This window comes from Williamsia sp. Y721, from assembly GCF_059683565.1.
In genome coordinates this window covers 344,177-401,847 of the sequence record NZ_JCASNH010000001.1, presented here as the reverse complement: position 1 = coordinate 401,847, position 57,671 = coordinate 344,177, and the positions used below count along the sequence as shown (strand labels likewise).

Here is a 57,671-nt window from a genome sequence, read left to right as displayed (position 1 = left end):
CATTTACAAGAAGCACGTCAGCGGAGCGAAGGAGTGCGGGAAAATTAGAGTTATCAACCGCCTCAAGAAATTTGATATTCGAAACCCCGTGGGACGCTAATTCCAGAGAAGCCCTCTGGTTCCCATCTCCCAGTAGGACGAAAAGCACATCCGCCGAGTCTTTCGATCGGGCAGCAAGCTTTGCCGCCTCGATCACATTTTCGAGACCTTGCTTACGTCCCATATTTCCTGCGTGCAGAACAATCATGGATTTTTCAGGAAGACCATACTTGCTCCGAGTGTCGGACACACTGCCCTCTGTTGAACCGACAGGGATATGGGTCCAGTTTTTTATGATCGAGACTTTCGATTCGTCAATTCCATAGTTTTCAACAATGTGCCGGCGGAATGAGGCATGTATGGCAACAATATGGTCGGCATTTCGGAGGACCCAACCCTCCAACATGTCGATCGCGTTCACAAGCCACCCTCGACTTACCTGTCCAGTCTCAACTGCACCTAGGCCGTAGAAATCCTGTACCCACACGGTAACTTTTCCTGAACGCCGCAGAACCTTCTTTTGCAGGAGAACGGCTGCCGCACTAAGCAATGTCGGGCTGACACAAATAGTGTGCACATCGCTTGGAGACTTACTGCGGTGAGTCAGTACGCGAAGCGCAAATATTAGCTCCATTAGGAATCTGCGAGTGGTCGTCGGCCGTTTCGGAACATAGTGCCTGAGCCTGTGAACATCAGGACTGCCCTTTTCGCCCGTCTCGCAAATAGATATTCCCCGATACTCCTCATCAATACGCCACGCAGGATAGTGCGGGAAACCCGTCGTTACTTCAACATCGAGACCCCGAGCAGATAGGCCTGATGCGAGACCCTTCATGTACGGTGCAATTCCGGTCGACTCAGGCGCATAATTGATGCCCACGAGCTTCAAATCTGTCATTTGCCGCTCCCCCGAACACCCAGGCTATCGTTCGTCGCCAATTTCTCTCGTGTTGCTAACATCGATAAATGCCGATCCCGATCATCGTCATTATCGAACCGCCGCCCCACCACGCGGGCCGGTACACCGACAACAATCGAAAACTCCGGCACATCACTTATGACCACTGCGCCGGCCCCGACAACAGATCCAGTACCGATCGATACTCCGCTGAGTACTGTCGCCGAAGCACCTATCCAGACGTCGTCCCCGATCGAGACTGCGTCGCCTGGGCGTTGTGCGCGGTCGCCAGCCCACGTCGACAACAGCATCGGCGTGCCTACCTCATCGATTGCGTGATCGTCACGGCCTACGACGTGCACGTTCATGCCGATCATTACGTAGTTCCCCATTCGGCCGTCGACCTGTATGACCGATCGGGGTCCCACACTTACGTTGTCGCCGAATACCAGCCGGTGAGGTGCGCTGATTATCGCCGAGCGCCCCGCTCGAAAGTTCCTTCCGGTCTCCACATTCTGTCCGATAGCCATCCTATTGAGAATCCCTGCCGTAGCAGAACGCACACCGCTAGGCAGTCGCGACCTCGACTTAGCCATTCTTCTGATCACCCTCCATCGGCCAGCCATCGCCGCCGTATTCAATTGCATCCGCCCTAAGCGCCCCGATGATTCCAGCCGCCATGATTTCGGCAGAGTAATATGATGCGGTCGCGCGCGAAATTTGCTCCGGGTCTTCGGCACTGTCACTGTATTGCGCGCTAAAATCACTCATTGCCTGTGCGAGCCCCTGCGGCGAAGTCGGCGCGTAGCCCCGCATGTATCCGAGCTTCTTAAGTTCTATCTCTGGGGCGTGCGGTGCGTCTTCTGCGTAAACCATAGGCACACCAAAACCGAGGCTTTGTGTCGCGCTAAGACCCACATAGCCCGGCGAGAGCGAAAAGGCCGCACGTGCGTAGATACGCTGCAGGTCCTGCGAATCATTCACCTGTCCGTAGACGTCGACGTGGTCGATAATTCCGGAATCAGCAGCCTGTTTCAAGATCGTGTCACGCAATCCGCCGTCGCCCACTATTCCCAGCCGCACACCCTTGTTCCACAGCCCAGAGGCATAGAACGCTGGCACCAAGTGCTCAACGTTTTTCGAAGCCTCAAGTCTCCCGACATACAGAATGGTGTCGCGTACTTCTGACGGCCGAGCCGGGCGCATTTGTTCACGCTTGTATATCGCATTAGCAGCGACCCACACCGGCTGGTTAGGTATTTCGCTGCGAGCGGCGGGGACGCTGTCGTAGCCATAGAGAATAGCGCCGTTCGCGAACCTGCGCATGGCGTTGCGGATCACTGCGGACTTCGATTGCGCGCCGCTTCTCGGGTGAAGGTGGCCCCAGACTACAACTCGCCTTCGAGTCACACGCCTCAACACGAGGACTGCCCATGCAGATAGGCTTCGGGGGTTAAGGTCGACTACGACGCAGCCCTTTGCGCGGACGACTGCGATTGGCACTCGCTGCACAAGTAGTTTTCCGCGCAATAAGGATCGTCGAGGAACTTTGATGTACTGTTCTACGCTGATCCCGGTTCGGACAGTCTCGTCCAGTCCGAAGGCTGAGGCGTATATCTGCATGTCATCGCCAAGTCGACTTTCGAGAATATCCGTGCACTCCTGCCGATACCAAGGTACGACTGCGAGATACAAGGCATAGCGAGGAGTCTCCATACCGCGCATTCACCTTCCCCTTGGAAGCTGAACTCGCGTTCGACCCCACCAACAGTCAAACTGCGGTTCGTGAAGTCGACTCATTTCGCGTTGCTCGCTCGCCCCAGGCCTCGGTATGACCAGCCACCGTCACGCCAAACGCGTTCGTCAAGACAGTTTCGCCCGTCAATAACGTTCTTCGCGCGAACTAGGTTGTTGAGGTCCGCGGGTTTCAGGCTTCTGAACTCATTCCATTCGGTCAGGACCAGCAAGACGTCAGCGCCTTCACACGCGTCCCGAATCGATTCGGCATAACTAAGAGTCGGAAACAGTCTTCGCGAGTTTTCCATTGCTTTCGGGTCGTAGACGCGTACGTCTGCTCCTTGAAGGTGGATCTGTCCCGCAATATTCAAGGCAGGAGAGTCACGAACGTCATCGGATTCTGGCTTGAATGCGGCTCCCAGCACAGCCACCCGCGAGCCAAGGAACCCTCCACATGTCTCGCGCGCCAATTCCACCATCTGAGTTCGGCGCCGCATGTTAATATTGTCGACCTCACGGAGAAAAGTCAGTGCTTGGTCGGCGCCCAGTTCGCCGGCTCGTGCCATAAACGCTCTGATGTCCTTGGGCAGGCAGCCACCTCCGAACCCGATCCCGGCATTAAGGAACTTTCGCCCGATACGATCGTCATAACCGATCGCGTCCGCGAGTTCAGTAACGTCGCCGTCCGCAGCCTCGCAAACCTCAGCAATTGCATTGATAAATGAGATTTTGGTTGCCAGAAAGGCATTCGCTGACGCTTTCACCAGTTCAGCTGTGGCGAGATTCGTGAGCACGAACGGAACTCCCCCGGCGATCGCGTCTGCGTAGATTTCGCGGGCCAGTGTTTCGCCCCTACTGTCACGTGACTTGTCGATACCTACTACCAATCGATCCGGCCTCAGTGTGTCTTCAACAGCGTGGCCCTCGCGAAGAAATTCCGGGTTCCACGCGACCTCGATATCGACGCCATCTGGCGCAATCTGACGCGCGCGCCGAGCTAGTCGCTCTGCGGTTCCAACTGGGACAGTGGACTTGCCGAAAATGACTGTGTCTCGCGTTATAAGTCGGCTCAGACTGTCGATCACGCTGTCCACATACTTCAAATCTGCAGCGTATTCGCCTCGCTTCTGCGGCGTGCCGACTGCTAGGAAGTGAACGTCTGCAAAGTCAACGGCTTCCTCGTAGGAGTCTGTGAAACTCAGCCTTCCGGCGTCGATGTTTCGTTTCAGTACATCTTCAAGGCCGGGCTCATAGAAGGGGACCTCACCGGCCTGCAGCTTTGCCAGTTTCGATGGATCCACGTCTACGCCTAGGACTTCGTGGCCCAGTTCAGCCATGCAAGCGGCGTGGGTTGCGCCTAGGTAACCCGTGCCAAGAACAGTAATACGCATTGTTTGCCTACCTCGCTATTTGGTCATTTGAGTCACGCATTCCGAGCTGCGACTCGATCCAGCTAATCGACCCGCGAACAGCATTTTCGATATCGATTGCCACTCGGTTGAACACATCACTAGACCGTCCAATTGGGTCCTCGATGTCTAGCTGGGAATCCATCAGATCGGCCCGCGCGCTTGGGTGGCCCGTGCCTAAAGGACCGACACCAACATCCACTGAAATCTCACGGAGTGTCAGTATGCGCCGCCACCTTGCAGGCGCAAGCTGCCGAGCAAGAGCGCGATGCTCTCTCGTCATACCAAGGACCAAATCGAATTCCTGGGCAATCTTCGGAGTCAGGAGTTGACTCACAAAGCCTTCTCCATCGATCGCGCGCTCGTTCAGGACGCGCACACTTTCAGGGTGCATGGGCTTCCCGTTCAACGCCCTCGTGCCGGCGCTTGAGACGGCCAGATTCAGACTCCGTTGCGCAGCGATAGTCTCCAGCATCCGTTGCGCGACTGGCGATCTACAGATATTTCCGGTGCAGACGAACAGTACCTTCAATGGGTCAGTACGCACCATCGCTCCGCACTACAGCTTTCAGCGTGCGCCAGAGGATCATCGCGTCCTGCATGATCGACCAGTTCTCCACGTACGAAAGATCCAATCGAACGGACTCGTCCCAGTCTAGGTCTGACCGTCCAGAAACCTGCCAGAGTCCAGTGATACCCGGCCGAACGAGCATTCGCCGCGATACGAGACCGCTGTACTGCTCCACCTCACCACGAAGCGGCGGACGAGGTCCAACCAAGCTCATCGAGCCGCCCAGAACGTTGAATAGCTGAGGAAGCTCATCGAAACTAAAGCGGCGGAGAAACTTCCCGACTGGCGTGATCCGGGGGTCGTCCCGCATTTTGAATAGGACACCCGCGCCCTCATTTAACTGCGCAAGCGCAAGCTTCTGAGTGTCAGCGCCATTGACCATGGTGCGGAATTTCCACATCTGAAAAGGAGCATTGTTTAGGCCGATACGTTCCGCGCGGTAAAAGATGGGACCCAGCGAGGTAGCTTTCACGGCAATCGCACACCCGATCATTACCGGCGTCGCCAGAAGGAGGATCGCTCCAGCACCGAACCGGTCAAACGCCGCTTTGAAGAACTTGTTTGCACCCTCATAGCGCGGCTTATCGATATGGAGGAGAGGTAGACCCGCGACCGGTCTGACCATCATGCGAGGGCCAGCCACATCCGCGACACCGGGCGCGACGAGCATGTCGACGTGCATTCCTTCGAGGTCCCACGAAAGTTCACGCATCACTGAATGACCCAACGTTTCGGCGCAGGTGACCGCCACCGCGGTTGCCCCAGATCTGGCGACTCCGTCCCTCGCTTCACTGCAATCACCGAACACGGCCATGTCTCGATCACCGATAGTCACAGCGTCACGATGCCTCGCGGGATGGCCTGGCGGAACACAGAGTCCGACTACTTCAAGGCCAAGTCCGGGATTCCTGTCCAGGTGCGTGATCAATGGCCCCGCCGAGGTCGGACTGCCGACAACCAATACACGATTCAGGTTCCGACGATGCCGACGATGCCGAGCGAGATTCCATCGCCAAGACCATCGCGCCAAGAGGAGGCCCAACGTACCTGCAGGGAGCGCGATTGCGAGCATTCCCCGTGCCACGTCCCATTTGAAGAGCAAGTCAACGATCGCCAAGAGGCCAAACACGGCCAAGGAGGCACGGAAGATTCGGCTGTACTCCTCGGGGCCTGAACCCACGATGCGTTTGTCAGTACTCTGAACCACGCGGAGGGCAACGATCCATGCCAGCGCTATTCCGGCCGACACGATAACTGCAGGGGTGTTGAACCTACCTACAGGATCAACAATTGATGGAAATCCGAAACGGATTTGTTGGGCGCCGAAGACCGCAACCGTAACGATCAGTGCATCTAAATTCTGAACGCGTCGAACGTAGGCGTCTGCCCACGTCTTCATCCGAGGGCGGACTGCGAGCGGTGGCATCGGAGGCGTAATGCGCAGCTCTGCGCTCACCATCCTCGTGCTGCGTGTCATGCTCAACCTCCCCGACGCCCCTGGCGCCAACCTCGACAACGCGAGGAGTCATCGCCAGCGTTCCGCCAGACGAAACGTCGACTTAAAGCGAATTAGTTGTACCCAACTGGCATTGTCAAATCTCCGACGTCAATGTCGAATGAGTAGAGAGTACCGCCTCCGAAATCGACTCGCGACCTCAGTACTCCAAATCACAATCAACAGGATCGAAACCCATCCACAAAGAAGATAATGTGGTGATACACGTCACAATTGGTGCTCGGCAGCGACTTCGCGTCATCGCTTTCCTGAAATAGACGCAATGTCTCGATATTCAGCCGCATACTCTAAACCCATTGGGCTGCAACGTGACTAGGCTCGAGCCAAGACCTGGCCGCAGGCCAAGAGGGGCTAGCACTACAGAGTGTTCTCTGGGTGTTATCCGCGCGTTAACAAAGGAATACGCGCAGTGATTTCGCACTACGATTTCGCATCTAGCACACGACCGTACCGAAGCAAGACGCAATTTTCATAGCTTTTCGGCTCACAACGAAATGACGGCATTCTAACGCGCACATCAATTCCCCCAGGACCAGATCCCACCCTTTCCGCGGAGCGCCCAGGCACCGACAGGGCAGCACGGTCTCCGCCACCAACGAACACAGGCATGATCTTCACGATCATTCTGCCGCCTACTGTAACCCGGTTCGCGCACCTAAGAAACCCTTGCTCCAAAGCGGGCCATAGCGCTGTGTCACGTAGGTGCCTGGAAGCACGTCTTCCGCAACTGGGCGAGGGCGACGGGATCGCATCAAGGCTGCAAGACAGAACATGCACGCCCACTGCTTTTAGCGGGTCACTTGTTGCGTACCGAGAGTGGCGACAACAACTCGGCGACAGTCAATCCGCCGCCCCCCCCCCCGACGCGGGTGTGATGTTCCTCACTATCATTTGAACGTGGGCTTCAGACCCTTGGGTACTGACTTAGCCGCACTGGGGCTCGGTCACCTGGCCGGGGTGATCAATCGGAAGTGTTGCGAGCCACCTGTTCTCGCCGCCAATACGAAGTCGAGCAGCAGTGGCTCCGGCCGATGACAAATAAGACGGTGCGCAACTATCCTGGCCAGTAGTTGTCCGGCATGGAAATGAGAGGGGTGAGAAGACACTTCATAGACCGTAGAAAATGGGTAGCGACGTAGATCGGCGTCGGACTATTTCTCAACCGCCGCAACCGTGACTACCGTCGTGCTCGTAATCGGTTCTCCAAACGGAGTCCCCGCCTGGGTCAATGAGCCGAACGCCGGAAGCGCATTTCCTGAGTTTGAGGACGTGGCGACCATTGACGCGTTGATCTCGGAGCCCCGTGGCCCTCGGCACACTGGCGGAGAGCCAGGTGCGAACTATGCGAACTTCGTATGCCAGATTAGGCGCTGAAATTGCCTCTTCAAGGCGCGGTGCACGACTGGTTTTGTCGATCCCGTCGGGCGCAAAGACTGCAAAAGCGTATACTTCGAGCGCGTTTCAAAAGTAGCCGTCGGTACCTCTGTCAGAGGTTGTCGCGCGTTGGGGTATCAATAATCCATTACAGCTACCGTTCAGCCAGCGGTAGAGAGGATGATTACGGAGTTGAATGAGCAGTTCCGGGGCGTGAAGGTCGTGATCCTCGGTCCGCTGCAGGCCCGCCGCGATCATCAGACGTGACCATTGCTAATCGCGCGGCGATGACGGCCGGAGCAGGGGTCGGGTGCGCAATTCGCCGGGCCAGTCGGTGCACGGTGGATCACCGAGTCATTATTGGCGGCAGACCGCATTCAACTCAACTGCAACGGCGCTTGAATCTTCGGCGAACGGCTCGCCACAGAGATCTGATGGCCGCCCGAAAGCTCTCTGCCGTTAAGAAGCGGCCAAACCTAGTCAGCGAATGGGAACTTCATGCCTCATAATCGAGCGATGGTCACGACCGCTCGGAGCCCACAACGAAGCAGGGCTCAGATAGTGCGCCAGCCACCCTTACGTACTCCCATGACCCTGGTCGAATGGTTGTGGATCGCTATCGCAGTAGGGCTACCCATTTATCGCTCGCTACCGCCAGCGGTAGCGCAGATGTGGACACTCGGAACATTGGGTTTGATTCTGTGCAGCGCGCTAATCGGCTGGACTGCGCGACCAATCTACCCAGTGTTGTGGATTCTATGTGGATACTGTGTAGCCGTCTCGGCTCTCACCTCCGTTGACGAGCTGGGTGATTTTACCGAGAATCTATTTGTAGGTGGCCAGCTACTCGTGTTGCTTGGCCTCACACCGTTTGTTCTGGCCCGAGCCGTCCGAGTTCCGACCTTTTTGAGGCGCGTTGGCGCCGCATTTCTAATCGCGCAATCGGTGTCGGCGGCGGCGGGCATTCTCCAGGTCGTGGGTTTGACGGTTTCCGGAGCGTCTGTTGTCAACGGCCGTGCCCCTGGCCTCGCCGGGCATCCGAACGTGCTCGGCATCATGTCGTGTATCGCGTTGATATTAGTGCTCAACGAGGCGCTGCGGGGCGACCGGTCACGGTCGCTCCTGGCAGGGCTTGCTTTGGTTAACTTAGGCGGCCTTATCGCAACCGGTAGCCTCAGTTCCATGCTGGCCGCACTGGTGGGTCTGTCGGTCGCCGCAATCGCGATGCGAGTACGAGCGCGGCAGGTGTTTTGGTCAGTAGCTCTGGCTCTCGGGGCCTTTTTCCTGGCGGTCAATTTCACCGAGTTTGGGGAGAAGTTGGACAGTCCGACTGACCGTTTGCTGCAGGTGACGGGGCAAACGGAGGCTGTCAGCACACTCGACATTCGCGGCGATACCTATCAGTTCGCTTGGGACCACATCACATCGTCCCCGTTCGTCGGTGTGGGACTGAACTCCCACTCGGCTGCGTCGTTCGACAATGCCACAGTGGTCCACAATATCTTCCTCCGATCGTGGTTCCAGGGTGGCACGATGCTTGTACTAGCGGTGGGAGCTGTAATCCTTGCCGCGGTTGCCTTGGCGGTCCGATCCATGATGCGCGGGAGCAATGGGACGGCCGCTGGCGTGATGGTCGCAGTGCTTGTGTTCGCGCTGACGTCCGCGTTCTTTGAGCAGGCTTATTACTGGTTACCGGTCCTCGTTGCTTTCGCGGCGATGACACCGACTGCAACCGGAGGCAAGGCGGTCGACGCACTCGCCCACTTCACCTCTTATGACCCACACGCAACTTCAGTCCCAAGTGGTGGTGGTACTTGGCAGCGATGATGATCCGTATCCTGCGGTGAAGTACGCATTCCCACAGAAGTCGGTGCTGTGCAGTCAATCAGTACCCATATTCAACGCCAGTAGCAAAGCTAAAAGCTGGCGACTCCCAGTTTCCCCGTGAAGTCGCAGCGGCTTACGAAGAAGCGCCAAAGCAGGCGCCAGCAACCGTCATCCAAATGGATAACTAGATCCCCCTTTCTGCCGCCCCAATTCCACGGGGCCTTGTCAAGTAGTGGGTATTGAGCAGGTGAGAGGATATTGTTCATGAAGCGCAGGAAAATGGGGCCGCGAACGTGGATTAGCGCTGGCCTGGTCGGTGCCCTCGCACTAGTCGTCACCGCCGCCGTGATGGTTGATACGTCTTCACACGAGGAAGCACCCGTCGCGTCGTCGATACCGTCGGTGGCACCGATCCCCCCTCTCGAACCACTCTGGCCCACTGCCGCCTTCATCGGTGACTCTTTCACGGTTGGCGCGAAGGCTGGCAGCCCAGAAGCCAATTACGCCAACGTGGTGTGCGAAATCAAACAATGGATCTGCATTCTCAACGGCGAAGGCAGCACTGGCTTCGTCAATCCCGGCGGGCACAAAGATGGCAAGAGCATCTATTTCGATCGCATTCCTAAAATCGGACTCGCAGCGCTTCCATCGGTGGTGGTGGTGCAGGGTGGCATCAACGACCCAGGGACGCCCACCGTGCAACCGGCGGTTCAGAGGATGATTGTCGAACTTAAGGAACAGTTCCCGGGCGTACGGGTTGTGATCCTGGGACCCATTCAGCCTCCGCGTCGTTCACCTAGTGTGATCAACGCGAACCGTCTAGCCATGAAGGCTGGGGCGGAAGCCGAGGGCGTGCAGTTTGTCGATCCAATCGCAGGGCGATGGTTCACCGATGAGTCCCTGATCTCCGACGACGGCATCAACCCCAACGCCGCAGGCTACCGAGTCTTCGCTGAACGACTGGCCGCCGAGATCTGAGCCAAGGAATTTTCCAAAGGTTCCACCTCAGCGAAGTCTGCCTACGCTAGTGCAGCAAATTTCGCGGCGAATCTCGACGGGACACCTGCTTTCGGTCCAACTTCATGCAGACGCTCAATGCCGGCACTGACACACCCGGTCTGACGCGCTACTACTCGATCCGTGGTGAACGTGAGTACAGCGATGGACGACTCGACGGTGGTCAATGTCGCCTTGCTGCAATACCGGCAATTCCCGGCGTCAACGGAGCCATCGAACACAACATGACGCCCAACAACCCCGTTGGTGTGGTCAGTTGTGAGTTCCGCGCTGACGGGCGAATGCCCAGGGACCTACGTTGTCGATCGCGACAACGCAGTCACGCCCGAAAGCGCAATCCGACTGAGTTTTCCGAACTGAGCAGACTGCGCAAGATCGCCGATACTCAACCAATACCGAGCGACCGGGACAACATGGGCCACGAGGCGTGGAAGTCGTCGTTCCAATAGCTCCATGCATGGGTGCCCGTGAACCTGAAGTGGGTGGTCGGGCTCATGCCCAGAGACGCCAACCGAAAGGCGAAGGCCTGCGTGCACGCATTGGTGACTGCCTCGATCAATCCACCGGCGACGATCTGATCAACGAGCTTGGCAATATCACCATCGATGTACGAATTGTTCAGCACGTCATACTGTCCCGGCAATCCGGTCCCCGATGACAGAAAGACCTCCGTCCCACGGAGTCGCTCGGCATGCACGAATGGATCGTGCGCCGCCCACGCAGGGTCGTCCGGTGGCCCATACATGTTTGCCGGATCACCCTTACCGACGTGGTTCATCGTGATTCGGATCAGGGCCTGCCCCACGGGATCGCTGACGCTGGCGCACCCGCTGTACGCCGCAACGCCCTTGTACAGTCCTGGTTTCGCAATCGCGAGTTGCAGTGCCGATGTCGCCACTTGCGACATACCCACCACAGCGTTGCGACCCGTCGTGTCCAGCAGTTCATCGATGACCGGTGGCAGCTCCTCGGTCATGAACGTCTCCCACTTGGCCACGCCGAAGTCCGGGTCGGGCTTCTGCCAATCCGTCCAGTAAGCATTGACTCCGCCGGATGGCGCCACGATGTTGACATGATCGTCGTCGAGGAACTCGGCGATATCGGTTCCCGCGTAGCGCCCGCCGCCATCGAGGAGATACAAGACGGGAGCAGGGGTCGAAGTATCTGCGGGGCGTCGAATATGCACCGTCACATCGCGACCCATCGACGCCGACCACACCGGTATTTTGAACTCGCGCGACGCTGCGGCCGACCTGCTCAGCTGCGACCCATCTCTACGCGACAACTCGCGGTCCCAATAGCCGATGTCCCCACTGTCAGCAGCACCCGATTGCGACGGAGGTGGGGGCGCTGCCACCGCCGTACCTGTACCCGTCAGCAGACACGCAGCCACCGCCACACAGACCCCGAGACGCGAAAAGACCGACGGACTTAACATTACTATTTCCCACCCCAGCAATATCAAAACAGTGGATACATTCCGTAGCAGGCTAACCCGCTCAGCGGGATAATTCGTTTTCGATACCAACGTGTTACCGCTGGCGAGCTCTAGGTGCCGGCGATCGAATAGATCCGGAACTGAGCGCCCCCGTTAGGGCCGTGGATGGTCATCACCAAGGTGGCGAACCCGGCGCCATCTTCCCAGAAAGTGGGATATCGAACATTGATGGAATCGAGTTCACCGAGTCCGGAAGGCTTGGGCGCCAAAATGTATCGCACACCCTCGCGTGCCGGATCGTTGAGTTTGGTAAAAAAGTCGTAGTCACTGCGCACCACAAACTGTTTCGAGTGTTCCGACCACAACCACATGCGCGAGAGACCAAAGGTGTCCACGAGGATCGACCCTTCGGGCAGATTCTGCGCGTCGAACCAACGGACGGTATTCCTGGAGACTTCACCGAACCAGTAGAACCAATACTCCGACTTGGGATATTGCTCAGGCCAGAATGCCGAACGTAGTCCGTACTCTTCTTTACCTATCGCCGGGTTGAGCATCGATTTCCACGTCACCGGCACCGATGTCAGCAACACCGCGGCCATGAGCAAGGTCGCCCACGCTGACGGTCGCCGCCACCTCGACGACTTCGCGGGGGCTCGAGCACCCGGTGGGCGCCACGTACACATCAACGCCACCACGACCAGCGGGATGGCACCCATGAAGAACCTGAACCAGCCGAACGTCGATCCCGACAGAATGGCGTACGACTGGAAGGTGAGCACCGACCCGAACACCGCGAGTGGCGCTGCTGCCTGGAGCGTCCGATTTCGAATAGAGAAGGCCACCACCGCAATCGCGACCACAAGTATCAACGGTTCGGTGCCGAAAACGTTCGCAGCAATGGTCTTCAGGAGCGGAACGTACCCGGTGCTCTCGGCCGAGACGATTCCGGCTGCCTCCACCTGGGCTGCGTTGCCGTACTGCGAGGTGAACTGGGCAAACAGGGAACCGTCCAACATCCAGCCAGTCAGCGCCCACAACACAAAAGCACCAGCCAATGGGAAGGCCACTATCACCACGTCGTGAACAGCAAGTGCTGCAGCAGTTTTGAGTGGACGCTCAGCCCGATGTTGGCGCAGAATCGACACACCGAACACCAGAATGGCCACTGCTGCACCGGCCACCACTGCCTCGTAGCGCGTCAGATACGCCAAACCCAACGCGATGCCCGCCCAGGTGAGATCGTCGACGCGTGCCGTTCGCATCCACTGCAGCAACCGCCGGCACGCCCACAGCAACAGAAAGAAGAACGGCGCCTCACTCATACCCGACCCGGCGTAGAGGATGACCATCGGATTGAGCGCAAATGCCGCTATCGCAAGCCATCTCGCGACCGTCGGGACGTGACAGTCGAGTCCGATCCTGCGTACCTGCCAGACCGCACCTGCCATGAACAGCGCACTCATCACGGCGCCGGCGAAGCCCACCGTCTTCAACTCCGGCCACCACGCACTCAGCGGCAACAGCGGTATTTCCACAAGACTGGGCAGGGGATTCCACACGAAGCCGATGGCGCCCAGGTGAGGATCACGGCTCATGATCGTGTAGCCGGCGTTTCCTACCCGGCTACTGGCGTCGGGATTGATGTACCCGACAACCAGATAGAGGTAGTAACCCACCGCGAGGTATGCGCCTGCGCAGAGGACGAACAGCGCCAGACCCCAGCGCTTTTCGGCCCTCGTACGCAACCGGGTCCGCGAGCGACCGGTGTCGGCCGCCTCGGCTTCACCGACCGAGGTCGGCGCGATCAGTTCAACTGTCATGATCCGCGGTGGTCGGGTCTGCTGCGGTGGAGCGACGGCGCCGCAAGATCAACAGCACACCGGCCATTGCCCCGACACCTATCCCGACCGCCACCGCGGCCCATACCCACACCGCCCAGCCGTCTCCTACGTCGGGACCGGAAGCCGGCAGTCCGTCACTGTGGACGGTCAAGACTGTCGGTACTCCACCGAGACCCGCGACCAGGACGTCGCCGGTGAGGTTGCCCAAGCCGCTTTCCAGGGAGTCGAGGTACCCGAACAGCGGGTCGACCAATGCCCAGTCACCGGACGTCGTCACCACGACCAGCGTCCGATTGTCTTGCGCATACGACTGGATGCTGCCAAGTCCGCTCGGGATCTGGGCGACAATCGCTGCCGGCACATCGATGGTGGTGGTCTCCCCCACCGCGTCGATCGGTGGATGCAGCCCCGCTGCGGTGATCGACTCGGCGGACGCCACGATCAGCGCGCCCGAACCACTGCGTGCGGCCGTGTCCAGATCGACGACGATGGGCCGCAGGATCTCCGGCGACAACTGCTGTACCGCAGCGACCATGTCAGCCGCATGGGTCAGGGTGCTCGGGTCAGAATCGTCGGTCGCCACCTGGAATGTGGGTGCCCACGCCAGCGGCAACGCCGAGAAGCCCCCGACCGCGCCATCCCGCGTGTGGGCCGTGGCCGTCGAACTCGGCTCCACCTCGAAGGTCAACGGCACGGTCCGCGGGTTGCACGCGCCGGGAGCGGGCTCGTACGAAACCACTATCGCCAACTCGGCACTGGAAGCTACGCGTTGTGCCGGAATGGTGAACTGCGCGTGTAGTTTCCCGCTCTCTCCGAGAGCTGCCGAGTAGATGGTCTGCCCGTCAGCCTGCACCAGCACCGTGGACTTTTCGCTCTCCTGCACCGGCGTATAGATGGCTCGAAGATCAACATCAACAGTGCCGGGGTTGCTCAGCGCGAAGACCGCCGGATCGAACCCGGTGTAGAGAGTGGCCTGACCGAGAGCGGATACCTTGAGGTTCTGCGAAAAGTGCTCAAACATAACGGTGTTCGAACCCTGCACCGAGGACGCATCAACGGAATCAACGGCCACAGAGGGGACTTGCGCCAGAGCCAGCAGTCCGCTGGTGAACAGCTCCACCTGCTTCGCCAGCGATTCATTCCCACCGGTGATCGCGAGATAGGGCGCACCCCCGTTGGGGTTCAGCGTTATCGCACCAGCTGCGGAGTCCCGGACCACGACGGTTCGCGAGAAGTTGTCGAAGGCCGCCCGCGGCGGCTCGGTGTTGCGGCCCAGCGTCCGGACCGAGATGTCGATCGGGAGCGGACGGTAGTGATTGGTCAGCGCTGCAACAAGACTGAGGACTGCTTGCTTTTCGGCGACGGTCGGCACCGGGTCTACGTACACGACGGCGTTCGGCAGTATCGATGGAAAGAACTGCTGCACCGTCGTCGGACGCGCCTGTTGGCCCGCAAACCTCACTGCCAGGTTGCTCAACGTCAATTGCGGGATCGGGCCGCAGGCCTGGTCGAGCCCGGTCGAACGAAGGACCAGCCTGATCACGGCGGCATGATCCTGCACCGGAACTGCCGAGATGTCGACGGCGAACGGAGTCGCCTGCAACGCGGCACCTGCCGGGGGCACCGGTATCGCACCGATGATCTGTCCATCACCGCCCTGGATCTCGACATAGCCGTTGACGACATTGACCGCCGGCTGCAATTGCCCGGTCAGGCTCGTCGGGCGGACACCGTCGGGAGCGGGAATCGTCACTGTCTGAGGTGCATTGATCGCACCGAATGACACCGTCGATCCCATCCCCAATTGCCGCCAGCCCAAAGTCGTGCTGACGCCGGGCTCGTCACCGGGAGCACCCCATGCCGGCCCAACACCTGACACCAGGCCGACCACGACCAGGAGTCCTCCACACAATCGACGCAACGTTGTCACTTCTTGTCCACTTTCTTCGAAGACAGCCCGTGGACCGTCTTCTCCCAATACGAAGGTTTGTAAGCGATTTGCAGCAGCCCTTTCACAGCGGCGAGCGACTGCAGGATCCAGTACGCCGGCACCAACAGTGCTGCGACCAGCAGATACGGCTTCTCTCGCGCGCGTGTCGAGATGATGCCCAGCAGGATGGTCAACAAATTGCCGACGGTGAACATCAGCAGACAGACGTAGTAGATCGGGCCGGGAAAGAGGTTCAGCATGAAATCCGGGTGCCCGGCGTACCAGACGAGCAGCGACGCCCAGAACCCGAGATTGAGCACATTGGCCACCGGCATGCCGATCGTCAGGTTCGCGATCCGCAACAGCGGGACGAAACCGACCTGCCGGTAGAGCGACAGCGGTCGGCGGGCGTGTACCAAGAACGTCTGAACGTAGCCCTTGTACCAACGGGATCGTTGCCGAATCCAGTTCACCACATCGGGATTCGCTTCCTCTTCGGTCAGCGAATCGAGCACCAGTGTCCGATACCCGTGCCGGCCGAGCCTGATGCCGAGGTCGGCGTCTTCGGTGACGTTGTAGGCGTCCCAACCGCCGAGAGCCCGCAACACCGAGGTCCGGATGTGGTTGGACGTGCCACCCAGGGGAATGATGCAGTTTGACTCGCTCAGCGCCGACAGCATGTACGAGAACCACTGGTCGTACTCGATCGCGAACCACTTCGTGAGTAGGTTGTCACGTTCGTTGTAGTACCCCAGACGCGCTTGAATCGACGCGACGTCCGACGGACTGTGCGCAAATACCCATGCCGCCCTGCGTAATTGGAGCGGATCAGGAACGTCTTCGGCGTCGTAGATGGTGACGTACTCGCTGCGATCGAGGTCCAGGGCCATCGCATAGTTGCAGGCTTTGGGTTTGGTCCTGGGCTCACTCGGTGGCACGAGCACCTTGGTCACACCGGGCAGTTCAGCGGCTTCGTAGGCGGTGATCGTGGCGCTGTCGTCGGCCTCGAGTACCAGGAAGATGTCGAGTTTGTCTGCCGGATAGTCGAGTTGGCCCACACCCTCGACCAGGGTCTGGACGATCTCCGGTTCGTCGTATACCGGCAGCAAAACCGTGTACCGCGGGAGATCCTCGTCGGGTATCGCCCGTGCATCCTCGTCGGAGACCTGCACCACGCCCTTGCCGTAGAGGCCACGCAGAAGCAACACGGTTTTGTCTACGGTGGAAACCAGAAAGTAGATCGACGCAAGCGATGCCACACAACTCACCGTCAGCCGCCAGTTCAGGATCGTCGCAACCACAACGACAAGGACGAACACCACACCACCGACCTGCTGCCCACCGGTGAACGGGCGGCGCGCAGACAGTTCATCGGGCAACGGGACCGTGCGATCACCTTCGAAGATCGCGCTCATCGGCGATCCTGCGCGGAATCCACGATGATCTCGGCTATGCCGGCCAACTGCGGTTCAAGGTTGGTTCGGGTGCCCTGGTCCGACGTCGGTGCAATCAGCAACCACTCGAGTGGCTTCAACACGGTGTTGGTGTAGTTCAGCGACGACGGTTCGGGAACCCTCTCCGGTGCTCCCTCTTCGCGCGAACCGAGCAGGTAGACCGTCTGATATTGCGTATCGAGACCGGTTTTGGTGCGCCATACCCAGTAGCGTGCCGCCCAGAGCGACTGCCCCGGCGTCGTGGCGGTATCAAGTTGATTGCTGAGTTCTCCGAATTGGGTGATCTCGCGATCGTTACCCACAAATCCGGCTCCCAGCACCACCGGAGGCGCCGACGCGTACCAGATCCCGCGGCGGAAGCTGGAGAACCGGCCGAGATGCGGGCTGGTGAAGACGTCGAGGAATGCCACCTCATCACCGATCTGCACCCGGTGGCGCACCACCGAGCCGTCATCACCCATGAATCTCGGACCCCACTCGAACGTCTGCGGTTCACCGACAACAACGCCGCTGGTCGCCAGGTTGTCGATCCAGTCGGGTTGGGCCCACATCAGTCGATCCGAATCGGGCAGGTCGAGCGGACGTGGTCCGGTCGCCAAGATCAAGAATGCCAGCGAAAACGCCACCACGATGGAGAGAGGTGACCGTTGCGGCAGCGAGATCCTGGTTGGAACGTGAACTCGCCGCGCCACCAGGACGATCACACCGGCGGTGCACACCGCGGTCGGAAGCAGGTAGACCACCGGGGTCGGCTGCTCCTTCAGCAACCAGGTGCCCGCCGTCCCGATCACCAAAAACGCGGGCGGCACCGACCACTTCAAGGGCGAACCGCGCAATGCCAGGAACGCGGCCATCGCACCGTAGAAGACGGTCATCACACCGAAGGCGAGGGTGGATCCACCCAGAAGCTTCCCGAGCATCAAAAAGTTGGGCGGGAAGCAGGCGACCATGAAGGCCCAGGTCAGGTAGTCGCGGACGACGCGGCGGATACCGAACGCCACGATGGACACACAGAAGATCCAGATGAGGGGCGGGATGAGGTCGGCATGCCAAAATGCCGCCACCCCCGGGAGCCGAGGTATGGCCGCGTTGGCGCAGATGATCCCGATGGTGCCGAACACCACCGCAACGATCCGGTCGAACTCCCCGTCGTTGATCTCTTTGCCGCGCGGAGTCCGATCCAGGCTGTAAGTGATCATCATGGACCAGACCGGAGTGAAGAACAGATACGCCACAGACGAGCCCGCGAGCACCCACTCCATATTGGAAACCCACACGGGCCAAAACGCGACAACGGTGCTGCCGATCGTGACAACAACCCGGGTGTTGAACGAGAAGTCGCGAGGGCGCCCGACGGCCGAGAGAAATCTCGACAATTGCGGACGCGGCAGCCGAGAAGGTGGCGAAGGGGCGCTGGAGTTATAAACGTTCGGCGAATCCACCATCATCGCGACTTCCCCGAACCGAGCTCATTCGACAGACGAAAGCGAAATTCACGATCGGCAAACACGCGGCGAATCAATTGCAATGTTGACACTCCCGTGCATTTGCCCACGACACTTACCTCTTCAAATCGACCAATTCCAATCAATTCACACACGAATTGACACGGTGTGTCAATTCGTGCCGAACCAGGGCTTCGAATCCCGAGTAACCAAGTAGCGCAGCCACTTCGGCTTGTGAATGTGACGATCAGAAACGAGTGATCGTGGCGATCATTACTGCATTTCGCACTCCGGAATGCGCCCCTGGCATTCGAGTGCGCGGGGACGGAGTTGATATTTTCCCAAGGGCACACCAGCCGCAATAGAACCGCGATTAGAGATTTGTATTCACCAATTCACATTCCACTTGCGACAAACCACAAGTGCAGCACTCGGCGACGGCGCTGACCGGCACCGCAAATCTCCCGGTGCCCGAAGTCGGCGCCTTGGGACGCAACCACAGCCCCGGTGATCCAATTCACAAAAATTAAATGATGGTCGTCGACGTCGACAGTTTTCCGGCCGCGCAGCCACGGCCGCAACAGAGATATGAATCTAACGATCATCGAACACTGACTCTAACGATCAGTATTGAAGTTGATACTCCAAATTATCGCAATAATTCGAGAATATAGAAAGGCAATTTACATCCTTTTAAATAGGGACCAAAGTCCCAACAAGACGTAGTCCAAACAGCTTCACACGCCTAACGTTGCGCACATTATTTGGCAGTAAAACTGCAGCACACGGTACTGTCTGTGGTGTGCAGGGCGCGGACCAGCGCGTCGGGCAGCAGCCTTGGTTTCGGGAGAGATATCCGAGATCCGCGCTCTCACGTCGTCTTCTCCTCCCGGAGATCGACACGTGAAGAGCACCAAATAACTCATCAAAATATCGCTAGAGATCAGCGCTGGAATGCGCATGCCTCGGCGTGGCACTGAAAGGAATTCAAAAAATGGATTACCCCAGGAAAGACGTTGTTGCCGTGGTCGGTCTCGGTTATGTGGGCCTGCCCACTGCAATGTCGTTGGTGGCCGCCGGACATCGTGTTGTCGGTTTCGACGTCGCGGTGCAGCGATTGACGAACATTGCAGCGGCTGACGTCGATCTTCCCCAGGACGACCTGGCGCGGCTGCGCACTGACGTAGCGTCCGGTCACCTCGAACTCACCCTTGACGCCGATCGGCTCCGGGACGCCGACACCGTGATCGTTTGCGTCCCCACTCCCGTCGACGAGAGCCAAGCTCCCGATCTGTCGGCCCTGCACGCTGCGTGTAGCACCGTCGTCGCCCAGGCCCGCCCAGGTCAGACCATTGTTCTGACCTCCACAACCTATGTCGGATGCACCCGCGAACTGCTGGTAGGTCCACTGAGCGACCGCGGTATGACCGTCGGCGACGACGTCTTTGTTGCGTTCTCGCCCGAGCGGATCGACCCGGGCGTCGTCGGACACGAGCCGACCGCCACCCCGCGCGTCATCGGTGGGGTCACCCCCGCTTGCACCCAGCGCGCATCCGAAGTGCTGGCCTCGACCGCCGCCCGGCTTCATGAGGTGTCCTCCCCGGAAGTCGCAGAGATGGCCAAACTGCTCGAAAACACCTTTCGCGCAGTCAACATCGCCTTCGTCAACGAGTTCGCCGAGGCCGCCGAATCGCTGGGTTTGCCGATCACCGAGGTCATCGATGCCGCCGCGACCAAGCCCTACGGCTTCATGAAGTTCACCCCGGGACCCGGCGTCGGCGGACACTGCATCCCCTGCGATCCGCACTACCTGCTCTGGCAGTTGCGGCGCGGCCGCCACAGCGCCCCCATCACCGAAGCGGCGATGGCGGGCATCGTTCAGCGGCCGGCAGCAATCGTGAACAAGGTCCGAACCCGGCTTGCCGACCTGGGCAAACCACTCAAAGGCGCGCGCGTGCACATCGTCGGGGTGGCCTACAAACCCGGTGTGGCCGACGTTCGAGAGTCACCGGCCTTGGAGATCATGGCGGACATGATCCGTGCCGGCGCACTCGTGACGTACTCCGATGCGTTTGTACCGTCGGTCGCGATCGATGGACGACGGATCCCGCCGTCATCGGTTGAAGCCGCCGAATCCTCCGATCTGATCCTCGTCCACACCATTCACCCCGGTGAGACAGACTGGTGGACAGCTCATTCCGAGGCGAACGGCCGACCGCAGGTACTCGATGTCACCTACCGGTCCCAGCCGCGCCTCATCGCGGACGTGCACTGAAGCGATGGTCCTCGATCATTCGACTCGGTCCACTCCCCGGACCGGGTCAGGACAAGCGTGGGCGCCACCGGCCGGCTCTGCCGCCCAGATCGACGCAGAACGTTGGGGTGCACCACGAGCTACTCGTCGTTGGTTCGACAACTGGGACCCCCACGTCCGACGGGCCACCAAGATGCTCATCGCGGTCGTTGCTCTCACCCCGCTATTTGCGCTGCTGGCACGCCAGTTCCCCGAGATCATCTTCGATCCGTGGATCATGCTCTATGGCTTCTTCGTGTTGTCTTCGACGATCTACGCCTTCACCCTCGCATATGCCCGCTACGAGGATCCGGCCGAGTCGCGGCACTCCAACCACGTTGCACCCTTGAGCTTTCCACCGCTCGACGCGGTTCCGACGGTGAGCTTCCTGGTCGCGATCAAGGACGAACGGGACGTCATCGAACGGTGTGTACGGTCGATGGTCGAATCGGACTACCCGGACCTCGAGGTCATCGTCGTCGACGACGCCTCCACCGATGGCACCACTGAGATCCTTCGGCACCTGAAGACCGAGTTGGATTTCACCCTGATCGAACTCGTGCAGAACGTCGGCAAGAAGAACGCACTGGTCCGTGGCGCCGAAGTCGCGCGCGGCGAGGTCATCGGATTCACCGACTCCGACTGTGTCCTGGCACCAGATGCCCTGCGGCGCTGCGTTGCTGCGCTGGTATCCGAGGCCGACCTCGGTGCCGTCTCCGGGCATGCACGGGCACTCAATGCCGACTCGACACTCCTGACGAAGATCCAGGACACCTGGTACGAAGGGTCCTTCCGAGTTGTCAAGGCAGCTGAGGCATCGGTCGGATCCGTCACCTGCGTGTCCGGTCCCCTGGCCGTCTTCCGGCGCGACGCCATCTGGAACTACCTGCCGGCGTGGGCAAATGATCGCTTCCTCGGCGGCGAGTTCAAGTTCGCCACCGACCGCCAGCTCACCGGCTATGTGCTCGGTCAGAAGTGGCGCGGGCAGGCGCTCAAGAGTCAGTACCCCGACTCTTCCTTCGTCACCGAAGTTGACTATCCCGAACGCAAGTGGCGAGTGGGCTACGTTCGATCCGCCAAGGTGTGGACGGTGGTACCCGAGTCCACGAAGGCCTTCTTCAAGCAGCAGGTCCGCTGGAAGAAGAGCTTCATCCGCAACCTGTGCTTCTCGGGAACATTCATGTGGCGGCGCGGCATTCAGGCCTCGATCCTCTACTACGGTCACGCGCTGTGGGTTGCCGCTGCACCGCTGATGGCGATTCGGCACATGATCTGGGCACCGATCAACGGTCTGTGGTTGCTCACAGCTCTGTACCTGGCCGGCATCTTCATCAAGGGCTGCGCGTGGGCGCTCGCCTTTGCGATCGACAATCCCAATTCGACGCGCTGGCGCTACCGCCCACTGATGGGGTTGATCTCCACGCTGTGCCTGTCCTGGCTACTCCCCTACTCATTGCTGACGATTCGTCGCAGCATCTGGTCGAGGTCACTGTGAGTCTGAAGTCCCGAAAGATCCTGCGCGTCATGCTCACCGCCGCGTTTGTTGCTCTCGCCGTCGTTGTGTACGTCTTCGTCTTGAGCCGGGGCACGCTGCCATGAAGTTGCTGGATCGGAACCACGAAGCACACGAACGGGCGGCGATCACCCGGTCCCACGGAGCCGCGCTCATGCCAGAACTCGGTCCGGCCGCTCGGCGTGGGCATGTGGGCCTACGTCTCTCGGCGGTCGGCCTGCGGGTACTGGCAGTGGCGATCGTCCTGTCATTGGTGGCCGTCGCCGTTGGCCTGTGGTGGTGGCAGACTTACCTCGGGTCCCGGGAGGACACTGCCGCACCGGCATTCAACACCGAAGACACTCAGGCGTTCAACGGGTGGGCCGCGGAGAACGCGGCGCGTGAAGGGTCCGGCTACGGCGCCGCCCCCATCGTGCTGACCTACCATGACATCAGCCCGGACCCCGAGGCCGGACACTATGTGATCAGCCCCGAAGCCTTTGCCTCGCAGATGAAGATGCTGCGCGATGCCGGCTACCGCACATTGACCGGCTCTCAGTACAGCGACTACCTCCAGGGCGTCTACACGCCACCGGAACAGTCGGTGGTCATCACGTTCGACGACGGTACGTCCGGCCTCTACAAGTACGCCGACACGATTTTGCAAGACAACGGTTTCACCGCGATCAGCTTCCTCATCACCGCATCGGTCAGCACCAAACACCCGTACTACCTGACCTGGCAACAGGTCGATCGCATGCGTGACTCCGGTCGGTGGTCCTTCCAATCACACACCGACAGCCTCCACTACCGCACGTCCGTCGCGGGTCAACAACTTCCCGCGATGGCAGCGCTCGAGACCCAGAACGGCCAAGTCGAGACCGGCGAACACTTCGGTGAACGGATGCGCGACGACATCGCCGCATCCGACGCACAGTTCGCCGACCATGGATTGCCCGCGCCGACGTTGTTCTCCTACCCGTTCTCGGCGCCCAGTTCGCGAATAGCCAACGACGCCGTGAATATCTCGACCCAAGTCTTCGCAGACCACTACGTGGCCTCGTTCACCAACCACGGGCACCCCATCGCACCGGCTCCGGTCACCTCCCAACAGGCGACCCCACTGGAACGCCTCGAGGTCACTCGCGGCGAATCGACCCGTGCACTGTTCGAGCGTCTTCGCTCAGCGCAGACGCTCCCCGTGGTGCCGATGGCTCCGACCGCGGTGGACGACAGCTGGCTCGAACCCGGCCGTTTCTACCGGGGGCCGATCCATGACAGCGAGGTGCCCGCCGGAGTTGTCCGGTTCGATGCCGACACACTCACCTACACCGAGGCATTGTGGGCCGCGCAGCGGACTGATCAGTGGACCGACTACACACTGACCGCGACGGCGATCGACCTCGACCAGGGGAGCTCGGTCGGTCTGCGGGTCCGGACCGGTTCCGGCGTCGACCAGTCGGTCCGTCTGATGGTCGGCAGAGACCGCGCCACGGTCACCGACAGCGCCGATCGCGTTGTCGCCGCCCAAACATTGCAGGCCCGCAAAGCGCACTTTGTCCGAATCACCGTGTCGCCGCGGGAGACAACCATCTGGATCGACGACAGTATCGTCGCCACGGTCCCCTCCGACGACGGACGGGGCGCCTTCAGTGTCATCGGTAGTCGCAGTACTTCAGCGCAGCCCTTCGCCGCGTGGACCGCTCTGCGGATCACGCCTCTCTAGTTCCACAACCTCGTCAACCACCGACCATCCGGCACCTTTCACGAGCACACCAGTTGACACGCGGATTCGGAACGTAGCCGACATAACTGACTGCGAAAATCACCCCACCGTTCCGCAAATGCACTTCACGTTCAGTCCGGGTGCGGGGCGCATACCAGAAATAGGAGGGACGTCAGCCTTCGGACGCCGTTGCCACACAACCGATCTAGTCCGATCGGGCGACGAAATTGATGGCGCAGGTTGTTAGCCTCGATGCAGAGCGCACACCCCATTCGGCTGCGGTATTTTCGGCAGCCCAGCCCATTGCGCCCACAGACGGGAGAACGATGATTGCCTCGACGTGGCAGGACGGACACCGGCGTGGCGCATGGCCGACCAGTGACAGTCGATCAGGTGGGACCCGCCGCGTCGTGCGCACGGTTCGGTGCACGCATTCGACCGTCACCGGCACCGCGGCAGATTCGGCACCTTCATTCACCGTCGCGCAGTCCCATGAATCATCAGGCCAAGTCGCAGGGGACCAATTTTACGGTGCCACAGGCTATTCCGTCGTTCGAACGTTGCGGTTGCCAGTATGAGAATTGCTTATCCACGTCTCCCGGCATCACAGCCCAAAGTCAGCGTCGTCATTCCGTGCTACCGATATGGGCACTACTTGCCTGCAGCTGTGGGCTCGGCGCTCGACCAGGATGGCGTAGACGTCGAGGTCATAATCGTGGACGACGCATCACCCGACGACAGCGGCGATGTCGCGGAGGAACTGGCTCGCGCCGACAGTCGAGTCTCGGTGATCAGACATCGCGAAAACCTTGGTCACATCGCGACATACAACGACGGGTTGGCCTGCGCGACGGGAGAGTTCGTCACTCTCGTGTCGGCGGATGATTTTCTCACTCCAGGCGCGCTTGCGCGAGCAACTGCACTCATGACCGCGTACCCTCGCGTCGGCTTCGTCTACGGACGACCGGTCGAGTTCGAAGGCGCACCACCGATCGACCGGAGCAGAAGTCCATACACGTGGTCGATATGGCCCGGCCACCGGTGGCTGCGCTTGTCGTGCCGCCGAGGTCGCAACTTCATCCTCTCCCCCGAAGTCGTCATGCGTACTGAGGCACTCCGCGCCGTCGGCGACTACCGAGCTGATCTGCCCCACTCGGGAGACCTGGAACTGTGGCTACGGACAGCGGGCCATTGGGATGTCGGCCGTATCAATGGCCCCGCCCAGGCCTACTACCGCGTCCACGACGCCAATATGCATCTCACCACCTTCGCGGGTCTTTCCTTCGACCTGCTTCAACGGCACCGTGCCTTCCAAACGGTGCAGTCGAGTCCACTGGCGGGCCGCGCGAAGTTCACCACAACAGCCGATGCAGCCCTGGCCTCCCAGGCATTGACCGCCGCCTGCCACCTGCTGGATCAGGGCGAGCGGCGGGACGTTGTGCAGCCGCTGATCGATGTTGCCGCGGAAATCTACCCGCCGATCATGCAGACGCGACTTCGCACCAAAATCGATCGCCACCAGGCTCAGCGCAGGACAGGAGCTCTCTTCTGTTCTCGGATTGTAGAATCCGTCCGGTGGCGCGTCTGGCGCCAGGTCGGTGTCTCGTGACCGAGACCGCACCCCAGCCCCCCGAGACAGCCGAAGGCGCGTACGAACGGCGCACGTTGGGCAGGCGCGCTCTTCGCGGTATCGGCTGGGGCACCGCAAATGTCGGGCTGACAAGATTCCTACAGTTCGTCGCAACGATCATCGCCGCCCAGCTCCTGGCCCCGGACAACTTCGGAGCCCTGGCCGTCGCGTTGACCATTCAAATGGTCGCAATGAACATGAGCGAACTCGGTGCCACCGCCACACTTGGTCGCGCGCAGCGAGATCCCGATGAAGTCGCGCCGACTGTGTACACGATTGCAATTGTCACGAGCGTGATCCTGTCAGCTCTAATGGTGACCTGTGCGCCTTGGATCGCCGCGTTGTTGAACAACCCAGAGGCCACACCAGTCATCCAGGTGATGTCGATAACCATATTGCTGAGCGGGGTTTCGTCGGTACCGACTGCACTGATTTGGCGGGACTACCACCAGGGACGTCGGTTCGTCGCCGATATGGCAAACGTCATTGTCATGATCGCGACCATGATCCCGATGGCGCTCGCAGGCTGGGAGGCAATGTCGCTGGCGTGGTCTCGTGTTGCCGGCCAACTGGTTGCCACCGTTCTCGTTGTCTGGCTGTCCCCTCGGTTGTACCGGCCTGGCTTCTCCCTGGCCGAAGCCAAACCCGCCCTACGACTCGGACTGCCACTCGCCGCATCCAATGTCGTTGTGTTCATCACGCTGAACGTCGACTACGTCATCATCGGTCGCGCGCTCACTCCAACCATGCTGGGTATCTACCTTCTCGCATTCAACCTTGCCGCGCTACCGAGCACCGTGTTCACCGCAGTGATTCGCACAGTAGCGGTACCAACGTTCGGTCGCCTACATCTCGAGCAGCGGCTTCGTCACGTTGTACCGCAAGTGATTTCGGCGACGGTGATGATCGCGGCGCCTGTATGTGCCATATTCGCAGCCTTGGGCGGCCCACTGCTGGACCTGTTATACGGCCCCGAGTGGACTGCCGCGGCGACTGCGATGATTGGTCTTGCGGTGTTTTCGGTGGGCCGGGTGATCACCGAACTGCTCGCAGATCTGTTGGTGGCCATCGGTACCACCATCAGCCTGTTCTGGATCCAGGTTGCCTGGTTTGCAGCACTAACGCCGGTGATGATGTTCAGCGTCCATCGATTCGGCATCGCCGGTGCGGGTCTCGCTCACGCCGTTGTCGTGTGCGCCGTGGTGATTCCGCTCTTCGCCTGGTCGGCCGCGGTTGCCGGCGGCATCCCGATTCGTGCACTGCTCACTCCGTGTTTGCCCGGACTCGCGGCAGCAGCTGTGGCAGCACCGATCGGATGGGTGGTGGCACTACAGTTCTCGCACCCTCTGGCCCAAGTAGCACTCGGCAGCTTGACCATACTTTCGGTGTACGGACTGCTTCTTCGACGCGATCTGAAGCAGTCGGTCACTCGAGTTCGGTCGATGACGTGACCAAGACAGTGCGCGATTCACGGATTCTCACGCGTGGCACGTTGTCAGAAATGGGGTTTTTGAAGATGCCGAACAGGACCATGCCGCAACTACGTCGACGGGCCACACAGCTCAGAGCGTTGCTCGAAGAAGGTGATGTCAGAGACATCACCCGCCGCGTTGCGCGACGCGCGTACGAGGCAACCGGAGCGGGCGCGCTCGAGTTCCCCCTCGACCCCGGCGATGTCTGTGACTCGAACGGCGTGCACTGGCCGCTGGTTGCCCCCCGCAGCACCGGACCAGGCCTCACCATCGGATGGGTACTGGCTCCGCCGGTAGGCAGCTCCGGCGGCCACACCACCATCTTTCGGATGGTCGAGGCGCTGGAGGCTGCTGGGCATCGATGCATCGTCTACCTGTATGAACGAAATTCGACACCCGTCGAGTACCACTCCGGGGTGATCAGGCAGTTCTGGCCACAAGTCAAGGCCGAAGTTGTCGATATCGCGAACGGCTTGAGCGGATGCGACGCATACTTCGCCACGTCATGGGAAACGGCGCACGTGTTGGGCAGTAGAGGCACCGAGACCCCTGGCCGCAGGTTCTACTTTGTGCAGGACTACGAACCCTTCTTCTACCCGCGTGGATCCGAGAGCGCGTTGGCGGAGGACTCCTACAGATTCGGCTTCAAGCACATCACGATCGGGCACATGGTCGGGGATCTTGTCAGGCCATTCGGTCCGGTCGATGTGCTCGAGTTTAGTTGTGACACTGGGGTATACAACCTGACCAACCGTGGAGACAGGAATGGCGTGGTGTTCTATTCGCGGCCTGGCAACCCGCGCCGGGGCGCCGCCCTTGCCGTTTTGGCACTCCGCGAGTTCCACCACCGTCACCCCGAACAACCCATTCATGCATTCGGAGACTCGACGACGTCACTGCCTTTTCCCGTGTACAACCACGCTCGGACGAGTCCTCGCCTGCTTGCTGAACTCTACAACCAATCAATCGGCGGGCTAGCGCTGTCTTTCACGAACATCTCCCTGATCGTTGAGGAGATGTTGGCATGTGGGGCAATCCCGATTGTGAACGATTCGCCCTACGCTCGCGCAGACATGCCGAGCACCGCAGTCCGCTGGGCGGCACCGACACCGTCTGGGCTGGCAAGCGCCCTTGCTGCTGCGGTCGAAACATCGGACCGCCAGCAGCTCGCACTCGAAGCGTCTCGGTCGGTCCGTTTGGACAATTGGGATTCAGCGAAATCGACGTTGGTATCGATCGTGGAATCCGAGTTCGCCTCTGGGCGAACCCAGCTCTGAATCTGACGTCACCCCTCAGACGAACCCAACACTGGATTCCGGCGGTCGAGGCCGGGATCCAGTGTGTTTTGTAGGCGGGCTACCGCGAGTTCTTCTCCCTCACCACTTTCCGAAGGTCCACTTCGTCAGGTTCGTCCTCGGCACTTTCGACCTCCGCACTGGGGGTGACTTCACCCGCTGCCGCCGCAGCGGCGGGCGTCCGCAGGGAGTCCCAGGTCGCCGGTGGACTCACGTCAGTGGGATGCGTGTCTTCGCCGCCATCACCGCCATTGTCGTTGTCGGGATCACCACTGGCAGTGGCCGACTTCGAACGATGCTTCTCGACAGCACGCGCCAACGAAATCGCCCCGAACAGCAGCACAACGCCCGCGATGCCGAGCACCACCACCGTCCTCAAGCGACTCGACTTCTTCTCGATCGCAGACCCTGGCGGGCCAACGGGCTGCGCAACCAAAAGGAATTCGTTGTCCGCTCCGCCTGCGGATTGCATGACGACAAGTTGCTCCGACAAGAGTTCGCCCAGCCGTTCCGACGTGGCCACAGCCTTCTCAGGTGTGTCCGCCGTGGCGGTGATACGAATGATCTGGTTGGTCTGAACCTCCGTCACCGTGGTAACCACATACTCCGTCGACAACCCCTCGGCCTTGAGCATCTCGCCGATGTCACTGGCACCGAGCCTGGTGGCGACAACTTGCGCAGCCAACGCCGGCTCCGACCGGAGATATGGATTGTTGGACTCCTTGGCAAGCGAAGGATCTTTCGCAATCGCTTGCTCCGACGGTGCGCCAGGACTGATGACCACGTAGGACGAAGTCGATTCATAGGAGCGCGGCCCGTAGATGAACGCCACACCGCATCCCACCACAATGAGAACGACGAATGGGATGGTAATCCACTTGTGCGTCCATAGAAGCTTGAAAATTGCAAATGGATCCACGGCTATTTCCGCCCCTCTGAAAAGCTGACGTCTTGGCGCACCGATATTTCATCTTTACGCTGCATTTTAACTTCACTGTCCCAAAAAACAGTTTTGTCAAGCGAAGGATTCTTCGCTACATTCCACACCGTTCCGGACAATCCCGCCACAAATGCGAAGAGGACGGTGACCATCGGGAACGAAAGCTCATCGAAGGTGGCAGCGGTGACCGCCGCACCAACGGACGCACCCGCCACGCAGCCCGCCAGCGCACGCCAACCCTCGTCGTCACGGAAGTGGACCCCCGCGATGAGGCTCGCCGTAGCAGGCAGCAGGAAGTAAGCCACGAGGGCCGCCAATCCAACCAAGCCCATCTCTACAACAGTCTTCAAGTATTGGTTGTCGAGTATTCGAAGCGCATTGGTGACCAGGAATGTGCTGGGCCCCATCCCGAACGCCGGCCGATCCGAGACCATCGCCTCGACCAGCGGGTAGTTGTTCAAACGTGTCTGTATTGATAGATCGCTCGACCCAGCCGAAACGGTCCCGATCAGTGTGCCGACGAGTCCTGGAATGAACGCAAACAGGGCCGCGACGACACCCGGTACTGTGATCAGACACCATCTGCGGACTTCTTTGGGGAAGAGCGGAATCGCAAATACCAGCGAGACAAGAATGCACAGCATCATCGATCGCGATACCGAGAACACCGCCGCCGCCACAATCAGCAACAACTGGACCACTGAGAACCACCTGTTTCGCGTCCAGAACAGTGCCTTCCAGATCGCAAACGGCAGCATCATCCCCATCACAACTCCGAGCTCGATCGGGTTGAACGCCGTCCCAGCCACACGCATCAATCCATACCGCGGCTGAAAGGCGTAAGCCCCGCCGTTGTCGGACATACCGACCATCAGAGACTGGATCCACATGACCGGATTGTCGTGTGTGATGAATTGGTAAACAGCGATAACGGCACAGAACGTCGCACCGCCGACCAAGGTCCGAACCAGCCCCATGACCGCCCCCTTCGAAACCACCGTCTCGGCGATCACGAAGACGATTCCCGTGATCCCCGCGAGGCTCAGCAACCACCGGTTGGCCGCTGCGACTCCAGTGGGAGTCGCGGGGCCACCAGGCATGGCGATGTACGCCGCGACAGTCGCGAGCCATAGCGCACCGAGTCCAAGACGTGCTGGGTAGCGGACACGGAACGGATCGTGGTCTCCGAAGACAACCGACGCCGCCCACGTCACGAAGAGCAAGATTGCCAGAACCATCGCCACGTATCCGCTGGCGCCGAGTGGGCCAAGGATCATGTTCGCAGGAAAGACGAACATCGCGGCCGCGGTCAACAACAGCAGCCACGGTGCCCGATCTGCCCCGTGCGTGCCGAACCGCCCGGTGCTGGGTATCGGTTGGGCCACTGAAACTCCGCCTCGCTCTTCGAAAATACGGTCAGATATCGCCCACGGACTCCGGGCGGCACCAATTCGATGGTTGTCATTGCTAAGGCTAGACCGAAAGACGTGTCGCCTCAACGAAAGAACATCGATCGCACTACAAATCCCGTCGACGTAAGTCGCGGCATTTTCTCATCCGCCAGACCGGCCACAATGGCGATTGTCGTCTGTTCGAGTGAACTCGACGCGGGCCGGGACACGTTAATCACAAGAACCACAACAGGTTCCCAGCACAGACAGCCACTGTCCGATGCGACCGTGTTTGACAATCGAACGTACCTGGTTGACGCTGGGAAACGCCTGACACCCGGGGGGTCTTCCGGTCTGCCTTGCACGACCTAGCCATGAGGGCATTTGCAGTGACGAAAAGGTCCGAACACCACCACCATCGTCGTCGGTCATCGGAGCGTCGAGCAGCGGCGATCGCAGTTTCGACGTTCACTGCGTGCTTACTGATCGCCACCGGCTGCGTGTCGTCACCGTCTGGAGACGACAACAAGCCGGTGGTGTTCGGAAGCAGCGGAGACGACGCCTCTCCTACGCTTCGCCCGGTCGATGGCGGCGCGGCCTTCTACGACCAGTTCACCAACGGTCTGCCCGCCGACCCAACTTTCTTCCCGTTGGGGGTATGGGCCGAATCAGTTGTTGACGAGACGGGCTGGCCGCGCGACGCGGCCGCCGGGCTCAACACCTACGTCGCACCAGTGAGCGGAACCGACCTCAGCACAATCAAGAGAGCGGGCATGTACGCCCTGCCGGGCTGGATCGAGACCACTGCGCCCGTGTCGGGATACTCGGCATCCGACGAGGTCGACATGTGGGCTGGGCCCGGTGACGCACCGTGGACCGGCAACGAACCTGGAGCAGGTGAAATCTGCTCTCCGTCAACAGCACGATGCGGTTACACGGTCATGGAGGACCAGCTGAGAGGCCTACCGCCCGAGATGATGTCGTATTCCAACTTTGGCAAGGGTGTGGCCTTCTGGGAAACCGACGACCAAGCGGCGAGGTTCATCAATGACTTCGTTGATGTGGTTTCTGTCGATAGTTATTGGTTTACCGATACGAACATCTGCGGCGCATCCGAGGGCGGGGCGCTGTTCAAGACCGACAGGGCGTTGACCCAAGAAGAATGCCGCCGCGCGTCCAACTACGGCGCGAACACCGAACGAGTGCGATCGCTGGTGAAACCTACGGGCAGCAAACCCGTTTGGAACGTTGTCGAGGTAGGCCATCCGGCCTCGGAAGCGGATTCGCCAACGATAACCGGACCCCAGATCCGCGCCGCAGTCTGGAGCAGCATCATCCACGGGGCGCGTGGAATCGTCTATTTCAACCACAGCTTTGGGGGCGACTGTCCCACACAGCACGTCCTGCGAGACTGTCCCGAGCCTCTGCCTGCGACAACCGCTGTCAACGCCCAGATCACCCGGTTGGCACCTGTTCTCAACGCTCCCTTCGTCGACAACCTGGTAGACACAGACCCAACGGTCGACGTATCTGCCAAGCTGGTTGACGGTCGGTTCTATCTGATCGCAGGGTCGACGACGAATACTGCAACAACTTCATCTGTGAAGTTCAGGTGTGGAAATCCCAGCAAGGCAATCGTTGTCGACGAGAACCGCGAGATCCAGATCGAAGACGGCGTGCTGACCGATGACTTCCAGGACGGCAATGCCGTCCACATTTATCAAATACAAGGCGGCAACACCTGCGGGCTTGCAAACTGATTGCCACGATCAGTTCCTCCGCACCAAGGAGGATGCACATGCCCTCTGACGGAAGGATCGTGAAGCCTTGCGCCTCAACAACCAGTACAGTCAACATCGCTCCAAGCTCTCAGTCGCACAAGGCCGCCGTGACCGGCCGATGTCAGCTGCAACAAAAGTGATCGCAGCCCTCCGCATGGTCTTTCATGACGTGTTGATCAACGGAATCATCGCGTCTGGCGCGATTCCTGCCGAAGTCCGATGGCTGTGTTACCGCGCAGCCGGCATGAACATGAGACGTTCGCACATCTGCTCCAGATGTTTCTTCGGCACAGGGGAAGTCTCCGTCGGGCGCAAGACATTCATCAACCACGGTGCCTTCATCGACACCTCGGCGAAGGTAACCATCGGAGACAACGTGAGTTTCGGTATGCAGGTCACGATCGTCACAAGCTCGCACGAGGTTGGCAGTTCGCTGGCTCGAGCAGGAGCATTGACTTCGGCCCCCGTCACGATTGGTACGGGGTCCTGGATCGGCGCCAACACGACCATCCTGCCCGGAGTGACGATTGGTCAAGGCTGCATTGTGGCATCAGGTTCGGTCGTTGCCACTGATTGTGCGCCCAACGGGCTATATGCAGGGGTCCCGGCGGTACGAAAACGCGACTTGCCCGAAGGCGTCGATTCAGCCGTGGCGCAGCACGAAAGGTCAGCACACTGATGACCGAGTAGCCCGTCGCTCACACTGAAAGAAGTGTGCGACTGCTGTCGTCGCGTTCCCAAGAGATTGCGGCGCCCAACCGTGCTCGCCGACGAGCGACGAGTGTCAAAACTACGTATACGCCTGCGTCCCAAGCCGATCGAGGCCCGCGGATGGAAGTGACTACGGCGCGAAAGGTCTGGACGGCACTCGGGGCCTCGACGATCTCCGCTTTTCCTCGATAGACCCTTTTCAGCATGTGTAACAGGCTGTTTCGATCACGTGGGACCACCACAACAGTTGGCGCGGTCTCGACCACGCATTTTTCCCCCGCAGCGAACTGTGCGTCGACCCACAGGTCGTCGCTGGTCAGCTCAGGGAACGCACCTATGCGACGATGCCCGGCCTCGCTGAGGCCATAGGCACCGGCACCCCACAACGCAGACCGAAACCACGTTATCCGGGATCTTGCCCGGTAGTACGACCGCACGACTCGGTCAACTCCGTCCAAGTCGAACTTCGACGACGGACGCGCTGCCAACACCGATCCGGTTTTCAGCTCCGCAAACACCTGCGCCACAGCCACTGCCGAGATCGTGGTGTCGGCGTCGAGATACAGGCGGGGCCATAGCGTCGCGGTTGCATCGCCAAGATTGAGTGCTGCGATCTTTGAGGCCACGCTAGTCTCCACGACGGTCACGCCGGCATACACCCGAGCGGCGTCAGCCGTGCCATCGGTGCAACCGTTGCACACCACGATCAGCTCGATCGCGCCACTGGCCGCCGCGGTGGCCAGTGGCGCGAGAGTGCGTCCGATGACGGCAGTTTCGTTGTGTGCCGGCACGATGACCGCACCCAAGGCGAGACCATCGGTCAACACCGGCGTCCGTGCGGCCTTCGGTAATTCTGCCCAACGCGCACGATCACAGAGGACTCGCAGTGTTGTCCTGTGCCCACTGTCCCTGGAGCGCAACAATTCACCGAGCACCACCATCGTGCGATGGCATGACGAGTGCAGTTTGCCGTGGTAACGGTCGAAATAGCGGACCCGGTTGACGGACATCAGCGCAGCCAACTCCGCGGAACTACCTGATCCGGCGCCTCGATGTGCCACCACGGCGCGCGGCTCGAACCAAATGAGTGCGCCCGATTCGCGCACACGACGGAAGAAGTCGACTTCCTCGGAGTATAGGAAGTACCGTTCATCCCAGTCCCCGACCGTCCGATCGACAGTGGCACGGATCAGCAGCGCCGCACCGGTCGCCCAGTCGATTTCGTGCGGATCCCGATAAAGTCTTGGATTCCAGACAGTTTCAGTCCAGCGTGCATTTCGGTGGGCAAAGTGAGGCCCGAGCAAACTATCGCCCAACGCGCCGAGCACCGAGGGCTCCGACCGCAAAGACGGAAAGGTCAATCCTTCACCGTCGACAATCCGCGGCACGACTACACCAACCCGACTGCGGTCGAGAACGCGGAGCATCATCCCCACCGCACCGCGATGTACCCGCAAGTCCGGATTCAGGATCAGTACCGCCCGGCAGTCACCGACATGTCTCCGTGCGACATTGATCCCACCTGCGTAGCCGATGTTGCCACCGGCCGGGATCAGAATCACATCGCGGTGTTCTGCGACGATCTCCCCTGTGCCATCGGATGAATCATTGTCGACAACCACCACTCGAACGACATTGTCGTGGGCTTCGTGCCGCAGATCGGCCAGGAGATGGCCGATGTCGGCGCTGCTGTTGTAGGTCACCACAACAACGGTCACGTCAGCTCGGACCTCTGCGCCTACAAAGTCGTCAGTACTCATAGTGCATCGCTCTCATATGGTTCGAGTCCGCCGTGGGCTTCTCTGTAGGTACGTCCGCAGTCACCACAGCCAAGATGCTCGACCAGGCGTTCACCGCATTCACACGCCCACCCGATACGTCTGCCCGGATTCCCGACCACAAAGCCATACGCCGGCACATCGGCGACAACAACAGCACCGGCCCCGACAAACGCATGTTCACCAATTGTCGTTCCGCACACCACAACAACACCGGCGCCGAGCGTCGCCCCACGTCGCACCCGGGTTGACTCCAACGCTTCATCGCCACGTTTGATGTGAGCGCGTGGACGCAGATCGTTCGTGAAAACCACTGCAGGCCCCAGGAAGACATCGTCCTCGATCGTCACGCCGGCAAAGATGAGGACTCGGTTCTTGACGGTCACCCGATCTCCGACCACCGCGCCGGACTCGATGTAGGCGTGGTCGCACACATTGCAGTCACGTCCGACGCGCGCCCCGCTCAGAATGTGCGCGAACGCCCAGACCCTCGTCCCCGCACCAACATCACTACTTTCGCACAGTGCCTGAGGGTGGATCTGAACGCGCCTGTCACTGACGACTGTCATATCGTTCGCCTTCATAGGTGGTCACACCGCGCTTTCGCAATGTGGTCGGGGCGTGCGCTGTCGATGCGGGGCTTGTTCGGCCGAGACGGAGGTGTGCGGCGAGGTGAATCCTGGCGCAACCGGAAACCGCGGCGAATCAGCAGGGCTGCGCCCACGCGACATACGTCGACAAACCTCGCGAACCGGCCGACCCTGGTGTTCAGGGCGTCAAGGTACTCCTGGAGTTGCCGTTGAACCGCTTCATCCAGTCCGTAGGCCGCCACCACTTCTCGCGAATAGGTGCCCCGATACTCTCGAAGTCGCGCACTCTCGAGCAACGGCTCCAGGGCCGTGAGGAGTTCGGTTTTGCCAAGGCGCGTACCGCTACCGACGCCGTACCATCCACTCCACGAGAATTCGTCGATGGTCGCATGACTCAACGGCATGAAGAAGCCGCGTTCGCCGGCGACAACAACCGGTTTCCCAAAGGCCATGCCGTGCGCCAAGGAACTGCCCGAACCCACCACCACGTCGGCAGCCGCATATGCAATTCGGCGATCGAGCAACTCACCCGCCACAACAACCACCTCGCGCCCGGACCGGAGGTTGAACTCAGCTGCCCGTACCGAAGCCGATCCGAGCAGTGCCCCTTCTCCGATCACCAGCAGTTGCACGGATGTGCCCTCCGCGGCGATGTCTCCAACAGTCTCGATCACCGTCATCAGGCTGGTGATGGAACGCTCGTCGTCGAGCGGTGTCACCAGCGCCACGAGCAACCCATCACTGTCGATATGACTGCGCTCCAGGAAGTTTCCGGTAACCGTAGGTAGTCCGGGCGCGTTCTTCGCCGTGTCCACCCATGGCTCCAGGACGCCCACCCGCGTGAATCCCGCGATCCGCTTCTCCGCGGCTGCACTCCTTGCTCCCATCAGGAGTGGAGCGGTATGCGGCAGGATCGGAGACGGACCTCGCGAGTGGATCGTGCCGACCACTGCCACCTCCCGGCGGCTCAGATTGGCGGCAATGAATGCTTCGGATATTGCCTCCCACTCGAACGCGTGGACGACATCGATCGACCGTTCCTGGATAACTTTTCGCAACCGTAGAATCGATTGAAGAGTGCTCTTCTCTTGACCGCATGGCATCAGAACCAGCTCGACATCGAGCTCATGAACCCGTTCGACCAACATCCCGGGGCAACCGATAACCGTGACCGAATGCCCAGCGGCAGCCATTGCCCCTCCCAGTTCGACAGCGCTTCGCTGACTATCTCCGGATCGGAGATCTTTGGGATAGACCAATATTCGCATTCGTTTCACCTTCGACGACGGTTCCCACGCCGGCCCGGCGGCGCGATGGGCCGCCTCACCGGGTGCCACCGACTATCAGCCCGAGACAGTCCGCAACGCACTCTTGTTGTGTGGTCGTGATGTGCGGAAACAAAGGTAGCGAGAGGATTTCGCGGGCCGCCCGCTCACTGACCGGGAACTCCCCGGATCGGTGACCCGCTCCGTATGCCCCGGTCAGATGAATCGGTGTCGGGTAGTGGATGCCCGCTCCGATCCCAGCGGCCCCGAGCTTCTCGAGCACCCGGTCACGGCTGTCGACCCGCACCACGTACAGGTGCCACACATCCACATTGCCCGGGGCCGATGTCGGCACACGTACACCCTCGACTCCCGCGAGAAGCTCTCCATAGCGGTCGGCTGCGTCACGCCGCAGTTGATTCCAACGCTCCAGATGTCCGAGCTTTGCGCGTAAGACCACCGCCTGGACGGCGTCCAGCCTGGAGTTCAAGCCGATGACGTCGTGCACGTACTTTTGCCGGCTTCCGTGCGCCGCAATAGTTCGGACCCGGTCCGCGATCGATTCATCATTGGTCAGCACCGCACCCGCGTCGCCCGCTGCTCCGAGGTTTTTCCCAGGGTAAAAGCTTGTCCCGGCGGCGATCCCGGTGGTTCCGGCCGGGACACCATATCGACTTGCGCCCTGCGATTGTGCGGCATCCTCGAGGATCGCCACACCGCGCCGGGCCGCCATGTCGATGAGCTTTTCGACGGGTGCACTCTGCCCGAACAGATGGACCGGGATGATCGCGCGTGTGCGCGTGGTGATCGCCGCCTCAACCTGTTCCGGATCGATCAGCAGGTATTGCGGGTCGACATCTACGAGGACCGGCGTCGCCCCGGCCCGGCTCACGGCCTCCGCAGTCGCGATGAACGAGTTGGTCGGCAGGATCACCTCATCACCCGAACCGACTCCAGCTGCGCGCAGCGCGATCTCGATGGCATCGGTGCCATTGCCGACTCCGACGCAGTGGCGCGCACCGGAGAACGCAGCGTATGCCAACTCGAAATCTGCCACCGGTCTGCCACCGATGTACCCGGCGCTCTGCAGCAGGTCTTGGAGCTGCGGCATCACCTCATCGGCGACGTCGTCGAACTGCGACACGAGATCCACAAAGGGCACATCGGTGAGTGGGGCAAGTCGCTCTATTGTCATTCCCTGCTGTCTCCATGATTGATGGGATGTGCGGGGTTGCCCGCCCAGACCTCGTCGGCGGGCAGGTCGGTCAGCAAGACCGCGCCCATACCCAGAACCGCACACGCCCCTACCCGGACGTTTTGTTTCACAGCGCTGTTCATACCCAGATACGCCGCTTCTCCCACCACCACGGATCCGCCGAGAGCTACTCCGGCACAGAGTGTCCCGAAGTCTTCGATCCGGTTGTCGTGTGTGCAGACCACCCGCGGCATCAGCACGGCGTGGCGTCCAATCGATACCGAGGCGGTGAGCACCGTGCCTGCCAGGAGGATGGCCCCTGGACCGACTGTGGAATCCGAAGGCACCCGAACATCCGGGGCGACGACAGTGGCGTACCGTGCGCTCTCGATTCCCAGCTGAAGCAGCCGGTCCACGATGAGCCTGCGCGACCGACCAGATCCGGTACACACCAAGAAGTCGGAATCGTCGTGCTCACCGGCCGAGTCGATACCGCCGAGCACGGGCAGGCCGCCCATGTCAGTACCGTGCAGAACCAGATTGTCGTCCAGTAGACCGATCGGCTTATATTCTGTCGAACATTCGAGCAGCGCTATGACTTCCCTGGCAAGACCGCCGGCACCGATCAGGATCACCGATCGCATCAGGTCCCCCTGATCACATCCACGACCCGGAACAGGTCGTCAGAGGCCATCTGATGGAACAGGGGAAGAATGAGAGTCGAATCGGTCAACCGTTCGGTGACTGTCAGATCGGCGTGCTCGCGCCACGCGTGCGCCGGCTGACGGTGCGCGGCCATGATTCCCCGGCGGGCCGAGATCCCCGCCGTTGCGAGTTCACCGAGTAGTTCGTCACGGGAATTGCGGTGCCCGGCACCGACTTCGATCCAGAACGATTGGAAGTTCGATCGCCCGCCGACGGGGTCGGCCACGCAGCGCACGCCGGACATATCCGCGAGCGCATCTTGATACATACCCGCCATGACACGTCGCCGGGTCACCATTTCGCCGAGCCGGCCCAGCTGTACGATGCCGACCGCGGCCTGCAGGTCGGTCATCCGGTAGTTGAATCCGACCTCGAGGTACTGCTCGGCCGGAGCCAACACGCTCTGATGACGTTGTGTCGCACTGACACTCATCGCATGCTCGCGTAGCTTCCGGGCGCGGTCGGCCCAGTCCGGCCGGTTTGTGGTCAGCATCCCACCTTCACCGGTGGTGAGCAATTTGCGCGGGTGAAACGACCACACCGCTATGTCGGCGTGCACGCCCACCGGGCGATTCGCAAGGCGTGAACCCGCCCCGCACGCCGCATCCTCGATCACTGTGATGCCGCGTGGTTCGCATAGCGCCTTGATGGCGGCGATGTCGGCGGGGATGCCACCCTGATCAACGGCGATCACCGCGGTGGTTCCCGGTGTCAGTGCCGCCTTGATGGTCGCGGGGGTCACATTGCCGGTGACCGGATCGACGTCGGCGAACACCGGGTTGGCGCCGACGTACGTCGGCGCATTTGCGGTCGCCACAAACGAGAATGACGGCACCACCACGTCGTCGCCGGCTTGCACACCTGCCACCACCATCGACAGATGCAGGGCTGCAGTACAACTCGATACCGCGACCGCATTGCGGGAGTCCACCGCCGCCGCGAAGCGGGTTTCGAATTCCGCGACTCGGGGGCCTTGCGCAACCCATCCAGATTCGAGGACCTCGGTCACCGCCGCGATCTCTTCCTCACCAAGGTAGGGCTGCATCACGTTGAGCCTGGTCACGGCAGTCATGAGGCGGCCACCCGGCCTGCAGCGATGCTCTCGCGTTGCGGCTCCCACCACTGCACCAGCGCACGTAGTCCGTCTTCGACACCCACGTCCGTAACGAATCCGAGGTCACGCCGGGCTGCGGTGACGTCGGCGAGTCTCCGAGCCACCCCGTTCACGGCGCGCTCCGGACCGTGCTCGACTGACAACGGTGAGTTCATGGCACGCAGCAGGGAATCAGCCAGCTCCAGCAGTGAGGTCTCGATGCCACTGGCAATGTTGTAGACGCCCTCATCGATATCACTGAGAGCGGCCAAGATATTCGCGCGTGCGATGTCCTCGGTGTACGCAAAGTCCATTGTCTGCGACCCGTCACCGAAGATCACCGGCGGAAGGCCGTCCGCAATTCTCTCCATCCAACGGACGAGAACCTCGGTGTACAGGCCGTGCACGTCCATCCGCGGGCCGTACACATTGAAGTACCGCAGTGCGACGTACCTCATCCCGTACATGGCCCGGAAGCTGCGGAGCATGCCCTCGTTGAAGCTCTTGGCCGCGCCATAGAAGGTGTCGTTGTTGTGGTGATGGTGACGTTCACCTGTCGGGAACTGCTCAGCCATTCCGTACACAGACGCGGACGACGCTGCGATCACCTTGTCGACACCGTGTGCAGCCGCGGCTTCGAGAACTGTGAAGGTTCCGTTGACGAGAACATCAAGTGCAAGTCGTGGCTCTTCGGCGCACTGGGTGATCCGGATCGCAGCCTGGTGGAAAACCAGATCGGCCCCCTTGGTCAGATCATTCACCAGGTCACGGTCACGCAGGTCACCTACCACCAACTCGGTGCGCGGATCATCCAGGGCTACAGATAGATTCGACTCCCGACCGCGAACAAGATTGTCGAGAACCACAATCCGATCCACACCTTCATCCAACAACTGGTCGACGATGGTCGAGCCAATGGTGCCGGCACCACCGGTCACCAGGACGGACGCGCCATGTAGTGCCGTCATGATGCACTCCGGAAGGCAAGGGCATTGTCGTACTGACGCGGCTTGATGGGGCGCCCTCGGGCGGCAAGACTTTCGGAAACCGCCTCGAGGACCGACAGCACCCGCAGTCCCGCGGCCCCATCGGTCCGGGCCGACCGCCCGGTTCTGATCGCGTCGGCGAACTCTCCCACCATCGTCGCCAAAGCTTCTTTCTCGGTGAGCGCAGGAACCGTGATGTCTCCCAGGCGATACGAGACCCGCGCAGCCTGCCGTTCATCTTCGGATCGGCCGAATGCGAGGTCGACCCCCCTGTCGTGAACAGCTACCCGGCGTTGCGCGTCGAGATCGTCCCACACGACGGTCCGATGACTGCCTCCGATGACCATCTGCCGAATCTTGGTGGGCGACAACCAGTTGACATTGATATGGGCGGTCGATCCATCGATCATGGTCAGTGAGATGTGACCGACACATGCGTTGCCGACCCGCAAGGGATCAGCTCCGGTGGCACTCACCTCAACAGGGTTGAGCCCTCCGGGCAGAATGAAGTCGAGGATCGACAGGTCGTGCGGCGCCAGATCCCAGAAGACATCGACATCGGGCTGCACCAGCCCCAGGTTGATTCGAGTCGAATCGATGTACATGATGTTGCCGAGCGTCCCAGACCGAACGGCCTGGGCGATGTACTGCACCGCAGGCGTGTAGCAGTAAGTGTGGTCGATCATCAGGACCCGGTCCGCGTCGCGGGCCGCCTCCACCATCAACCCCGCTTCGTCCACACTGGGAGCCAGCGGCTTCTCCACCAACACATGTTTGCCGGCTTCGATCGCGGCCATCGCCAGTGATGCGTGGGTCTGGGCCGGCGTCGCGATCGCGATCGCGTCGATGTCATCACGCTCCAGGAGCCGCTCGAATGACGACTCGGCGACCACCGTCGACCGCGGACCGATCACCGCGCGAGCACGCTGTTCGTCCAGGTCGCACACGGCGACGAGATCCCAATCCGGTGACGCCCGGAAGTTCCGAACCAGGTTCGGCCCCCAGTAGCCGGCGCCGACGACTGCCACACCGAGTTGCTTCTTCATCGATTGCTCCTTGATAGAACGCGTGGGCGACCACCGAGGCAGCCAAGATGCACGCTCGACCGGAGCGGAGCGTCTCCGCCACCCGGTCGCGAACTTGGGATCACAACGCCGATTATGCGTGGGATATTGCCGAAACCGCGAGCCAGATTCGAAACTGAATGCGTTCAGACGATCACCCATATGATTAGCATAAGTAACGTTTGTAGCCGGATTGATTGAATTTCTGCTGGCACACCCAGAAAAGCTCGAAGTAAAGGCAATGACCTTCGGCATCAATCCCGCTCCTATAGTGCAGTTCTGAGCGTAACGTTCATTCTGAGCGTGGCTATTGATGATCGTCTATTGATATAAATAGCTCACCATTCAAGTTGCATTTCGCGGGCTATTTATGTGCGCATACATCACGATCACCTGTAGCCCAATTGGACTATGTGAGCAGTCGAGCAATCAACGGTAATTTCGCCATTATTCGATTACCTGTGGCATCAGAATCCTGCGTCCACACTCGAAATCCGAACAGCGCAAGGGGGCCGAGGGTCATGTTGAACGAAGCGCACGTCGCAACCACCCAGAGCGAAAGACCGCCCCTTGAGCTGGTCAACGGCACTTTTGAGCGCTGGTCGTCGGCGTATGTGCGGCGCATACGCTGGACCGATCTCGCGCTGGTACTCGGCGCGGTAGCCGGTGCGGTAATAATCCGTTTCTACGGAAATGGGGAATTAGAAATTGCCCAACGCAAACATCTGCTCATCGAGACAATCGCGCTATCCGTAGTATGGATTGTGGCGTTGCGCACGACGCAGAGCTCAGATAAGAGAATTATCGGATCTGGTGCAGCGGAATACAGCCGAGTAGCCACTGCATGCTTTATGGCGTTTGGCTTCTTGGCGATTTTCGACCTTGCATTCAAGCTGGACATTGCCCGAGGGTTCGTCGCAGTCGCATTGCCATTCGGGACAATTGCACTGCTCTCTGGGAGATGGGCATGGCGAAAGAATCTGACCCACCAGAGGTCGAATGGAACAAGTCTTCAGCGAATACTCGTCGTGGGCGATTCCGATTCTTCGATCCCATTGATAGATCGCATCGAGGACAACCCGATCTTGGGCTACAAAGTGGTCGGCTTCGTCAACACCAGGGGAAACGCCGGCTCCCAGGTGGGCCACTTGGCCGCGGCCGCGACGCCGCGTGGCCTGCAACCGCCGGCCATAGATCTTCGTGGGCTCACCAATGCGGTCAAGCAGACCGGCGCAACGACCGTCGCCGTGACATCCGCTTCTGCGCTTGGCTATTCGGCAATGCGCGAGCTCTCTTGGGGGCTCGAGGCAATGGATGTCGACATGGTGGTGGCGCCCGGCGTCACGGACATCGCGGGCCCCCGGATGATGGTGCGACCGGTCGCCGGACTCCCGATGGTGCACATCGACAAACCGCGCTACGCCGGCGCGAACCGGTTCCTCAAAGCCGGAGTCGACCGACTTGGCGCCGGTGCACTCTTATTTCTTCTGGTGCCGGTACTTCTTGCCTGCACAATTGCGGTCAAGTTCAGCTCGCCCGGGCCAATCTTCTATCGAGCAGAACGCATCGGACTCGGCAACAAACCGTTCCTCATGTGGAAGTTCCGCAGCATGGTCGACGGGGCTGACCAGCAAAAAGCCGCCTTGGTTGAAGCATCCGACGGAAACGGCGTCTTATTCAAGATGCGTACGGATCCGCGCGTCACTCGTGTCGGTGCCTTTCTGCGCCGGTACAGCCTCGACGAACTCCCCCAGCTGATCAATGTTCTGACCGGCGAGATGAGCCTGGTCGGACCGCGACCACCACTCCGTGAAGAGGTCGCGCAATACCGCGGCCCGGTGGTCCGAAGAATGCTCGTTCGCCCCGGGATGACGGGACTGTGGCAGGTCTCGGGGCGGTCGGAGCTCTCATGGGACGAATCCGTCCGCCTCGACCTTCTCTACGTCGAGAACTGGTCGATCATGCAGGACCTCCTAATCCTTTGGCGCACATTGCGTGCCGTCATCAAAAGCCAAGGCGCGTACTAGCCGATCACCCCGACTCCACCCCATTTTCAGGAGAGCGACGATGCACTCAGAAAAAACTTTGGCACCGCAGACGGTCACAATGATGATCGGTGGGGTTCCCGTTGACCTATGCACGGAAGACCTTGTGCTCGATACGGTGCAGAGGCGCCTGAGCGGACCAAGGAACACCCCGCTGGCGATCGGATCGGTCAACCTCGACCACCTACATCACTTCACCGCCCCCGGTGGCCCACGCCTCGACCACCCGGACCGACACGGTGATGACGGCGTCGACTGGGTACTACTCGCCGACGGGGCCCCCATCGTTGCCCGCGCGACCAAGCTGACGGGACGCCCCTGGCCTCGCCTCACGGGCGCTGATCTACTGCCGTCGATATTGCACGAGGCCGAGCGCGCCGGGAGCCGCGTCGGCTTCTACGGGGGATTTCCCGAGCTACACCAAAAACTGGACGAGCGGATCAGGGAGGACTTTGGCGGGCTGGGCCCGGTGCGCTACTGGTCGCCTGAGCGCGCCGACCTCTCAGACCCACGCAAATGTGCACGGGACGCCGAGGAAATTCGTGATGCCGGGACCGACATACTCGTGGTCGGATTGGGCAAACCCCGTCAGGAGATGTGGATCGAACATTTCGGTACACGGACCGGATCACGCGCATTGCTGGCCTTCGGTGCAGCCGCCGACTTCCTGGCGGGAACCACTGCGAGGGCGCCGGTCCAACTGCAACGCCTCGGTCTTGAATGGCTTCATCGGCTCGGATCCGATCCGCGACGGTTGGCCCGTCGATATCTGCTCGAAGGTCCGCCCGAGCTGCTCACATTGCGCCGCGCGCAAGTGACACGAGACTTCCGCTCAGCCATTGTCGAGACCACCAGCCGCTCCACCTCGGGCAACGGTCCAGGTCAGCGCACGGTGAGTCAGCCCTCCCGCAATCTCACATCGCCCGCACAATCCCGAGCGCCGGGAATTGCTTCACAGACACTTTCATCGACGGCAGCACCGTCCGTATCCGCCGGGTAATCCGCACCGAGTCCTGCGGTTTTAGCTGGTGACAGCTAAGATATGTTCTGGCCAGCTCAAGAACATGGGCGCGCGTTCGTCCCGAACCGGCAAATAGACGTTGTGTCTGTTCAGGCGCGACTTGAACCAGTAGGTCCCACCAATGGAGGCTTTCGTAATTTCTCATCGTGTGACCCATGGATGAGACGTGCGAGCTTGCCCGTATTGGTGTCGTGGAAGACTTCGCGACCACCCGGCGGGGTCTGGTGACGATCATCAATCAGGCAGACGGATTGTCGGTGGTGGCTGATGCTCCGACGGTGTCGAAGCTCATCGATCAGGGCGAGCCGATCGATCTTGCTCTGCTCGATCTTCGGCTTTCCGACGATTCGAGGCCACGCAGCAATATCGAACAGCTGCACACCGTCACCGAAAATATCTTGGTGTTCACCTCTGCGTCCGAGCCATTCCTGATCCGCGAAGCGCTCACCTCGGGGGTGCTCGGCATCCTGCGAAAATCTGTCGATGTAGACGAACTCATCAGCGCGATCCGATCAGCGCTGTCCGGCGTGGTGGTTCCCACCATGGAATGGGCGACCGCCATCGATTCGGATCCCAATCTCGCCGCGGTCGACCTCAGCCCCCGACAACGTCAGATACTCGAGTTGTACGCCGCGGGCGAGCCGGCAACGCGGGTCGCCTCCATCACCGGCTTGTCGGCCGAGACCGTGAACTCATACGTAGGGCGGATCAAACAGAAGTACTCCGAGGCAGGTCGGCCGGCACCTACCAAGACCGATCTGTACAAGCGGGCACTGGAGGACGGATGGCTACCAATGCCGCGGCGCTTTCGTCGCTGAGATCGGCAACACCGGGGTCGCCGACGCCGACATCGGCCGGCGATCTCACAGCTCGACAGGTCAGCCGGTTCGGATCCATCGCGATGTGCCTTTACCCGCTGCTGCTGATCACCCCCATCCGATCTCTCTCGGAAGTCGTCCCGACGTGGTGGACCGTCGCAGCGCTGACATTGATCGTCGCGCCCGCAGCGGCGATGTTCATCTGCACCTTCATCCCGGACGACCGCTGGACCTATCGCGCGGCGTGGGCGGTTTCGATCTCCTACGTCGTCGTCTTCGCATCGTTCCCCTTCGTGTGGAACGGACTACCGACCGGCGATGGGAGCGGCGCCTGGTTGACTCCGATAGCCGGCGTCGCCAGTGTGGCGGCTGTGGTTGCGATGCCACTCCCCGCTGCGACCGTCTACCTCCTGGTATCGGTGACGGCAACCCGCCTGATCAGCGCCTCTGCGGCAGAGCGAACCAGCGCGTCCGAGTTCGTCCCCGACCTCGCCTGGGGACTGTTCGTATCAGCGGTCCCTTTCACCATCGCAATCATCGCGTTGGAGACCGGCAGGCTTCGCGATCGCGCCCAGGTCCGCGCGAAAGGCCGTGCGGAAACCACTGCCGCCGAGCAGAGTCGACGACGTGAACGGGCGCGATTGGATGCGATCACGCACGATCGCGTCATGTCGATCATGTGGGCCGCGTCCCGCGAGGGCACCAACACCGAACTGCAAGGCCAGGCGCTGGCCACCCTGAAGCAACTCGACGATCTCCGGGCCGATGATGATCTACAGCGCGCCTTGACTCCGACCGAGGTCATTTCTGAGGCCGAATCTGCCGCACAGATCGTGGACCCGGGTTCACAGGTACACAACACCGCGGCAATCGAAGCGTCGACGACCTATCCGCAGGGCGCCGTGCACGCGATGATGGCTGCCATGTCCGAGGCACTGCACAACAGTGTTCGGCACGCCGGTCCGGGCGCCGAGCGTTCGGTTCTGCTATCGATGGGCACAAACTCACTGACCATCGATATCTCAGACAACGGGATCGGCTTCGACGAAAGTCGCGTCCCCTCGGATCGTTTGGGTATTGCGTTGTCGATTCGTGGACGGCTGGAACAGATCTCGGGCGGATCGGTGACAATCAGCTCGAAGCCGGGCAACGGGACCCAGGTGGTACTGACCTGGCGGCGACCGACATGAGCACCAGAATCTTCGTCGGTCTGGCGTTTCTCAGTTTTGTTGTGGTCACCGCCTTTGTTGCCCTCGGGAGCCTGCCCGCCGACAGCGCTGTGTGGCCGGTCATCGTCACGCTGGGGTTCCTCGGCATCGGCGCAGGCGCAATCACCTTCGGGCGCAAGGACCCACTCGAGCTCCGCTTCACGGCCATCGCTTGCCTGGCGCTACCGGCGGCCGTGCTCACGCTACTGATCGCTGAACCTCAAGTCATCGAAAGCAGCCGTCCACCTTGGCTTGTCAGTGCCGTCGCCATACTGTGCGTCATCCTCTGTCTGCGCGGACGAATCCTGCTCGCCTGGTCCAGTTTTGCTGCCTGCTACGTCCTCATCATCGCGTGGTCCGCGATATTTTCGGAAGGACGCCCGGAGCTGGTTCTGTTGCTGCTGTTACCGGCCCGGCTGTTCATCGGAACAGCATTCGCGTTGGTCCTGCGTCGTTCGATTCTCGCCATCGAGGCGATGAACCGCGCAGAGTCCGAGGAAGCGGCCCGAGCAGCCGCTGCCGGCGCCGCCCGTGAAGAACGCATGTCCCGGCTCGCCGATCTCGAATCAATGGTCCGGCCGATGCTCACGCGCATCGCCGAGGGACAACAACTTTCTGGCGCAGACAAAAGGACCTGCGCGCTGCTCGAGGGTCAGCTCCGCGATCAGATACAGGCGGCAGCGCTGACAAACGTGGCAGTCGCCGGCAATGTGCGTGCGGCTCGGCGTCGAGGTGTCGACGTTGTGATGATCGATGACGGCGGGCTCACCTACACATCGCCCGCGGTCCACCGGCGGGTCACACAACATGTGAACGAGGTACTCCACACCGCCGACGGCGGGCACTTACGAATCCGCGTTCTACCTCCTGGAAGATCGAGTTTGATTTCGATCTATCGCAGTGACGAAAAGTCTGGCACGATGAGGATTGATCTTGACGTGCATGGAGATCCGGCCTCCGACCTTGCTAGCTAGCAAGGGTAACGATGAGGCATTTTTGGTGTAACCAGAAGATGTGTCTACCCGATCGTCGCCAATCATAAGAAGATCATCCTGGGCCGGGAACCCGATCACCAGGAGATATTTCGATGACCTTGTCACTTGCCCCTCTAAGCATCAGAGGGTTTGCCATGCCACGTCTCACCGCACGCGAGATCGAAGTGCTGCGCTGCTGGGTAAAGCATGACTCGAAGTCCAGCGCTGCCAGCGAATTGTTCATCACTGCGGCGACCGTCAACACTCACGTCAACCGAATCCGAGGTAAATACGCGGCCAGCGGCCGACCCGCGCACACCAAAGCAGCACTGCTGGCGCGCGCTCTCCAAGACGGCTACGTCACACTCGACGAGTTCTGACACATCCCGGAATCCATCGCAGGGTGTTGAGTCGAACCACGAATCGACACCCGTAATCGGGGTAGTCCGCTACCCCACCCTCGCCATCCAGATCGGGTGACGATGCATAGGTGGCCACCAACGCGCCTGATCTCGACACCGCTATGAATGAACTACCGGTGGTGTATTCGATCGCGCTGCGCCTGCGAGCCGCCGGAATCCCGGCCACAACGGTCGCCGACTGCCTTGACGTCGACATAACTGCGTTACCGATGCTCTACGACGTCGCCGAGGCAAAGTTGGCACACCTACGCCGACGACACCGGTGAGCGGACAAATAGCTTGCTCGCCAGGCTCGGCCAGACTTAGCGTCACAGGTGTTGGTGCGACAGTCGCAGCCAAACCGGAACAGAACTTTCAGACATCGTGAATTGTGATCGAGGGAGTCGATCATGTTCGTCGAGTGGCCGATCGCGGGACGCCGAGAAGAAGTAGAACTCACCACTGCCGCGATCACTCGTCGCGGCGGGGGTAACGGCGTCGTCATCGGTGGCGCGCCCGGTGTCGGCAAGACCCGCCTGTGTACCGAGGCCGTCGCGGCGGCGAGCCGCCTGGGCCACCGGTGCTATCGGGTGTCCGCGACGTTGTCGTCGAGGGATGTGCCACTGGCCGTCTTCTCCGACCTGCACCTCGATATCGACGTGGACGCGCAACCGCTTCGCCAGATTCGATGCCTTCTCGACCATTTGACGACATCACCGGACGCCAAAGCCCTGATCGTGGCGGTTGATGACGCGCATCTCCTCGACAATCAATCCGCGTTCGTGATCCACGAGCTCACGGTCCGCAAACTCGCCAATGTGCTGGTGTCGATACGCGCCGGGGAACCTGCACCTGATGCCATCGCCGCCCTGTGGAAAGACCGGCATCTGCCGCGCCTCGAACTTCAACCGCTGTCCCGAGCAGAAACCCGCCGGTTGCTCGAGCGAGCTTTCGACGGCCCGATCGAATCAACAAGCCTCAAACGGTTGCACACGCTGTGCGACGGGAACGTCCTGTTGCTGCGCCAGCTCGTCGACGAAGAGTACGCCGCGGGCCGTTTCACCAACACCTCCGGTTTGTGGTTCTGGTCCGGTGACCTGACCATCACTCCGACATTGGCGGAGATCATTCGGGCCAACATGACCAATCTCCCACCCGAGGTGTCGGATCTGGTCGACCTGTTGGCCGTCAGCGAACCGCTGACGACAACCGAATTGGCTTCACTCGTCGACGATCCCACGCTGGAACTGGCGGAATCGTTGGGCGCCATCAGCACTCGCGCCTCACCTACGGGAGCGATCACCGTCGGACTGGGCCACCCGTTACTGGGAGAGGTCCGCCGGGCCGAACTCGGACTGCTTCGACGCCGTCGCCTGGCAACAGAGATCGCCGCCACACTTGCGCGCGGTATGCGCCAAGAGCCATCCGTTGTGCTTCGCCGCGCGGTACTCGTCCTCGAGTCTGACCTTCCGCCGGATCCCACGCTCCTGGCCCAGGCGTCACAGACTGCTCTGATGTCGCTCGACGTCGGTCTGGCCACACGATTCGCCACCTCGGCTCTGGCACTGGACATCTCGCCAGAGGATGCCTACCCACATCTCATGACACTGGTGGTCGCAGGCCAGGGACCCACAGCTGAGCGAGCTTTCAACGAGCGCGCGATCGAGTCCTGCCATCCGAACTTTCCCCGATGGAACATCTTGCGCGCCGCGAACCTCGCATGGATGCTCGCCCGTCCTGTCGCGGCGGCCGAACTGCTTGATGTCATCGATACCGATTCGCTCGAATCGGACGTGAGATCGGAGCTCTCCGCTGTCCGAGCCTGCATACTCTCCGTGCAGGCGTCACCCAAGGCCGCGATCCGGCATGCGGAAGATTCAATCTCGGAACCGAAGACAAGCGACTTCTTTTTCATGATGGCAACCTCCGCCATGGTGATGTCTGCCGGCGCACTCGGAATGTACGAGACCGCAAACAAATACACGACGCGAGGCTACGCCAGATCCGAGTCCTCATGGCAGACAGCACAACTCCAATTCTGGTTGGCAGCAATCCACGCCCGAGTCTGCCGCGTCTCCGGCCACATCAGCCAATGCCTCAACGAAGCCTCCCGATTCACGGAGATCGCGCGCGACGTCGGCGGTACCACCTACATCCTGGCGACGTACCTTCGTGGACACGCCGCACTCGCCTCCGGACGAGTGCAGACCGCGACCACCGAGCTCCTCGACGCTCGGGTGGGAATCGAAAACGACACCTACACAGCCACGTCAGATGCCATCAATCCAGCCGGCCTCCTCTGGATCGCCGAGACGCAAGCTGTCAGCGGCGAAGCTGCCAACGCTCAAAAGACCCTCCGAGTGCTGTCGGACATCTGGCCGGCCGAATACACGTTCATGGAGAGTGGCCGCGCACTCGTGCAGGCTTGGGTCGAGGCCGCCGAGGGCGCGGTCAGCCAAGCGATCGGGTTGGCTGTCACAGCCGCCGATTTCGCACGGCGTCACAATCAACCGGCCTATGAGGTTCTGGCACTACAGACAGCGACCCAATTCGGTTGTCTCACAATGGCAAGCAGGCTTGACGACCTGGCCTCCCGAGTGGAGGGACCCCGCGCGCGCATCGCCGCACGTCATGCCGCTGCGCTGGCAACCGACGATGCGACTGGAGTGTTGGCAGCCGCCGGATACTACGAGACGATGGGCGACCGCGTGGCCGCCGCGGATACCGCAGCACAGGCAGGGAGGATATTCAGCAACCGGCAACGGCGTGGATCCGCACTCCTGGCGTCCGAGATGTCGCGGCGCCTGGCCGCCGAATGCGGACGCACGGCGACTCCGGCCCAGCTCCAGACGACAGCGGCCGTACCTTTCACGGCGCGGCAGTGCGAGATCATCACGTTGGCTGCAACCGGCCTGTCAAACAGCGCGATCGCCACGCGTTTGAGCGTCTCTGTGCGATCCGTCGAAGGCCACCTGTACCGGGCAGCACAGCGCGCGGGGGTCAACAGCCGGGAAGAACTGTCAGAGATCCTCACCGGCGCCCGATTGAGGTAGTCGACTACTCGCGACGCCCCGGCCAGACCGTTGAATAGTCGATTGCAGAACCAACCGACGACCCGACACCGGAACAGGCGGTCGCATCATGGTCGAAACAGTCGATCCCGTCGAGGTGGCCAAACTCCCCCTCGCACCGCGCAACCCCTTGCCGTATTTACAACGGCTCAAGTCCGTACGGAACTATCACACCGGGATGGAGACCCTCCGCGATGCAGGCGGGCCGGTCACCCGCCACAAACTGGCTCCGTCGTGGATGTTTCCCGAGTTCGTTGTGGCCACCTCGCCGCAGGCAATCCACGACGTCCTCGACCGGCCTCACGCATTCGTCGACAAGGCTCTCCCGTTCCTCACAGAACAGCAGCGGCTGCTCGGCGACAACCTCTTCAATGTCGAGCACGACAAATGGTTGCCACGGCGGCGCGCGATGCAGCGGGTATTCACCAAGAATCATGTCGCCCGATATGCCGACAATATGGCCGAAGCCGCCGAGTCCTGCTTCGAGGACTTTGACGGTGTCGACATCATCGACCTCGATGAGCTGTGTCATTCCCTCACATTGCGGGTACTGGGACGATCGGTACTCGGACTCGACCTCGACGAACACGTCGACGAGGTCGCCGCCGCGATGAACATCGCTCTGAAGTACGTGACGGGCCGGGGCACACAGCCGGTCCGAGCTCCGAATTGGCTGCCCACTCCCGCACGACGACGTGCTCGGACAGCTGCGACGGCGATGCACAACCGTGCTCAGACGATCCTCGACGAATGCCGTATCGATCCCACGAAGGACGCCCCACTGGTTCGTGCATTGATTGACGCCAAAGACCCTGACACCTCAAAATCGCTTTCTGACAGCCAAATACGCAGCGAGCTAATAGTCTTCATGATCGCTGGTCACGACACCACATCGACAACTCTGACGTACGCGTTGTGGGCGATCGGCCGCCATCCTGATATCCAGGACCGGCTCGCGGCTGAAACCGCCCAGCTCGGCGAACGCAGGTTGACGCCCGAAGATCTGCCTCGTTTGTCTTACGCGGTTCAAGTGCTGCATGAGGCACTCAGGCTGTGCCCACCGGCGCCGGCCATAGGTCGTCGCGCGGTCGCCGATGTCGACGTGGACGGTTTTCGGGTCGAAGCAGGTGCGTGGTTGGTTGCGGGAATCTATGCGATGCACCGTGATCCGTCGATTTGGGATAGTCCTTTGGAGTTCAACCCCGATCGGTTCGCTCCCGAGAACTTCAACGACCGCGACCGGTGGCAGTACCTACCTTTCGGCGGGGGACCACGTGGCTGCATCGGATCTCACTTCGCGATGCTCGAAGCCACCCTGGCGTTGGCCACGATCATCGGTCGGCATCGCATCGAGGCCCTTGATGATGAGTTCCCCGTTGCACTTCCGTTCACCATGGTCCCGAAGGGTCCGATCCGCGCCCGGGTGTCCGACCGCAACCAAAGCGACAACCCCTCAGAACACTGACGCCCGCGCAGTCTGCAAACTGCGCGGGCGCGAGAAGGACGAGCGTCTATGCGGTGTGCGCGATCAGCGGTGGTTGAACTTCGCGTCGCGCTTCTCCACAAACGCGGCCATGCCCTCGGACTGGTCCTCGGTGGCGAACGTCGAGTGGAAGACCCTGCGCTCGAACAGGATTCCTTCGCTGAGGCCGATCTCCTGTGACCGGTTCACCGCCTGCTTGGCCAGGATCGTGATGGGCAGCGACAGTTCGGCGATCGTGTTGGCGACCGCGAGTGCGTCGTCGAGGTACGACTCGGTGGGCACCACGCGGGAGACCAGGCCGGCCCGCTCTGCCTCATCGACCTTCATCCGGCGGCCGGTCAAGACCATGTCCATGGCCTTGGCCTTGCCGATCGCGCGGGTGAGTCGTTGCGAGCCACCGATTCCCGGGATAACACCCAGGTTGATCTCCGGCTGACCGAAGACCGCGTTCTCGGCGGCAATGATGATGTCGCACATCATCGCCAGCTCGCACCCACCGCCGAGGGCAAACCCGGCCACGGCCGCAACGACCGGTGTCCGAACGTTGACCAGGCCATCCCAGGCACTGAAGAAATCTACTGCCAGCATGTCCACGTAGGACTTGTCGGCCATCTCTTTGATGTCGGCGCCGGCGGCGAACGCGCGTTCGGAACCGGTGATCAGGATGGCGCCGACGGTCTGATCGGCGTCGTACGCCTGTGCCGCAGAGACGACTTCGTTCATCAGTTGAGAATTCAAGGCGTTCAGAGCCTTCGGGCGATTCAGGGTGATGATTCCCACCCGGCCGCGCTGCTCGGTGAGGATCGTTTCGTAGTCGCTCATGCCTGGTTTCCGTTCGTCAGTTCGAGTTCTTTGGGTACCGGGGCGAAGAAGGCGTCGATGTCGGCCTTGTCCACAGCGGTGAGGCTTGGCGGTGACCACTTGGGTGACCGGTCCTTGTCGATGACCTGTGCGCGAATGCCTTCGGCGAGGTCGTGATGGGTGAGGAAGTGAATCGACACCCTGTACTCGGTGACCAGCACGGTCTCCAAGGTCGTGTCGGCGATGATCTCACGCAGCGATCGCACGGTCACCTCGACCGACGTGGGAGACTTCGCCGCAACCACATTGGCGGTGTCGTGGGCATCGGACTCGTCGTGGCCACGCAGACGCTCGACGATCCCGACCGCGGTATCGGCCGCAAAGGCATCGTCGATCCAGCGCCTCTTGGAGAGCAGACCCGACGCCGGCGGAGCGATGCAGAACTCGCCGATGACCTCATCGACCGGCCGGTGTGTCAGCGCTGAGATGAAGTCGGCGATCTTCTCCGACGGCAGATAGTGGTCGGCGAATCCGATGGCGATGGCATCGGCGCCATTGATCTGCGCAGCGGTCAGCGCGAGGTAGGTACCGAGTTCGCCCGGAGCCTTCGCCAGCAGGTAGGTGCCACCCACGTCGGGAGCAAAACCGATGCCGACCTCGGGCATTGCCATCTTGGTGCGGTCGGTGACGATCCGGGTGTTGCCGTGCGCCGAGATCCCGACTCCGCCGCCCATGACGATGCCGTCCATCAGGGCGATGTAGGGCTTCGGATAGTGCGAGATGTAGGCGTTCAGGATGTACTCGTCGTACCAGAACTTGCCCGAGGGAGACGCGACCGCGTCGTCAAGGGTGGCGGACTGCAAGGCGTCGCGGTGGATGGCAACGATATCGCCGCCCGCGCACAGACCCCGCTCACCGGCGCCATCGAGGACCACCGCTTCGACAGTGTCGTCATCTGCCCACTTGCGGAGAGCAGCATCGATTTCAAGCACCATTTCGTGGGTGATGGCATTGATGGCCTTGGGGCGGTTCAAGGTGATCCGGCCAATGCGGCCTTCCGTCCGGACCAGGACGGTGCTCTCGTCTGACATGACACTCCAATGATCGACTGCGACGGCGCTCACAATACTTGCATATCCTAGTAACGCCAGTCCAGAGACCCTGAAGATGCCAACGCGGCGAGACAACTCCCGGCACCCAGGTGAGGTGTCACGAATCACTTACATGAATCAGCGTTCCCTCAGGCGTCATTGAGATACTGCACGGATGCCCATTACGCCCGCGTTCTTTCACGGCCTCGTGCTGCTGATTTTGTTGTTCGTCTGCGGGGCGTGGACTCTGGCCAAGCCGAGCCGTCCCGCAGCGTTCACCCTCATCGGGGTATCAGTGCTGTGGATCCTCTTCAACGGGCCGATCGAAGGAGCAGTGCTCCTTTCCTTCACCTCAACGAATGGCTTGACCGAGTCAGATCTACTCAGTGTTGTCGGCGTGGGGATTGCCGTCTACGCGCTGCGGCGCCGCCGACGTTGGTAGGCCGTCTCCGGTTGAAGACGCGATGGATTCGGCGGCGTCGATGATGTATCGGCGGATGTGTTCAGGCGTTCTGGATGTCGACTGGATCTGAATGGCCAAATCACCGAGTTCGATCGAGTCCACGAACCGGTCGGCGCCGGCACGGTCAAGCGGCACCGGATCCCAATGCGCCCGGCAGAGCGACTCTGCAGAGGCGAACGAACGATCGTGATCGGTGGCCAGCCCGTCTACGAATGCGCCATAGAGGATGCACTCGGAAAAGTGCAGGCGGTGACCGATCGCCTCCCGCCACTCGCACCCCGTTACACTGCCGATTCGCTCGGTCATGGATCGAACGATCGCCGGGTCCCACGCCACAAGGCCCGCCACGTAGTCAGTGGTTGCATCAACTGTGCCCGGCGGTAGATCGAGAAGGCTCGAGGCCACCGAGTGCCACTTGACGTGCCGACCGAGGTTGGGGCCGATCCCACCTGGCAGACGATAGAACCGAACCACATTATTCTCGACGAAGTCGTTCGGTCCGAACGACCGGATCATCGCTACGTCTGAATCAACGGTGAGTACGACGTCGGTCTCTGCATCAGCAATCGCTGCCAATTTCACGATCTGCTGGAGCAACCAGCCCCGAATCAGTGGCCAGGGGTGTCGCACATTGACTGCCTGGATGGTCCTCACCGCGTGGGGCATCCAGTCTTGTGACTGCAGCATTCTCGCCAGGGAGTAGGTCGACAGGAACGACTCCGGGAGATACGAACTCACTGCCCGTACATCCAGCCGATTCGACTCGATGCCCCGAAAAAGCCGGAGGTCACGGTCTGGAACCACAACGCGGTGGACGACATCGGTCGCCGCATGCTTCACCACACTGGAGTGAAGATCGACGAAGGCGTCGAAGTCTGGCCGATAACTAGGAGTGAGGACCATCATCGTGGCCATACGAAATCCAGCTCTCTCGTTCTCAGGAACAAATCCGCACCGGTCGGACGAAGGTTGCAAATCCGTTGGTGGCCAACGAATCGAGGCGCCTTGTTGCCGACCACACGTCGAGTATCCGACAATTCACGTGCGAGAAGAACCTGAAAAAGAAACTGAATCTGTTTGGACTACCGGTCGCGATCAACCCGACCACATGTCACCCAAACAAGCCACACCAACGGGTTACGGCTGACCGGGGTTGAGTTTGATGAACAGTCCGTCGGCCTCGGCGCACAGGGTGTCGCCGTCGTGAAGGCTGCCCTTGAGGAACACCTTCCGCCCTTCGATGCGGTCGACCCACGACCTCATCACGAGCTCTTTCCCCAGCGGGGTGATGGCGCGGTAGCTCACCGTCAGATATGCGGTCCGGGTGATCCCACCGGATCCGAGCGCGCCGGACATACCCAATAGATCGTCAAAGGCCACCGCGACCTGGCCACCGTGGGCAGCATTGTTCCCACCGAGGTGATAGCGCCGGAACGTGACCCGCGCTCTCACGTTCTCGGCCGTGGCCTCATCGACCTCATAGGGCGGCAGCGTGATGTTGCCCCGCGCCGGCAGATCGATGCGCCCACCCGAAGGTGCACGCCACTCGTCAATGGCCACGGCGTCCAGCCGGTCGTTCATCACCTTCAGTTCGTCGATCAGCTCATCGACGAGATCGTCAGGCGGACAAGCCGCTTTCACCCGGTCCATGAACGTACGAACCTGCTCGATGAACTCCCCATATCGCGGACCACCGCGGGTCAGGTCGAGGTCGAACTTCGGGCGAAATCCACCCTCATGACGCTCTTCCAGAGGGGCGTCGTTCCCAAAGGTCACGGCGGTCTCTTCGAGTGGGTTTCCCTGGGTCATGGCTACGACAGTATCGACCGGGGTCGAACTCGCGCGACGTGGCACCGATTCGATCAGGCGACGCGCGAATTCCGTGCCGTTCCGGATCCCCGTCGGGACAACGAATGACCTTTGCGCAGCACGTACTCAGTTACTGAGCGATACTACTGATATCGGCGTCGAACCCAGCCCGATCCGAGGAGCATGAGTACGGCGTGAACCGATTCAGCCTGGTATCCGGCACCACGACCCAGATTGTGCGGCAGTTACAGCTGCGGGCCCTTCGCATCTATTTGGCAGCAACGACATTCCTGTACACCATCGGCCTTCTCGCCATCCTGTTCCCGGTGCCGATCAGGAGAGTCGAGGTCGCCAACCCCGCGGGAGCCATCGTCGCGGTGATCATGGGCGTATTCGGTTTGATCTATCTGCGGCGCCGGCCGGCCAATCTGCTTCCGGCAATCGTCGCCGCGATGATCGCAACCCCTGCAGTGATCGCGTTCCACGTGCTCGCCGGCGCCCCGTTCGTCTGTCTGGTGGCGGCCATGTTCTTGTCGATGTACATGATCGCGTTCTTGCGACTCGCCCTCGCACGCGTACT

General features: G+C 60.8%; 45 protein-coding genes (2 of these 45 running past the window's edge). 20 read left to right on the top strand and 25 right to left on the bottom strand.

Annotated features, from left to right (window positions below; all coding sequences use genetic code 11):
* The 6 genes from AC56PL_RS01815 to AC56PL_RS01790 form a co-directional block, all read right to left on the bottom strand.
* Positions 1-937, bottom strand: partial view of a glycosyltransferase gene (locus tag AC56PL_RS01815; protein WP_497152844.1) — the 5' portion only. The gene continues 341 nt to the left of window position 1, outside the view; 937 of the gene's 1,278 nt are visible here — the first part of the coding sequence; the start codon lies at positions 935-937; its stop codon lies off the left edge, out of view.
* A complete protein-coding gene (locus AC56PL_RS01810; RefSeq protein WP_497152843.1) occupies positions 934-1,314 on the bottom strand; it encodes a DapH/DapD/GlmU-related protein in 381 nt (126 codons plus the stop codon). Before AC56PL_RS01810 ends, AC56PL_RS01815 begins: the two co-directional genes overlap by 4 nt.
* A 211-nt stretch (positions 1,315-1,525) precedes the next feature.
* Positions 1,526-2,278 (bottom strand): glycosyltransferase, encoded by a 753-nt coding sequence (locus AC56PL_RS01805; protein WP_497152842.1) that lies wholly within the window; start codon positions 2,276-2,278, stop codon positions 1,526-1,528.
* A 455-nt stretch (positions 2,279-2,733) separates the two neighbouring features.
* The gene (locus AC56PL_RS01800; protein WP_497152841.1) at positions 2,734-4,065 is read right to left on the bottom strand and encodes a UDP-glucose dehydrogenase family protein; all 1,332 of its coding nucleotides are present in this window, start codon (positions 4,063-4,065) and stop codon (positions 2,734-2,736) included.
* A gap of 7 nt (positions 4,066-4,072) precedes the next feature.
* Positions 4,073-4,633 carry an arsenate reductase/protein-tyrosine-phosphatase family protein gene (locus AC56PL_RS01795; RefSeq protein WP_497152840.1) on the bottom strand — a complete coding sequence of 187 codons (561 nt, stop codon included), beginning with the start codon at positions 4,631-4,633 and terminating at the stop codon, positions 4,073-4,075.
* Positions 4,620-6,053, bottom strand: a complete 1,434-nt coding sequence (locus AC56PL_RS01790) for a sugar transferase (RefSeq protein ID WP_497152839.1) — start codon at positions 6,051-6,053, stop codon at positions 4,620-4,622. The genes AC56PL_RS01795 and AC56PL_RS01790 overlap by 14 nt, the downstream gene beginning before the upstream one ends.
* 2,079 nt (positions 6,054-8,132) lie before the next feature.
* Here AC56PL_RS01790 and AC56PL_RS01785 point away from each other — a divergent pair.
* Positions 8,133-9,371: an O-antigen ligase family protein gene (locus tag AC56PL_RS01785; RefSeq protein WP_497152838.1), complete on the top strand. Its 1,239-nt coding sequence runs from the start codon at positions 8,133-8,135 to the stop codon at positions 9,369-9,371.
* A 264-nt stretch (positions 9,372-9,635) separates the two neighbouring features.
* Positions 9,636-10,349 carry an SGNH/GDSL hydrolase family protein gene (locus AC56PL_RS01780; RefSeq protein WP_497152837.1) on the top strand — a complete coding sequence of 238 codons (714 nt, stop codon included), beginning with the start codon at positions 9,636-9,638 and terminating at the stop codon, positions 10,347-10,349.
* A 424-nt stretch (positions 10,350-10,773) separates the two neighbouring features.
* Here the strand turns inward: AC56PL_RS01780 and AC56PL_RS01775 are convergent, their stop codons facing one another.
* The 5 genes from AC56PL_RS01775 to AC56PL_RS01755 form a co-directional block, all read right to left on the bottom strand.
* Positions 10,774-11,745, bottom strand: a complete 972-nt coding sequence (locus AC56PL_RS01775; protein ID WP_497152836.1) for an alpha/beta hydrolase — start codon at positions 11,743-11,745, stop codon at positions 10,774-10,776.
* Positions 11,746-11,936: 191 nt separating this feature from the next.
* On the bottom strand, positions 11,937-13,649 hold the full coding sequence (locus tag AC56PL_RS01770) for a glycosyltransferase family protein (protein WP_497152835.1): 1,713 nt from the start codon (positions 13,647-13,649) through the stop codon (positions 11,937-11,939).
* Positions 13,639-15,600, bottom strand: coding sequence for a hypothetical protein (locus AC56PL_RS01765; protein WP_497152834.1), 1,962 nt, complete (start codon positions 15,598-15,600; stop codon positions 13,639-13,641). Before AC56PL_RS01765 ends, AC56PL_RS01770 begins: the two co-directional genes overlap by 11 nt.
* Positions 15,597-17,015: a glycosyltransferase family 2 protein gene (locus AC56PL_RS01760; protein WP_497152833.1), complete on the bottom strand. Its 1,419-nt coding sequence runs from the start codon at positions 17,013-17,015 to the stop codon at positions 15,597-15,599. The genes AC56PL_RS01765 and AC56PL_RS01760 overlap by 4 nt, the downstream gene beginning before the upstream one ends.
* Positions 17,012-18,430, bottom strand: a complete 1,419-nt coding sequence (locus tag AC56PL_RS01755; RefSeq protein ID WP_497152832.1) for a hypothetical protein — start codon at positions 18,428-18,430, stop codon at positions 17,012-17,014. Before AC56PL_RS01755 ends, AC56PL_RS01760 begins: the two co-directional genes overlap by 4 nt.
* Positions 18,431-19,493: 1,063 nt before the next feature.
* On the opposite strand from AC56PL_RS01755, the gene AC56PL_RS01750 reads away from it, so the two are divergent.
* From AC56PL_RS01750 to AC56PL_RS01725, 6 genes are all read left to right on the top strand, one after another.
* Complete coding sequence (locus tag AC56PL_RS01750) at positions 19,494-20,774, top strand: nucleotide sugar dehydrogenase (RefSeq protein WP_495514710.1); 1,281 nt, start codon at positions 19,494-19,496, stop codon at positions 20,772-20,774.
* A 4-nt stretch (positions 20,775-20,778) separates the two neighbouring features.
* Complete coding sequence (locus AC56PL_RS01745; RefSeq protein WP_497152831.1) at positions 20,779-22,287, top strand: glycosyltransferase family 2 protein; 1,509 nt, start codon at positions 20,779-20,781, stop codon at positions 22,285-22,287.
* 100 nt (positions 22,288-22,387) lie between these two features.
* Positions 22,388-24,010 carry a polysaccharide deacetylase family protein gene (locus AC56PL_RS01740; RefSeq protein ID WP_497152830.1) on the top strand — a complete coding sequence of 541 codons (1,623 nt, stop codon included), beginning with the start codon at positions 22,388-22,390 and terminating at the stop codon, positions 24,008-24,010.
* A 574-nt stretch (positions 24,011-24,584) separates the two neighbouring features.
* Positions 24,585-25,619, top strand: coding sequence for a glycosyltransferase (locus AC56PL_RS01735; RefSeq protein WP_495514707.1), 1,035 nt, complete (start codon positions 24,585-24,587; stop codon positions 25,617-25,619).
* Positions 25,616-27,091 (top strand): oligosaccharide flippase family protein, encoded by a 1,476-nt coding sequence (locus AC56PL_RS01730; RefSeq protein ID WP_495514706.1) that lies wholly within the window; start codon positions 25,616-25,618, stop codon positions 27,089-27,091. The genes AC56PL_RS01735 and AC56PL_RS01730 overlap by 4 nt, the downstream gene beginning before the upstream one ends.
* Before the next feature lie 50 nt (positions 27,092-27,141).
* Positions 27,142-28,389, top strand: coding sequence for a rhamnosyltransferase WsaF family glycosyltransferase (locus AC56PL_RS01725; RefSeq protein WP_495514705.1), 1,248 nt, complete (start codon positions 27,142-27,144; stop codon positions 28,387-28,389).
* A 79-nt stretch (positions 28,390-28,468) separates the two neighbouring features.
* On the opposite strand, the gene AC56PL_RS01720 is transcribed toward AC56PL_RS01725, so the two are convergent.
* Both AC56PL_RS01720 and AC56PL_RS01715 read right to left on the bottom strand, forming a co-directional pair.
* Positions 28,469-29,239 carry a hypothetical protein gene (locus tag AC56PL_RS01720; RefSeq protein ID WP_495514704.1) on the bottom strand — a complete coding sequence of 257 codons (771 nt, stop codon included), beginning with the start codon at positions 29,237-29,239 and terminating at the stop codon, positions 28,469-28,471.
* An 89-nt stretch (positions 29,240-29,328) separates the two neighbouring features.
* Positions 29,329-30,360 carry an O-antigen ligase family protein gene (locus AC56PL_RS01715; RefSeq protein ID WP_495514703.1) on the bottom strand — a complete coding sequence of 344 codons (1,032 nt, stop codon included), beginning with the start codon at positions 30,358-30,360 and terminating at the stop codon, positions 29,329-29,331.
* Positions 30,361-31,271: 911 nt separating this feature from the next.
* On the opposite strand from AC56PL_RS01715, the gene AC56PL_RS01710 reads away from it, so the two are divergent.
* Both AC56PL_RS01710 and AC56PL_RS01705 read left to right on the top strand, forming a co-directional pair.
* Positions 31,272-32,498: a hypothetical protein gene (locus AC56PL_RS01710; protein ID WP_495514702.1), complete on the top strand. Its 1,227-nt coding sequence runs from the start codon at positions 31,272-31,274 to the stop codon at positions 32,496-32,498.
* Positions 32,499-32,565: 67 nt separating this feature from the next.
* Entirely contained in the window at positions 32,566-33,198 is a 633-nt protein-coding gene (locus tag AC56PL_RS01705) for an acyltransferase (RefSeq protein WP_497152829.1), read from the top strand.
* Positions 33,199-33,217: 19 nt separating this feature from the next.
* Here AC56PL_RS01705 and AC56PL_RS01700 read toward each other — a convergent pair whose 3' ends face one another.
* From AC56PL_RS01700 to AC56PL_RS01665, 8 genes are read right to left on the bottom strand one after another with little or no spacing between them, the layout of a single operon-like run.
* A complete protein-coding gene (locus AC56PL_RS01700; protein WP_495514700.1) occupies positions 33,218-34,990 on the bottom strand; it encodes a glycosyltransferase in 1,773 nt (590 codons plus the stop codon).
* Complete coding sequence (locus tag AC56PL_RS01695; protein WP_495514699.1) at positions 34,987-35,577, bottom strand: DapH/DapD/GlmU-related protein; 591 nt, start codon at positions 35,575-35,577, stop codon at positions 34,987-34,989. Before AC56PL_RS01695 ends, AC56PL_RS01700 begins: the two co-directional genes overlap by 4 nt.
* A gap of 11 nt (positions 35,578-35,588) precedes the next feature.
* A complete protein-coding gene (locus tag AC56PL_RS01690; protein WP_495514698.1) occupies positions 35,589-36,866 on the bottom strand; it encodes a glycosyltransferase in 1,278 nt (425 codons plus the stop codon).
* 55 nt (positions 36,867-36,921) lie between these two features.
* On the bottom strand, positions 36,922-38,058 hold the full coding sequence (locus AC56PL_RS01685) for a DegT/DnrJ/EryC1/StrS family aminotransferase (RefSeq protein ID WP_497152828.1): 1,137 nt from the start codon (positions 38,056-38,058) through the stop codon (positions 36,922-36,924).
* On the bottom strand, positions 38,055-38,702 hold the full coding sequence (locus tag AC56PL_RS01680) for a NeuD/PglB/VioB family sugar acetyltransferase (RefSeq protein WP_495514696.1): 648 nt from the start codon (positions 38,700-38,702) through the stop codon (positions 38,055-38,057). Before AC56PL_RS01680 ends, AC56PL_RS01685 begins: the two co-directional genes overlap by 4 nt.
* Positions 38,702-39,835 carry a DegT/DnrJ/EryC1/StrS family aminotransferase gene (locus AC56PL_RS01675; RefSeq protein ID WP_495514695.1) on the bottom strand — a complete coding sequence of 378 codons (1,134 nt, stop codon included), beginning with the start codon at positions 39,833-39,835 and terminating at the stop codon, positions 38,702-38,704. The genes AC56PL_RS01680 and AC56PL_RS01675 overlap by 1 nt, the downstream gene beginning before the upstream one ends.
* Complete coding sequence (locus AC56PL_RS01670) at positions 39,832-40,824, bottom strand: NAD-dependent epimerase/dehydratase family protein (protein ID WP_495514694.1); 993 nt, start codon at positions 40,822-40,824, stop codon at positions 39,832-39,834. Before AC56PL_RS01670 ends, AC56PL_RS01675 begins: the two co-directional genes overlap by 4 nt.
* Entirely contained in the window at positions 40,821-41,888 is a 1,068-nt protein-coding gene (locus AC56PL_RS01665; RefSeq protein WP_495514693.1) for a Gfo/Idh/MocA family oxidoreductase, read from the bottom strand. Before AC56PL_RS01665 ends, AC56PL_RS01670 begins: the two co-directional genes overlap by 4 nt.
* A 539-nt stretch (positions 41,889-42,427) precedes the next feature.
* Between AC56PL_RS01665 and AC56PL_RS01660 the strand changes: the two genes are divergently transcribed.
* The 9 genes from AC56PL_RS01660 (at position 42,428) to AC56PL_RS01620 (ending at position 52,909) form a co-directional block, all read left to right on the top strand.
* The gene (locus AC56PL_RS01660) at positions 42,428-43,933 is read left to right on the top strand and encodes an exopolysaccharide biosynthesis polyprenyl glycosylphosphotransferase (RefSeq protein ID WP_495514692.1); all 1,506 of its coding nucleotides are present in this window, start codon (positions 42,428-42,430) and stop codon (positions 43,931-43,933) included.
* Positions 43,934-43,973: 40 nt separating this feature from the next.
* Positions 43,974-44,951, top strand: coding sequence for a WecB/TagA/CpsF family glycosyltransferase (locus AC56PL_RS01655; RefSeq protein ID WP_495514691.1), 978 nt, complete (start codon positions 43,974-43,976; stop codon positions 44,949-44,951).
* 176 nt (positions 44,952-45,127) lie between these two features.
* Entirely contained in the window at positions 45,128-45,790 is a 663-nt protein-coding gene (locus AC56PL_RS01650; protein WP_495514690.1) for a LuxR C-terminal-related transcriptional regulator, read from the top strand.
* On the top strand, positions 45,757-46,980 hold the full coding sequence (locus AC56PL_RS01645) for a sensor histidine kinase (protein ID WP_497152827.1): 1,224 nt from the start codon (positions 45,757-45,759) through the stop codon (positions 46,978-46,980). The genes AC56PL_RS01650 and AC56PL_RS01645 overlap by 34 nt, the downstream gene beginning before the upstream one ends.
* Positions 46,977-47,972, top strand: coding sequence for a DUF8320 family protein (locus AC56PL_RS01640; protein WP_495514688.1), 996 nt, complete (start codon positions 46,977-46,979; stop codon positions 47,970-47,972). Before AC56PL_RS01645 ends, AC56PL_RS01640 begins: the two co-directional genes overlap by 4 nt.
* 155 nt (positions 47,973-48,127) lie before the next feature.
* Entirely contained in the window at positions 48,128-48,352 is a 225-nt protein-coding gene (locus AC56PL_RS01635; protein WP_482135708.1) for a response regulator transcription factor, read from the top strand.
* A gap of 110 nt (positions 48,353-48,462) precedes the next feature.
* Positions 48,463-48,660 (top strand): hypothetical protein, encoded by a 198-nt coding sequence (locus AC56PL_RS01630; protein WP_495514687.1) that lies wholly within the window; start codon positions 48,463-48,465, stop codon positions 48,658-48,660.
* Between the two features lie 123 nt (positions 48,661-48,783).
* Entirely contained in the window at positions 48,784-51,426 is a 2,643-nt protein-coding gene (locus AC56PL_RS01625; protein WP_497152826.1) for a helix-turn-helix transcriptional regulator, read from the top strand.
* A gap of 88 nt (positions 51,427-51,514) precedes the next feature.
* The gene (locus AC56PL_RS01620) at positions 51,515-52,909 is read left to right on the top strand and encodes a cytochrome P450 (protein WP_495514685.1); all 1,395 of its coding nucleotides are present in this window, start codon (positions 51,515-51,517) and stop codon (positions 52,907-52,909) included.
* A 63-nt stretch (positions 52,910-52,972) separates the two neighbouring features.
* Here AC56PL_RS01620 and AC56PL_RS01615 read toward each other — a convergent pair whose 3' ends face one another.
* The 4 genes from AC56PL_RS01615 to AC56PL_RS01600 all read right to left on the bottom strand — a co-directional run bounded on the left by AC56PL_RS01615 (position 52,973) and on the right by AC56PL_RS01600 (position 57,091).
* Positions 52,973-53,749, bottom strand: coding sequence for an enoyl-CoA hydratase (locus tag AC56PL_RS01615; protein WP_495514684.1), 777 nt, complete (start codon positions 53,747-53,749; stop codon positions 52,973-52,975).
* Positions 53,746-54,819 (bottom strand): 3-hydroxyisobutyryl-CoA hydrolase, encoded by a 1,074-nt coding sequence (locus AC56PL_RS01610; RefSeq protein ID WP_495514683.1) that lies wholly within the window; start codon positions 54,817-54,819, stop codon positions 53,746-53,748. The genes AC56PL_RS01615 and AC56PL_RS01610 overlap by 4 nt, the downstream gene beginning before the upstream one ends.
* A gap of 379 nt (positions 54,820-55,198) precedes the next feature.
* Entirely contained in the window at positions 55,199-56,197 is a 999-nt protein-coding gene (locus AC56PL_RS01605; protein WP_495514682.1) for a DUF6492 family protein, read from the bottom strand.
* 222 nt (positions 56,198-56,419) lie between these two features.
* Positions 56,420-57,091, bottom strand: coding sequence for a hotdog domain-containing protein (locus tag AC56PL_RS01600; RefSeq protein WP_495514681.1), 672 nt, complete (start codon positions 57,089-57,091; stop codon positions 56,420-56,422).
* Positions 57,092-57,285: 194 nt separating this feature from the next.
* On the opposite strand from AC56PL_RS01600, the gene AC56PL_RS01595 reads away from it, so the two are divergent.
* On the top strand, positions 57,286-57,671 hold the start of the coding sequence (locus AC56PL_RS01595) for a diguanylate cyclase domain-containing protein (protein ID WP_495514680.1). Its footprint extends 598 nt past the window's final position; only the first 386 of its 984 coding nucleotides appear in the window; its start codon is at positions 57,286-57,288; the stop codon falls past the right edge of the window.

Bases quoted from the DNA above. Each gene is read 5' to 3' on its own strand.
- AC56PL_RS01735 (WP_495514707.1), top strand. From the start codon at position 24,585: ATGAGAATTGCTTATCCACGTCTCCCGGCATCACAGCCCAAAGTCAGC.
- AC56PL_RS01725 (WP_495514705.1), top strand. From the start codon at position 27,142: ATGGGGTTTTTGAAGATGCCGAACAGGACCATGCCGCAACTACGTCGA.
- AC56PL_RS01785 (WP_497152838.1), top strand. From the start codon at position 8,133: ATGACCCTGGTCGAATGGTTGTGGATCGCTATCGCAGTAGGGCTACCC.
- AC56PL_RS01810 (WP_497152843.1), bottom strand. From the start codon at position 1,314: ATGATCGGCATGAACGTGCACGTCGTAGGCCGTGACGATCACGCAATC.
- AC56PL_RS01690 (WP_495514698.1), bottom strand. From the start codon at position 36,866: ATGCGAATATTGGTCTATCCCAAAGATCTCCGATCCGGAGATAGTCAG.
- AC56PL_RS01760 (WP_497152833.1), bottom strand. From the start codon at position 17,015: ATGAGCGCGATCTTCGAAGGTGATCGCACGGTCCCGTTGCCCGATGAA.
- AC56PL_RS01700 (WP_495514700.1), bottom strand. From the start codon at position 34,990: ATGAGTACTGACGACTTTGTAGGCGCAGAGGTCCGAGCTGACGTGACC.
- AC56PL_RS01660 (WP_495514692.1), top strand. From the start codon at position 42,428: ATGTTGAACGAAGCGCACGTCGCAACCACCCAGAGCGAAAGACCGCCC.
- AC56PL_RS01600 (WP_495514681.1), bottom strand. From the start codon at position 57,091: ATGACCCAGGGAAACCCACTCGAAGAGACCGCCGTGACCTTTGGGAAC.
- AC56PL_RS01695 (WP_495514699.1), bottom strand. From the start codon at position 35,577: ATGACAGTCGTCAGTGACAGGCGCGTTCAGATCCACCCTCAGGCACTG.
- AC56PL_RS01610 (WP_495514683.1), bottom strand. From the start codon at position 54,819: ATGTCAGACGAGAGCACCGTCCTGGTCCGGACGGAAGGCCGCATTGGC.
- AC56PL_RS01780 (WP_497152837.1), top strand. From the start codon at position 9,636: ATGAAGCGCAGGAAAATGGGGCCGCGAACGTGGATTAGCGCTGGCCTG.
- AC56PL_RS01770 (WP_497152835.1), bottom strand. From the start codon at position 13,649: ATGACAGTTGAACTGATCGCGCCGACCTCGGTCGGTGAAGCCGAGGCG.
- AC56PL_RS01665 (WP_495514693.1), bottom strand. From the start codon at position 41,888: ATGAAGAAGCAACTCGGTGTGGCAGTCGTCGGCGCCGGCTACTGGGGG.
- AC56PL_RS01615 (WP_495514684.1), bottom strand. From the start codon at position 53,749: ATGAGCGACTACGAAACGATCCTCACCGAGCAGCGCGGCCGGGTGGGA.
- AC56PL_RS01750 (WP_495514710.1), top strand. From the start codon at position 19,494: ATGGATTACCCCAGGAAAGACGTTGTTGCCGTGGTCGGTCTCGGTTAT.
- AC56PL_RS01605 (WP_495514682.1), bottom strand. From the start codon at position 56,197: ATGGCCACGATGATGGTCCTCACTCCTAGTTATCGGCCAGACTTCGAC.
- AC56PL_RS01685 (WP_497152828.1), bottom strand. From the start codon at position 38,058: ATGACAATAGAGCGACTTGCCCCACTCACCGATGTGCCCTTTGTGGAT.
- AC56PL_RS01675 (WP_495514695.1), bottom strand. From the start codon at position 39,835: ATGACTGCCGTGACCAGGCTCAACGTGATGCAGCCCTACCTTGGTGAG.
- AC56PL_RS01620 (WP_495514685.1), top strand. From the start codon at position 51,515: ATGGTCGAAACAGTCGATCCCGTCGAGGTGGCCAAACTCCCCCTCGCA.
- AC56PL_RS01640 (WP_495514688.1), top strand. From the start codon at position 46,977: ATGAGCACCAGAATCTTCGTCGGTCTGGCGTTTCTCAGTTTTGTTGTG.
- AC56PL_RS01740 (WP_497152830.1), top strand. From the start codon at position 22,388: ATGAAGTTGCTGGATCGGAACCACGAAGCACACGAACGGGCGGCGATC.
- AC56PL_RS01680 (WP_495514696.1), bottom strand. From the start codon at position 38,702: ATGCGATCGGTGATCCTGATCGGTGCCGGCGGTCTTGCCAGGGAAGTC.
- AC56PL_RS01635 (WP_482135708.1), top strand. From the start codon at position 48,128: ATGCCACGTCTCACCGCACGCGAGATCGAAGTGCTGCGCTGCTGGGTA.
- AC56PL_RS01650 (WP_495514690.1), top strand. From the start codon at position 45,128: ATGGATGAGACGTGCGAGCTTGCCCGTATTGGTGTCGTGGAAGACTTC.
- AC56PL_RS01745 (WP_497152831.1), top strand. From the start codon at position 20,779: ATGGTCCTCGATCATTCGACTCGGTCCACTCCCCGGACCGGGTCAGGA.
- AC56PL_RS01670 (WP_495514694.1), bottom strand. From the start codon at position 40,824: ATGACGGCACTACATGGCGCGTCCGTCCTGGTGACCGGTGGTGCCGGC.
- AC56PL_RS01790 (WP_497152839.1), bottom strand. From the start codon at position 6,053: ATGAAGACGTGGGCAGACGCCTACGTTCGACGCGTTCAGAATTTAGAT.
- AC56PL_RS01795 (WP_497152840.1), bottom strand. From the start codon at position 4,633: ATGGTGCGTACTGACCCATTGAAGGTACTGTTCGTCTGCACCGGAAAT.
- AC56PL_RS01655 (WP_495514691.1), top strand. From the start codon at position 43,974: ATGCACTCAGAAAAAACTTTGGCACCGCAGACGGTCACAATGATGATC.
- AC56PL_RS01645 (WP_497152827.1), top strand. From the start codon at position 45,757: ATGGCTACCAATGCCGCGGCGCTTTCGTCGCTGAGATCGGCAACACCG.
- AC56PL_RS01625 (WP_497152826.1), top strand. From the start codon at position 48,784: ATGTTCGTCGAGTGGCCGATCGCGGGACGCCGAGAAGAAGTAGAACTC.
- AC56PL_RS01800 (WP_497152841.1), bottom strand. From the start codon at position 4,065: ATGCGTATTACTGTTCTTGGCACGGGTTACCTAGGCGCAACCCACGCC.